Genomic DNA, 42,693 nt, shown 5'->3' with positions numbered 1-42,693 from the left:
GGATGGTTCCCGCCCACGGGCTTCGTGCTACCGGGTTCGTGCTACCGGCTGAGCGCGCGCCGGGCCCTGCGGCGTCCGGCCCGCACGATCCGGCGGAAGGTGGCCAGCGACCCGTTCTTGCCCGGGACCGCCTGCACGGCCGCGCGGGTGCGCTGCCCGGCGACCGCGCCGGCCGCCTGCCCCCGCGCCGCGGCCTGCGCGTCGTGGGCCTCCTCGGCCAGCCGGCGCCGCTCGAAGTCGGCGTCGTAGCAGGCCTGCGCGAGGCTGAGCTCCCGCTCGCGGTAGGGCACGAGGTCGGCGTCGACCTGCTCCCCGGTGAGGCGCTCGTAGATGACCGAGAGGTTGTGCCGGGTCGTGTCGACGAACCGCTGCTGGGTGGCCGCGAGCTCCGCGCGCAGCACCGCGCGCTTCTGGTCGGCCGCGTCGATCCGCGCGAACGCGTCGGTCGCGAAGTCGCTCCGCCACGGGTCGACCAGGAACTCGGGATGGCCGATCTCGTGGGCGAAGTACTTGATCTTGTTGTTGGTGCCCAGCGAGAGCGGGATGTTGTTCAGGCCGAACGGGATCATCTGCGAGTGACCGCGCGCCCCGAGCACCAGCGGCAGGTGCGCGTAGGTGCGGACGCCCTCGAACAGCACGCGGGTGCTCCCGAACAGCCGGTGCCCCACCAGCCCGAGCTCGGCGCCGTACTCCTGGAAGAACTTCATGTCCGTGCGCTTGTGGCCCAGGAACTCGACGGCCCACCCGTCCTCCTGGAGCGCCAGGACGAGGTCGCGCAGCCGCGGGAAGATCGCTTCGGGCTCCAGACCCGAGCTCACGTGCGCCGCCTCGAGGCCCACCTGGATGCCGATCCGCCGCGCGTCCTCGTCAGGAGGCTCGCTCGCGATGCGCGGCAGCAGCACGCGCGCGATCGTCGTCGGGCACGGCTGCAGGGTGAGCTGCGGGGCGTCCTCCGGCGCCTCCAGCCAGTCGCGCATGTCCTCGACGGCGCCGGTCGAGCGCAGGCCGAAGAAGACGCTCTGCGCCATCGTCCGGTTGACGTGCCTGCGGAACACCTCGTTGTACCGCTCCGGGTCGAACGGGGCCGGGTTGCCCGCGCCGAACACGATGATCGGCTTCCTCAGCCGCGCCAGCAGCTCCGTGGTGATGTTCCACTGCCAGCCCGAGGCGGGTGTGGCGTTGGTGCGCCGCGGGAAGATGCCCCCGCCGCCGATGACCACGCCGTCGAAGTGCTCGTTGATGTCGTCCACGAACGCGGTGGTCGCCCGCTCGCGGAACGGGCTGCTGCTCGTGAGCTCGAACTGCTCACCGCCGCCCCAGGAGTTGAAGGTCTGGCGGACGAGCTCGAAGAGGAGCTGGTCGCCGTAGCTGTAGACGGTCTTGAGGTCGAGGTGCAGAAGGCGTAGACGTCGCATGGTCCCCTCACATCGCGCGGCTGCCCCCTTCTGGGGAATATAACCGCGGGCCGCCGGACCTGCGCGGGGACCGCGACGGCGTCACCCGGCGTCGGGCAGGTACGGCGACGTGCCGTCCGCGCCGATCCCCCGGTGCAGGGCCTCGTTCGACGGCGCGAGCGTGGCGAGCAGCCCCGCCCGCCGGTCCGGGGTCAGGAGCCGGGGTGCCGGGTGCGTGAGGTTGGAGAAGTGCGCGTCCAGGAAGCGGCGGAGCTCCTGCGTGTCCTGCTTCTCCAGCAGGCCGTTGCCGAGCAGCGCGATCTGCAGCGCCACGTCCGAGTAGCCCCGGTTGACGCTCGCGGTGTTGAACGAGAACTCCGGCGGCACGCCCGCGCCGGTCGCCGCGAAGAAGTCCCGCACGAAGCCGCGCGACCCCAGGGTCTTGATGGTCTCGAAGTACTTGACCCGCAGGTCCGCGCCGTCGGGCAGCGCCGCGCGCATCCGGTCGACGAGCACGTCCCAGCGCAGGTTCTCGTCGGCGACCGGCTCCATGAACTCCTCGAACGTGAGGGTGGAGCCCATGCGGACGGTCTGCAGGTAGGCGCTCTCCACGAACCGGTCCTGCCGGCGCACGTAGAACAGCACCGTGGTCCGCTCGGGGCGCAGCTCCTCGACGGCGATGCGCAGCACGTCGCCCGCGGCCCGGTAGACCGGCCCAGTGCGGAACGACTGCACCGTCGCGAACAGGTCCTCGTGCGACAGCACGAGGCTCTCGTGGTCGAGCTGGTCGCGCAGCCGCGCGAAGCCGAGGCCGACGTTCTCGATCCCGGCGCCGTTGCGGCGCCACCGCGCGTGCGCCCCGCCGGTGGCGGCCTCGTAGTCGTGCCGGACCAGGACCGCGTAGCCCTGCGCCGCGAGCTTCTCCCGGTTGGCGTTGAGGGCCTTCTGCACGAGCGTGGTGCCCGTCTTGGCGGCGCCCGCGTGGAGCACGAGGTGCTTCATCGCACCGAGAGTACGCGCGGGCCGGCCCGCAGGCGCGGATTTCCGGGCACGACAAAGCGCCGGGGCGGTCGGCGGACCACCCCGGCGCTCCGGCTCACGTCAGGTCAGCCGCCCATGAGGCGCTTGCGCAGCGGGCGCAGCCGCCGGCGCAGGCCGTCCGGCACGAGCTGCTTGCGGGGACCGCCCACGGCCTCGAGGTCCTTGCGGGCCTTGTTCAGCTCGCGCTTGAGCCGGCCGTTGTCCTGCTCCAGCTTGTCGAATCGCATGGACGAGTCGTACGCCCGGGCCGCGGTGCGGCGCTCCTGCGGCGTCAGCGCGCGGAACGACGGCCTGACCGTCTCGCCCGTCAGGCTCTTGTAGATCGACGAGAGGTTGTCCATCGACGTGTCGAAGAAGCCCTGGCGGACGCCCGCCAGCTCCTTGCGCAGCTCCGGCTGGCGCTCGTAGGACTCGTTGATGGTGCGGTACAGGGTGTCCTGGAAGCCGTCCGCGCGCGGGTCGATCGCCCAGTCCGCGTGGCCGATGTCGGTCGCGAAGTAGCGGATCTTGTGGTGCACGTACAGGGACAGCGGGATCGCGCCCATGCCGAACGGCACCATCTGCGCGTGGCCGCGCGTGCCCAGGATCATCGGCAGGCCGGCGAAGTACTCGATGCCCTGGTAGAGCACGTCGCGGTTGCCCCACAGCACGTGCTCGCTGTCCACGATGCCGCGCTCGGTGAGCCGGTCGTGGAAGCCCATGTCGGCGCGGGCGTGCGGCACGCTCTCGACGCGCCAGCCCTCGCCGGAGAGCTTGGCCAGCACGTCCACCTGGTCGGCGTAGATCTTGTCGGCGTCGAACCCGGCGCGCGCCTGGCGCTTGCCCACGATCGACTCGGCCGAGATGCGGCGCTCGTGCGGGATCTCGTCACGGAACAGGTCCGGGTACAGGAACGACGAGAGCGTCGTCGGGCACGGCTGGTACGTGACCCGGTCGCGGTTCGACTCCTTGATGTACGGCTTGATGGTCTCCACCGAGCCGTGGTTGCGCAGACCGAAGAACACCGACTTCTCGAGCGTCAGGTTGACGTGCTCGCGGAACGGGTCCTCGAAGTCCGGCTGGTCGATGAAGCGGTTGTTGCCCACCGCGAAGATGATGAGCGGCTTCTCGATGCGGCGCAGCAGGTCCAGCGAGATGTTCCACTGCCAGCCGGAGCGCTGGTTCGGGTTCGTGTCGCTGAGGAACAGGCCACCACCGCCGACGACGACGGCGTCGACGTTCTCGTTGATGAAGTCGACCAGGCGCGCGGTCACGGGGTCGCGCAGCTGCCGGCTCTGGACGATCTCGAAGGCGTCCCCGCCCGCGAAGCCCTCGAAGAGCTCGCGCACGGTCTCGAACAGCAGGGTGTCCCCGTAGTTGCCGTACGTCTTGATGTCGAAATGGAAAAGTCGAAGTCGCTTCATCGTGTCACGCGCCGGGTCTTGGAATGCACGGGAACCATCCTTGATCAGTGTGGTCAGATCTGCCAAGCCCGCCGCCCCCTGGGCGACGGAACGTCATGTCGCGGTCCGGGTCACTTCCCGCCGCGGAGGTACGGCGACTCGCCCTTGTTCACCGCGAGGTCCGCCGCGGCCTGCGAGATGCCGGGTGTCACCATCTCGTGCAGCGCCTTGTTGGACGGCGCGAGCTCGGTCAGCATCTGCTCGCGCTGCTCCGGCGTCAGGAGCAGCGGCGACGGGTGCGTCACGTTGGAGAAGTTGGCGTCGAGGAACAGGCGGAGCTTACGGCGGTCCTCCGCGTCGAGCTCGCCGTTGCCGACGAGCGCGAGCTTCAGTGCGGCGTCAGAGTACCCGCGGTTGACGGCCTCGGTGTTGAAGGAGAACGTCGGCGTCACGCCCGCACCGGTCTGCTGGTAGAACTCGCGCACGAACGGCCGCGAGTGCAGCTCCTTGATGCCCTCGAAGTAGTTGACCCGCACCTCGGCGTCCGCGGGGACGGCCCCCTTGATCGTCTCGACCAGGGCGTCCCACCGCAGGTTGTCCGCGGTCACGGGCTTCATGAACTCCTCGAACGACTGCGTCGAGCCCACGCGCACGGTCTGCAGGTAGGAGCTCTCGACGAACCGGTCCTGGCGGCGCACGTACAGCAGCACCGTGGTGCGCTCCGGCCGCAGCACCTCCTGGGCGATCCCCAGGACGTCGCCGGCGGGCGCGTACAGCGGGCCGGTCCGGAACGAGTGCACCGAGGCCAGGAGGTCCTCGTGCGAGATGATCAGGCTGTCCTGCGTCGCTGCGTTCCGCACCATCTCGAAGGCCCGGGTCACGTTGCGGAGGCTGCCGCCCTGCCGGCGCCACCGGGAGTGGTGACCCTCGGTGAGGTTCTCGTACTCGTTGCGGATGAGTACGTCGTAGCCACGCGCCGCGAAGGCCTCACGGCTCGCACGGAGGGCCTTCTGCACCAGCGTCGTACCGGTCTTGTGCGCGCCGACGTGCAGGACGAGGTGCTTCACGGGAACCAACCTTTCGGGGCGGATGAACGCCCACGAGGATACAGGCGGTCCCTACCCCCTCCGTGAAGTGCTTCGTGGGAGGCTCACCACCGCACGAACGCCACCCCGCTGACCCGCACCCGGGCGTCGTCGAGCGTGCGCAGCGTCACCCGCCCCGACATCGTCCGCGGGAGGCGGACGGTCAGGACCCGCTGCGCCGCGCTCGGCCGGTCGGTGTCGAGCACGCCCACGCGGGTGGACCCCACGTACACGGCCACCCGTCCGCGCCCGGGCGCCGTCGCGGTCATGACCCGCACCTGGGTCACGCGCTCGACGTCGGACACCACGAGCCGGCTGTCGGCGTGCACGGTGGACCAGGCCCGGTCCCGGAAGTAGGCGTTGTTGCGCACCAGGGCCCAGGTGCCCGTGGTGCGGGTCATCGAGGCGAACGACACGGGGCGGGTGGTCCGCACGAGGTGCGAGATCGGACCGAGCCGGCCGTTGCGGTCGACCGCCCGCACGGCGTACTGCACCGACAGCCCTTCGGCGGCGTACAGGTTGGCCGAGGTGCCCGACACCGTGACGATCCGCCGCCAGTAACGCTCGTTCGGCATGGGCGACCTGTGGCCGGCGTACCGCTCCAGCACCTGGTAGCGCACCGCCCCCGGCTCGGGCGCCCAGTGGAACCGCGTGCGGGCCGGCCACTGGACCGGGTACTGGTTCCCCTTCGCGGCCCGCGCCGTGATCGTGCCGGTCGTGAAGCGCACGGTGCCGTACCGGTCGAGCGCGGCCTTCTTCATCGCGTTCACCGCCCGGCGGATCGCCGGGAGCCGTTCGGCCAGGCGGGTCCCGGGGCACGCGGTGAAGTTCGTGGTGCGGTGGCCGAGGATGCGGGGTACCCGCACCACGTCGCCCGGGTCGCTGCGCGTGCCGGACCCCGAGCTGCCGCCGTTCGGCAGGCCCACGGTCCCGGTCACGGGCATGTGGTAGCGGTACGCCTTCCACGCGAGCACCCGTTCCAGGCTGCGCAGCAGGGACGACGTCGGGGACGCCGAGTCGAAGCTGCCCATCGCGGAGATGCCGATGGTGCCGGTGTTGAAGCCCCCGGCCTGCGCGCCGATCGGGTTGTCCGTCGCCGCCTCCCGGCGCCCCACGAAGACCGTCCCGTACCGGTCGACGAGGAACTGGTAGCCGATGTCCGGCCAGTCGCGGGACTGCGTGTGGTAGGCGTAGATGCCGCGGACGATCGCCGCCGACTGGCTCCGGCTGTAGGAGTTGGTGCCCGCCGTGTGGTGCACGTACATCGCGTCCAGCCGGCCCGACACCTCGGGCCACACCTCGCCCAGCGACTCGTCGGCGCCCCAGGCGCTGCGCGACACCAGCGCCGGCCGGATCTCGTCGCCGGTCGCCGCGTTCGCCGAGCCCGCCGGCTGCGCCGTCGCCCCCGCGTTCGCGTCGGCGGCCGTGGCGCCCGGGTCCACGACGTCGACCCGCAGGCCGGACGGCGTCCGCCCGCTCACCGTCCGCACGCGGGCCTGCACGGCGTCGGCGCCGGCGGAGAGGAACGGCTCGGTCCCGGCCCGGCCGCCGGGGACCCCCGCGCCGTCGGCGCCGACCTCCTCGACGCCGACCGACTGCCAGGCGCCCCAGGCGTCGTCCTCCCGGACGCGCAGGGCGACCTCGGTGACCTCCTCGTCCGTGCCGGCGTCCCAGGTGACGCCGGCGACGAGGAAGTCCAGGGTCTCGGTGCGCGGGCTCAGCGCCGCGAGCCGGCCGGTCGCAGCGGCGGCGCCGGCGTCGGTGTCAGCGTCGGCGTCGGACTGCGTGCCGCCCGCCCCGCCGTCGGCCCTGGCGTCCGCGGGGGCGTCCGCGTGGGCCTCGTCGTGCCCCTGCGCCGCGCGCAGGGCGCTCGGGTCGCGCCGCGCCGCGGGGTCGACGCCGCGCAGGCGGACCTCGTCGAGCTCCGGTGTCACCGCCGAGGCCTCCGGAAGGGGCAGCTCGATCGCCGGCAGCAGCACGCCACCGGCGGAGAGCACGAGTACCAGGGATGTCGTGGTCGTTCTCCGCACGAATGGCGTCATGGCCACGACCGTAGGCACCGTCGGGCGATACCGCACCCATGTCGGCATCAATCACCCGTTTCGGGTGACCCACGGGTGACTCCAGGTGACCCCAGGTGCCGAGCGTCCGGCGGTGATGCACAGTGCAGGCAGGGAGTGATCACCATGAGCACACGAGCCGGCGCCGAACGACCCGTCCCCTCCCCCGCCCCCCGCGGCGGGCGCGAACGCGAGCGGAGGCAGCGTCGCCCGCGCCGCTGGCGTCACCTCCTGCTCCCCCTCGTCCTCGCGGCGGCGTCGCTCGTCGCCGCCCCGGGCACCGCGAGCGCGGCGGTGCCCGACCGGTTCGTCATCGAGGGCTCAGGCTTCGGGCACGGTGTGGGGATGTCGCAGTACGGCGCCTACGAGATGTCCCGGCGCGGGCACTCCGCCGCCGGCATCCTCGCGCACTACTACCAGGGCACGGTGGCCAAGCGGGTCAACACCAAGACCCTGATCGACGTCCAGGTCTACGGGCCCGACCCGTACTCGTACGCGAGCTACGGCGACACGGGCGCGACGAAGGTCACGGTGCGCGGCGGCGGATGGCGGCTGCGCGCGGGCGAACGGACCGTGGCCTTCGGCCCGGCGGGCACGCTGAAGGTGTCGACGTCGAAGGGCGACGTGCTGGTGCGCACCCCGGACGGCAGGCTCCACCGGCACGACGAGCTCACGCTCCAGTGGGCCGGGACGCCGTCCTACCGGCCCGGCGCGAAGCCCGCGACGGCGAGCGTCAAGGGCGCGCACGGCTCCTACCGGTACGGGCGGCTGCTGCTCAGCGCCTCGCAGGGGGTGCCGAACGTCGTCAACCGGCTGCGGCTGAACACCGACTACCTGTACGGCGTGGCCGAGATGCCCTCCTCCTGGGGCTCGGCCGGCGGGCAGCAGGCGCTGCGCGCGCAGGCCGTCGTCGCCCGTTCCTACGCGGTGCTGGAGACGGGGCAGCGCAAGGGGGTCTGCCGCTGCCACGTCGTGGACGACATCCGGGACCAGCAGTTCTCCGGGTGGAAGAAGGCCTCGGGCGAGGGCAGCGGGTACTGGCGCAAGGCCGTCAGCTCCACCGCCCGCACGCTCAGCCGGGCGAGCGTGCTGACCTACGGCGGCCGGCCCGTGGCCGCCCACTACTACTCGTCGAGCGGCGGGAGCAGCCGGTACGGCTGGCGCAGCGCGCGGTCCGAGGACGTGTGGTCGTCGGCAGTGCCCTACGAGCGGTCCGAGACGGACCCGTACTCGAAGGCCGCCCCCGGCAACGGCATGGTGCGCTGGGAGCGGGCGCTCAGCCAGGCCAGGGCGCAGCAGCTCTTCGGCCTGGACCGGGTCCGGTCGATCAAGGTGACGGCCCGGTACTCGAGCGGTCAGGTCAAGCGGCTCGTGGCCACGTCGCCGAGCGGCGCCACGAGGAGCGTCTCGGGCAAGGCCGACCAGATCCGGTCCCGCGTGGGCGCGAAGACCTCGGCGGGCAACGTGCCGTCGTCCTGGTTCACGAGCATCCAGCCGGGCTGAGCCCATCCCTCGGAACGTGTCAGACGCTCAGGTCACCCGGGTGACCTGAGCGTCTGCCACGTACGGCGCGGGTTCAGAGCGGGCGCGCGTCCGACTCCAGCAGCACCGGGATGCCGTCGCGCACGGGGTAGGCCAGCGGCCGCTCGGGATCGGTCGAGTGCAGCTCGGGCTCGCCGCCGGGCCCGACGCCGTCCGTCAGGGTCGCCCCGGTCACGGGGCAGCGCAGGATCTCGCGCACCCACGGCTCCAGCGCCTCGGTCTTGGCAGTGCTCACGGTGTCTCTTCTCCCTCGGCCGGCGCAGCGGCCGGATCACGCACGAGCGACAGGACGTCGTCGCGCACCTTCTCCATGATGTCCTGGTCGGCGGCCTCGACGTTCAGCCGCAGCAGCGGCTCGGTGTTGGACGCGCGCAGGTTGAACCACCACTGCGGGTGCGACTCCCAGTGCGAGACCGTCACCCCGTCCAGGGTGTCCACCACGATCCCCGGGTAGGCCGCCCGGTAGGCGTCCAGCACCCGCTCGGTCGCCGCGGCGGCGTCCGGCACCGTCGAATTGATCTCGCCCGAGCCGACATACGGCTCGAACATCTCGGCCAGCTCCGACATCGTGTGGTCCTGCGTTCCGAGCGCGGCCAGCACGTGCAGCGCGGCCAGCATCCCGGTGTCCGCGAACCAGAAGTCGCGGAAGTAGTAGTGCGCGGAGTGCTCGCCGCCGAACACCGCGCCGTGCTCCGCCATCTGCGCCTTGATGAACGAGTGCCCCACGCGGGTGCGCACCGTCTCCGCGCCCGCCGCGGACAGCAGGTCCGGGACGGCGTGGGACGTGATCAGGTTGTGGATCACCGTCGGCGTGCGGCCGGCGGTCAGCTCCTTGGTCACCTCCGCGAGCCCCACCAGGGCGGTGATGGCGGACGGCGAGACGGCACCGCCCCGCTCGTCCACCACGAAGCAGCGGTCGGCGTCGCCGTCGAACGCGAGCCCCAGGTCCGCCTCGTTCGCCACGACGGCGGCCTGCAGGTCGATCAGGTTGGCCGGCTCCAGCGGGTTGGCCTCGTGGTTGGGGAACGTGCCGTCCAGCTCGAAGAACAGGGGCACGACCTCCAGCGGCAGCCCCGCGAGGCCCGCGGCGTCGCCCAGGACGGCGGGGACCGTCAGGCCGCCCATGCCGTTGCCGGCGTCGACGACGACCTTCAGCGGCCGCACTCCGGACAGGTCCACCAGCTCCCGCAGGAAGGCCGCGTAGTCGGCGAGCACGTCCTGCTCGGTGACCCGGCCGGGCTCGGCGACCGGCTCGGGGAGCCCGCCGTCCAGGTAGCCCTGTGCCAGCTCGCGGACCTGCGCCAGGCCCGTCTCCTGCCCCACCGGGCGCGCCCCCGAGCGGCACAGCTTGATCCCGTTGTAGCGCGCCGGGTTGTGGCTCGCGGTGAACATCGCGCCCGGCACGTCCAGCCGCCCCGACGCGAAGTAGAGCCCGTCGGTGGAGCACAGCCCGATCAGCGTGACGTCCACGCCCTGGTCGGTGACGCCCCGGGCGAACGCGTCCACCAGCTCCGGGCCGGAGTCGCGCATGTCGCGGCCGATCACCATGGCGGGGCGGCCCGCCGCGGCGTCGCCGGCGTCCTCGTCGCCGTCCGCGGCGTCCGCGAGGACGACGACGCGGGCGAACGCGGCCCCCAGGGCCTGCGCCACGTGCGGGGAGAGCTGGTCGGGAACGACACCGCGTACGTCGTACGCCTTGACGAGGGTGCTCAGGTCGATGGCCACGCCGCCAGCCTACGGAACGCGGACGGCCCACCGCGATCAGGGGTGCCCCCGATCTGCGGGTCGGGGTGCCCCGACCGCCTCCTGTCCAGGAACCGGATGTTTCGTACGGTTATCCTTGCGCCGTGCTTGCGATTGCCCAGTTCCACGCCCCGCTCCCGCTGACCAACACGATCCAGCGGTACGACTGGGGGTCCGTCGACGCGATCCCGCACCTGCTCCGCGCGGAACCGGACGGTGAGCCACAGGCGGAGATGTGGCTCGGCGCGCATACCAGCGCGCCGTCGGTCAGCGCGATCACGCGCGACGGCGAGGTGGACCACGTCGCCCTCGACCGCCTGGTCCGCGAGGCGCCCGTGCAGACGCTCGGCCACCGGGTCGCGGAGCAGTTCGGGCCGCGCCTGCCGTATCTGCTCAAGGTGCTGGCCGCCGGCAAGGCGCTGTCGCTCCAGGTGCACCCCTCGCCGCGGCAGGCCCGGGAGGGCTTCGCGCGGGAGAACAAGGCCGGGATGCCGCTGACCTCGCCGAAGCGGTCGTTCAAGGACGACCAGCACAAGCCCGAGATGATCGTCGCGCTCTCGCAGTTCGAGGGGCTGGCGGGCTTCCGCACGCCGCGCACCATCCTCGACGTGCTGGAGGGCCTGGCGGGCGAGATGGTCGCGAGCGTGCGGGCCGCCCTGCTGCACGACCGCAGCCACGACGGCATGCGCGAGGCCTTCAACCACCTGCTCTCCGCGCGCGCCGACGAGGCCTGCGCCGCCGACATCGAGGCGACCCTCGGGTCGGTCCGGGCCCGCCTGGCAGCCGGCTCCCCGTTCGAGCGCGCCGACCGCACCGTGATCGACCTCGCCGAGCAGCACCCCGGCGACCCGGGCGCCATCGCGTCCCTCATGCTCAACCGGTTCTCGCTGGAGCCGGGCGAGGCGGCGTTCACGCCCGCGGGCGTGGTGCACGCCTACCTGTCCGGCGTCGGCATCGAGATCATGGCCAGCTCCGACAACGTGCTCCGCGCGGGCCTGACCACCAAGCTCGTGGACGAGGAGAACCTCGTCGCGTGCACCGTGTTCGCCCCGCAGCAGCCGTCCGCCCCCGAGGTGACGACGGCGGGCAGCCGCGGGCAGGTGCACACCTACCGCGTGCCGGTCACGGAGTTCGCGCTGACCACCGCCGACGTCGACCCGGGCGAGCCCGTGGCGCTGCCCGCGACGGGGCCGCGCATCCTGCTCTGCCTCGACGGCGAGCTGGTGCTCACGGCGGACCGCTCCGAGGAGGGGCCGCAGCGCCTGGCCCAGGGCGAGTCGGTCTTCGTGCCGCACGACGCCGGCAACCTGGAGCTCACGGGCGCGGGCCACGCGGTCTGCGCCTGGGTCCCCTGATCCCTTCCGTGCCAGACGTACAGGTCATCCCGGTGACCTGTACGTCTGATCCGTGACGGAGGGTCAGGCGGAGTTGTCGTCGTCCGCGCGCAGGACGCGGAGGTGGCCGCGGCGCGCGGTCTCCGTCACGGTCGGCGGTTCCGCCGGACGACGACGGCGGCCGGCCTCGCGCACGGCGTCGGCCAGCGCGGACAGGTCGTCGGGGCTCGGCCCCGCGTCCTCGAACTCGGGCATGAGGCGCACCACCTCCCACCCGCGCGGCGCGGTCAGCCGTTCGGCGTGCTCCGCGCACAGGTCGTAGCTGTGGGGCTCGGCCAGGTGCGCCAGCGGACCCAAGACCGCGGTCGAGTCCGCGTACACGTACGTGAGCGTCGCCACGGCCGCATTGGTGCAGGCCGAGCGCGAACACTGTCTCACCGATCTCACGCGCCGAGACTACGCCGCTGACCGGGTAGGACGTGCCGAACACGCCGGGCATTCACGGGCGTAACGGCGGTGATCCGGCACGAATTCGTCCGGCGCCCCGGGCGAGGAGCAGCCCCGCGCCCGCGAACGCCAGGTCGACGAGGGTCAGGACCACCCGGCTGACGAGCACCGCGAGCCCCGCTGCCGGGCCCGGCAGCACCCCGGCGAGCACCGCCGCGAGCACAACCTCGCGCACGCCCGCACCCGCGGGCGCGACCACGAACAGGAACCCGGCGGTCCACGCGAGCGCCCAGCCGCCCGTGGCCAGGGCGAGCGTCCGGGCGGTCGGGGGCAGGCCCAGCCCCAGGCAGAGCACCCAGAGCTGCAGCCCCGCCACCAGCCAGCCCGCCACCGACCACGCGGCGGCGCGGCCCAGGCCGCCCCAGGTCATCGGGTGCTCCAGCGCGCCGCGCCGGGCGACCCGCAGGGCCAGCGCGATCAGCCGGTTCAGCACGGGCGGCGCGAGGACCACCACGACCACCGGCGCCGCCCACACCACCCAGGACCACGCGCCGAGCGCGCCCGCGGACGCGAGCGGCAGCGTCACCGCGCCCACCGCCGCGCCCGAGGCGACCGAGACCGCGACGGTCACCAGCATCGCCGCCGCCGACCGGGCGCGCGGCACGCCGTGCGCCGCCCCGACCTCGGCGGCGGCCACGACGTTCCACACCCCGCCCGGCACGTACTTGCCGAGCTGGCTGGTACCGAACACCGCGACGGCGCCACGCAGCGGCAGCGGCGAGCCCAGGTCGGCCAGGACGGCCCGCCACGCCAGCAGCGTGCACCCCACGTACAGCACGCCGAGGACGACGACGAGCGCCACCTCGCCCGCGGACAGCCCCGCCGCGGCACGCACCAGCGCATCGCGGTGGGCGAGCACGTACCAGAGCGCGAGCGCCAGGGCGACGCCGAGAAAGCCCCACCGCACCCAACGCGACCGGAGCAGCCCGGTCACGACACGTCCCGGCGCCGCAGCTCCGCGACCAGCGGCTCGACGACGACCTGGGGCCGGATCCGGTCGCGGCCCCGCGCGGCCCGCTCCCGCGCGGCCGCCAGCGCCGCCGGGTCGCCCAGCCGGACGAGCCCGGCCGCGAGCGCCGCGGCGTCGGCCGGCGGGACCAGCTCGACGTGCTCCCCGAGGGCGCGGCGCTGCGGCGGGGTGTCCGAGGTGACGACCACGCAGCCGGCCGCGAGGCCCTGGTACACCTTGTTGGGCACCACGCGCAGCCCCTTCGGGGTGTCGCTGAAGATGCCGAGGCAGACGTCGTGCGCGGCGACCAGGGCGGGCAGCTCGCCGGGCTCGACCCAGTCGTGCCAGGCCACGCCCGGGGTGCCCGCGAGGATCTCGCGGGTGCGGGGCAGGTCCTGGCCGGCGCCGACCATCGTGACGCGCAGGGACGCGCCCGCCGCGACGGCGTCGCGCACCGCCTCGGCGAGGACGGGCGCGCCCTGCAGCGGGGTGTACAGCCCGAAGAAGACGCCGGACAGGTGGTGCTCGCCGGACGGGGCGGAGGACTCCCCCGCCGTCCGCCACTCGTCCGGGGCGCCGACCAGCACGACCACGCCCTTGTCCGGGTCGGGGAGCATCCGCCGGTGCTCGTCGGTGTCGGTGACCACGATGTCGGCGCACGCGACGGCCAGCCGGTCGAGCCCGGTCAGCAGCCGGACGCGCAGGCCGGCGGCCCCGCGGTCGGCGGCGGTGTCCCCGGCGAAGACGAGGTGGTCGAGCACCACCGTGGAACGGGGATACAGCAGGCGGGCCAGGAGCACGTCGAAGTGGCCCAGGTACCCCACGAGCACCGCCTCGGGGCGGCCCTCCGCCCGCCGGTGCCGCACGGCGTCGCCCACCAGCGCGGCCCAGCACCGCAGCAGGCGGGCGGCGAGGACGGGCAGCCGCCAGGGCTGCTGGAGCATCCGGACCCGTTCGGCGGTGGACAGGCCGAGAGGCCGGTTCAGCTCGGTGACCTTGATCCCGTGCGCGCGCAGCCCGGCGACCAGGACGGCGGTGCGGGGGTGCCGTGCGGCGTCGTACGTGCCGAAGGTGATCACTGGACGCTCGCGGGGACGTCCGCGAGCCCCGGCGCGGCGGGCCCCGTCGTCGTGCCGTACTGCACCTCCTTGAGGCGCTCCAGCGTCTCCTCGAGCAGCACGCGGTTGGTGCGCTGGAGGTCGGCGAGAACGAGCAGGGCGAAGCTCAGCAGCGCGCCGACCATCGACGTCGCCCCGAGCACGATCGACTGGAGGTGCTGCCCGGCGGTGCCCGTGGCCAGGAGCACGGCGTACCGGCCAAACGGGACCAGCGCGCCGAGCGCGAACAGGAGGCCGAGCGTGACGAACACCGTGTGGGGCTTGAACATCACGTAGGACCGGCTGATGGCCTGGGCCGACTTGGCGATGTGCTGCCACATGCTGGTGAAGAGCCGGGACTCGCGGGTCTTCGGGTTGGTGGTGACCGGCAGGCTCACGATGCGCATCCGCTTGTGCCCGGCCTGGATGATCGTCTCCATGCAGTAGCTGAACTGCGTGACGACGTTGAGCCGGAGCAGCGCGCCGCGCGAGTAGGCGCGGAACCCGCTCGCGGCGTCGGGCAGGTCGGTCCCGGCGGCGAAGTTCACGACGGCGCTGCCCGCCTGCTGCAGCAGCTTCTTGAGCGGGGAGAAGTGCGCGATGGTGGCGGTCTGCCGGTCGGCGATCACGATGTCGGCGTCCCCGAGGACGACGGGCAGCACCAGGTCGCCGATCCGTTCCTGCGGGTACTGGTTGTCGCCGTCGGTGTTCACCACGACGTCCGCGCCGTGCCGCAGCGCGTAGTCCACGCCGTCGCGGAACGACCGGGCCAGGCCCATGTTCCGGGTGTGCCGCACGAAGTGGCGCACACCGAGGCGGCGTGCGACCTCCACGGTGTTGTCCGTGGACCCGTCGTCGACGACCAGGATCTCGATCTCGTCGACCCCCGGGATGCTGCGGGGGATCGTGGCAAGCACGTCAGGAAGGGTCTCTTCCTCGTTCAAGCAGGGAATCTGCACGAACAGCTTCATGGCCTGTGCCTTCGATGAGCAGTGTTCCGAGGTGTGGTTCCGAGAAGTGTTTTCCGAGCAGCAGTGACTCGCGTCACGAGCGTAGGAGCGGCACATGACCAGGGCGTGAACACTGGGTGCCGGGGAATGACTGTTACCCGGCCGTGACCGGGGCGCCCGGCCGGGGCAACCTGCCGTGGCTACCCTGCACGCGTGTCCCGACCCCGCACGGTCCCCGGCGTGGTGTGGCTGATCGTGCTCCTGCACCTGGCCGTCATGCTCGCCCAGACCGCGGTCTTCCCCAACGTCCGCTCGCCCGACGAGCGCCAGCACGTGGACCTCGTGCTCCAGGTGCGGCAGGGCGACGCCTGGCCGTGGCCCGGCCCGGGCACCGCGTTCGTCACGCGGGGCGTGACGGCGGGCGGCTTCATCGGCGCCGACAGCCTGGAGGGGCCCCAGCACCTCGCCGACCGCGACGACGTCCCGCCGCGCGGCGAGCGCCCGTCGTACCGGGCGGCGGGCGGCTCCGCCACCCTGACGGCGCCGGGGCCGGACGGCGCCGAGGCCCCGGTGTTCAACCAGCTCGTGCAGCACCCGCCGCTGTACTACCTGCTCGGCGCGGGCGTCGTGGGCCTGGTGCCCGGATGGCAGGACGCCCCGCTGGACCAGGTCTGGCTGCTCCTGCGCTGGTGGAACGCGCTGCTCGCCCTCCCGCTGCCGCTGCTCCTGTTCGCGACGGCGCGGCGGCTGCGCCTCCCCGGGCCCCTGCCGGTCGCGGCGGCCCTGGGCCCGCTCGCGGTCCCCGAGCTGACGCACCTCGAGTCCGCGGTCAACAACGACAACCTGCTGGTGGTCCTCGGTGCCTGCGCGACGCTCCTGGTGGCCCGGGTCCTCACCGGCGACCTCACCCGCCGCACGGCCCTGCTGCTCGGGCTGGTCTCGTCGCTCGCCCTGCTGACCAAGGGCTTCGCCCTGATGTTCCCCGCGTGGATCCTCCTGGCCTACGTCGTCGCCGCCTGGCGGTTCCGCGGCCGCCCTGGGCAGCTCCGCTCCGCCGCGACGTCGCTGCTGGTGGTCGCCGTCGTCACCGTGCCGGGGATCGCGTGGTGGGTGCGCAACGTGGTGGTGCACGGGATGCTCCAGCCGCACGGCACGCACGCCACCCCGCCCGACCTCACCCCCGTGTACGGCTGGTCCGACGGCGGCCTCACCTGGCTGGGCCGGTTCGCCGAGCGCATGGTCACGCTCTTCTTCGTCCAGGACCACGCCGCCGCCCGCGCGCATGACGCGTCGTGGTGGGCGGCGCGGGTGGCGCTCGTCCTCGTGGTCGCCGGGATCGCCGCCGCCCTGGCGCGCCGGCCGGTCCCCCGCCTCGACGCGCTCGTGCTGCTCTTCCCCGTGCCCGCGCTGGCCGCCATCGTCGCCCGCGGATCCTGGGAGCAGTTCGCCGCGTTCCACGACGTCGGCGCCGCACAGCAGGGCCGCTACCTCTACACCGGCCTGGTCGGGCTGCTGGTCGTCGCGCTCGCCGGCGCCGCCGTGCTGCGGCCCCGGTGGCGGCGGGTGGTGCCCGCGGCGGTGCTGGTGCTCGCCGGGGGCATGCACCTGGCGTACCAGTACGACGTGTGGCGCCTGTACTGGTGGCCCGCGGACGGCGGCCCGGGTGCGCTCGGCCGCGCCCTGGCCGCCGTCGGCCACTGGTACCCCCTCCCCGCCGCGGTGCTCGGCGCGGTGGTGGCCGCCGGGGCCGCGCTCACCGCCGCCGTCGCAGTCTCGGTCGCGCGGACGGCCGTCGTCCCGCCGCCGGACGACGCCGCCCGGAGACCCCGCGCCGACGCCGACCCGGTGCCGGCCGCATGACCCGGCTGCGTGTGCAGCGGGCCGAACGCCTGGCCCTGCTGGTCGCGGTGCTGTCCGGGATGCTCCTGTCCCTCACCGTCGCGCTGGCCGACGCGCCCTACGCGACCGGCGACGAGCCCCCGCACGTCGACTACGCCTACCAGGTGTGGCACGGCGACCTGCCTGTCTTCGAGGACGGCCTCGTGCTGCGGCCCGACGGCGCCTGGCTCGCCCCCGTGCAGTGGACCGCCCAGCACCCGCCGCTGTACTACCTGCTGGTCGCCCCGCTCGTGGGCCCCCTGGCGGACGCCGGCCACCCGGTCGCCGCCGTCTACGCGGCCCGCGGCGTGAACGTGCTGCTCAGCGGCGTGCTCGTGCTCGCGGCGTGGTGGAGCGCGCGCCGGCTGACCCGGCCGGGCAGCCGCCTGCCCCCGCTCGTGGCGTTCCTCGCGGGGGCCATGCCCGCCGCGGCGCACGTCGGCGGCAGCGCGTACAACGACCTGCTGGCCGCCACCGCCGTCACCGCCCTGTTCGGGCTGGCCGCGACGGCGGTCCGGCGCGGGCTCGACGCCCGGCTGATCACGTGGCTGTCCCTGGTCGCGGCGACGTGCGCGCTGACCAGGCTGTCCGCCGCGCTCATCGCCGCCGTGGTCGCGGGCGTCGCCCTGGCCGCCGGAGCGGTGCGAGCCGCGCAGGGCCGGGGCCGGTGGGCGCCCGTCGGCGCGCTGGCGCTGGCCGGCCCCGGCGCCGTGCTGGCCACCAGCGGCTGGTTCTACCTGCGCAACCTGGAGCTGACCGGCACCGTCACCGGTTCGCACTTCGACTGGGCGCTGGCGAACCAGAACCGGACGGAGCGTCCCGTGTGGGCGGTGCTCGCCGACCCGGAGACCTGGACCCGCCTGCCCGACCTGTTCTGGTGGGCCGGTCGCCTGCCCCCGAACACGGCGCTCACGCTCACCACGATGGTGGTCACCGCCGCGCTGCTCGTGTGGACGCCCCTGGTGCTCGCGCTGGTTGCGGTGGTCCGACGGCGGCGGGCGGCCGCCCGGGGCCCGCTCTCCCCCGCGGCGCCGGACGAGCCCGGCGGCGCACCGGTGCACCGCACCGACCGGCTGCTGCTGCGCGCCCTGCCCGTCGTCGCCGTCGCCGTCGCGGTGACCGTGCAGGTCACGTACGCCGCCAGCAGCGGCGGCGTCTACCCGCGCTACCTGCTGGTGGTCTCGCTCCCGCTGTGCCTCGCGATCGCGGCGGGCCTGGCGGTGCGGCCCGGGCGGCTCGTCCCCGCCTGGACCGCCCTGACGATGATCGACCTGGCGGTCTGGCTCACGGTCGAGCTGACCACGCCCGCGCCGCCCGGCTACTACGCCGAGCTGCCGCTGCCGGCCGCCGTCGCGGGCGTGCTCGCGGCCGGCGCGGTCGCCGCCTCTGCGGCGCTCGCGCTGCGGGCGAACCGGGCCGTGGCCACCACCGCGGCGATCCCCGCGGCCACGACCACGAGGCAGAGCGCCACGAGCTGAGCCCCGGTGAGCGGGCTCCACCCGGCCCAGCGGGCCGCGGCGTCGGCCGGGGACTGCCCCGGGCCCTGGTAGAAACCCCAGAACCCGTAGGCGAGGCCGCTCACCGCGGCCAGGCCCGCCGCGGCGACCACCCAAGGCATCGCGCGGCGCAGGCGCGGCCCGAGCAGGGCGAGCAGGCCCAGCGCCACCCCCGCGCTCAGCGCGAGGAGGCCCGCGAAGAGGTAGCGGCCCTGCACCGCGGAGATCCAGCCGTGGGCCGCGTAGTCGGGCCAGGCGTTGACCAGCACGCCGCACCACAGCGCCGCCGGCTGCAGCAGGAGCACCGCGGTGGCGCGCCGCGCGGGACCGCGCAGCACCGCCAGCGCGCACAGCGCGGCGACGACGACGGCCGCCGTCCAGAACACGGCGTCGGGCAGGCGGACCTCCAGCCAGCCGAAGTTGCCGAAGAACGACCTGGTCAGGCTGGTCACGACGGTCCGCAGGAAGTACCAGAGGCCCCGGGACTCCGCCTCGGGGAACCGGTCCGGGATGCCCACGGGCTGCACCGTGCCCAGCACCAGCAGGTTGCGCAGCCACCACCAGCCGCCGACGACGAACGCCGCACCACCCGCCAGCAGCACCCCGGCCGCCCGCCGGCCGCGCGGGCCGGACGCCATGAGGTACGCGGCCACGACCACCGGCAGCGCGAACGCCGCCATCACCTTGGTGAGCAGCCCGAGGCCCACCGCCGCGCCGAGCGCGGCCGCCGTCCGCGTCCGCAGGTCGCCCGTGAGCACGCGGACGCAGAGGTACGCGGTGGCCGCGCCGGTGAGCGTGACGAGGGCGTCGTTGGTGACGCTGCCCAGGATGTGCCCCGCCTGCGGCACGAACAGCGTGAACGACGCCGCCACCAGCGCCGCCGCCCGCGACCGCGACAGCCGGCGCACGGCCGCGGCCGCCAGCAGCGGCAGGGGCGCCAGCAGGACGACGTCGAACAGCCGCAGCGCCAGCAGCTGGAGGTCCCAGCGCGCCTCGGCCAGGCCCGTGGCGCGCAGCACGCCGGCCGCCACCGCGTAGTACAGCGGCGGGTGCTGGGTCATCTGGTCGACGGCTTCGGTGTCGAGGTGCCGCGTATCGGTGCCCGGCGGCAGCGGGTCGGCGAGGGCGTTCCCGCCGGTCACCGTGCCGCGCTCGGCGTCCGGGGTGGGCGGCACGCCGACGAACGCGGGTACGTCGACGCGGTCGAGGTGCCGCCCGGGCACGTCGGTGGCCAGCGCGGACTGGTCCCGCGCCGCGTCGACGGCGGGGCCCACCAGCGCCTCGCCGGCGGGCGGCCAGCCGCCGCCGTACGCGAGGCGGAGCACGCTGTTGACGTGCTGCGGCTCGTCCGGGGCGCGGAACGCCGGGGTCAGCACCGCCCACAGCCCGCCGGTCAGGACGACGAGCGCGGTGACCAGCGCCAGGGCTCTGCGGTACGCCGCCTCGGCGGGATCGTCGCGCACGCCCACAGGATAGGGGTGCGAGGTGAAGCGAGCCGGTCGTCGTGGCGATGACCGATCGCACCCCCGATCCGACGTATCGTCAGTAGGTGCCTCCGTTTTCTCCTCGCGGCCGGAACCGGCGGTCGGGCCGGGGCTCCGGCCCCGCCGGCAGCTCGTCCAGCGGCTCGTCCGGCAACGGCTCCTCCGGTACCGGTTCCACCAGCGGCTCACCCGGCCCCGCCGGGATCTCCAAGGCCTCGCAGGCCGACCTGCTCCGGCTCGCCGCCGCCCGTCCCGGCGCGCCCGGTGAGGCGTCCAGGCAGTCCGGACAGGACGCCGCACCGCGGCGGCGGGACCGGCGCGGGCGCGGGCTGCGCGGCCCGATGTTCCCGCCGGGCACCCCCGCGCACCGCACGCGCGCGCAGCGGTTCGACGAGCTCGTGCTCGACGTCGTCGAGGACCTCGACCGGACCTGGGCCACGCACCTGCGCGGCACCGAGTTCGCCGTGGAGGACGTGCCGCCGTCGGACCCCGCGCCGTGGGAGGACGGCGGCGTGCTGCTCGGGCGGTTCTTCCCCGCCGAGGCCGGCCGCCCCGGCCGCGTGGTGGTCTACCGCCGCCCCGTGGAGGTGCGGGCCGTCGACCTGGACGACCTCGCGGACCTGGTGCGCGACGTCGTCGTCGAGCAGGTGGCGCACCTGCTGGCGCGCACGCCCGAGGAGATCGACCCGAACTTCGGCGAGCGTTCCTAGCCCGGACGTTCCTGGGCCGGACGGCGGGGCGCGGGGTCAGCCCGCGGCGTCGACCCGGCGCACGCGCACGTCGCCGTCCGCCGCGAGCGGGGGCGTCGGGGCCAGCACCGAGAACAGGCTCGCGTCGTCGGCCTGGACCAGCCGCAGCGACCAGACCACCTCGGGCTGGTCGGCGGGCTGCTCCGCGACCACCGCCACGGCCTCGCCGAGCTCCTCCAGCTCGGACCAGCCCACCTCGACGGTCTGCCCGACGGGCACGTCGACCGGGTGCGTCCAGGCCACCTCGCCGTCCGGCCCGACGCCGCGCAGCGTCACCTCGGTGCTGCCCGTCGCGTCCTCGATCTCGTCGGGGCCGCGCTCGTCGGGCACGCCGCTCAGCGTCACGCCGTACACGACGTCCTCCGGGACGGCGACGGCGCCGTCGGCGGTTCCCTGCTCGGTGCCCGCCTTTCCTGCTACCGCCTGCCCGGCCAGCCAGGCCCGGTCGTAGGGGTCGTCGTCGATCACGGCGTCGTCCGCGGCGGTGCCCTTGCGGTCCACGGCCGCGCCGGCGACCACCGGCACGTCGGCGTCGACCACCACCGTGTAGCTCCCGGCGGGCAGCCCGCCCAGCGGCAGGGTCGTGACCTGCCCCGGTTCGAGCGGCAGCTCCTCGCCACCGCGCAGCCGCACCGGGCCGTCAGGCCCGAGCACCGCGAGCCGCGCCGTGCCGGCCCGCGTGCCCGGCGTCAGGACGTCGAGGCGCGGGGCGTGCGGGTCGTCCACCGTCTCGCCCGTGCTGGTCACGCCGGACACCGCCGTCGTGGCCGACGGCGCGGCGCCCGACACGACGAGGTCCGCGCCCGCGGGCACGAGCCCGTCGATCCGGTGGTGCTGCATGTAGGCGCCCACCCGACCACCCTCGGCGGTGACGTGCAGCGCGAGCCGGCCCTGGTCGGGCGCGACGGCCTCCAGCATGGTGACCACCTGCTCGCCCGAGGGCACCACGACGAGCGACTGGCTCCCCAGCACCACCGGGCCGGACGCGCCCCAGGCCTGCAGGGTCACGGTGGCCGCGGTACGGCCCGGGTTCTGCAGCACCAGGCGGCCGCTCGACCCCACCGAGGTGCTGCCACCCACCAGCCAGTGCTCCACGGCCGGCTCCACGCACGGCCCGGCGACCAGGCCGCGCAGGTCCCCCTCGGTGGTCACGGACGCCACGGTCCCGGCGGCGTAGGTCGCGGCGGACGGCGTCAGGCGCAGCACGCGCGCGCCCGGCAGCCTGCCGCCGAGCACCGCCGCGTCGGCGCCCTGCTCCAGCGGCCCCGTGAGCTCCGCCTCCTGCTCGCCGTCGAGCGTCGTGACCGCCGGCTCCTCGCCGGTGGCCCCGTCCAGCACGGCGGCGGTCAGCGACGTGGTCGTCGCGACGGGGGCGGCGCTGAACGCGTCGTCGCCGACGTCGGGCTGCTCGAGCTGCGCCGGCGTGGGGCAGACCAGCCCCGTCTCGGTGGCCGCCACGGGGACGGAACGCGCGTCGTCGACCGCCGGGGCCGCGTCGGAGGCGGCGCCGCCCGGGGCGGCCGTGCCCGTCGTGGCGAGGGCGCCGACCGCCAGCGCACACAGCAGGGCGCCCACCGCGGCCGCCGCGCGTCGGACCGCGGACCCGGCCGTCAGGTTCTTGCGCTTCATCGACCCCTCCTGCGTCCCACCGGCAGTGCCAGCAGGGCGAAGACCACCAGCGTGAACGTCGTCAGCACGAGCCAGGCCGTGCGGTGCGGTGCCTCGTACCGGACCACGAGGTGCCCGGCGTCGGGGCCCAGCGTGAAGGCCTGCAGCCCGGCCGCCTCGTCCGGGGCGACCGGCTCCAGCCGCCGTCCGTCGAGGGACGCCTGCCAGCCCCGGCCCGCGGACTCCGCCAGCACGACGACGCGGTCCGCGCCCCCGGCCTCGACGTCCGTGTGCACGGCCGTGCCGCCCGACGGCAGCACCTGGCGCGTCGCGCCGTCCTCCTCGATCCGGGCCCAGCCGGGCGCCGGCTCCTCCGTGGGCGCCACGCGCCACACCGAGACCGCCTGGCCCTCGGTCACGCGGCTCATGCCCGGCACCATGTCGAGCGTGGCCACGAGGTCGCCGACGGCGGGGGCGTCGGACCGGACCTGCACGGCCCCGATCCCCAGGTCGGCGAGCTGCTGCGGCACCCCCTCGGTCGTCCCGGACGTGAGCGCGGCCACGACCACGTCGAGCGCGGCGGCCGGGTCGGTCGCCGAGTCGGTCGCCGAGTCAGCCGCCTGGTCGCCCGCGGGACGGGCGGCCACCCGCGGCGCCACGGAGGCGTCGGCGAGCTGCGAGCCGTCGGCCCGCAGCAGCGCGTACCGCACCGTGCCGTCGGCCGAGAAGCCGACCTCCAGCACGCGGGCCTGCCGGGGCGGCGCCTGCATCTGCTGCCCGACGGCGGGCACCACCGGGTCGGTCGTCACGTGCAGCATCCCGGACCGGCCGCCGTGCGCGACGCTGCCGGAGCCGGTCAGCCACACCACGGCCTGCGTCGCGGGGAGCAGCACCGCGACCACGGTCAGGCCGACGACGGCGACCTTGCGCGCCGAGCCCAGGAAGCCGGCGAGCGGCGCCCCGTGGCCGGTGAGCACGCCGACGCCCGCGACCGCCGCGGCCCCCAGGCCGAGCAGCAGCAGGGACAGCCCGGGGCCCACCCAGCGGCCGTCGTCCTGCGCGAGCACGGCCGCGGCGAGACCCGTGGCGGCGACCAGCCAGCCGACCAGCACCGTCGCCGCGACGCGACGCGCCGCGTCCGTGCCGCCCCGCCGGCCGATCCCGGCGAGCGCCCCGACCAGCCCGACCACTGCGAGCGCGAGGACCAGTGCGCCGAGCACCCAGGGCGCGGCCGCGACGACGGCGCCGGCCGCGGTGAGCAGGGGTCCGCCGTCGGGCACGTCGAACCAGGAGGCGGGAGCGGCGGGCAGGCCGAGCAGCAGCTCCGGCCCGGAGGCCGTCCCGGGGTCCGGGACGCCCGAGCCCGCGAGGGGCTCGGCGGTCAGGAGGTTCAGGTCGCGGTCGTGCAACGCCGTCCACCACAGCGGGGCGCCGACCACGAGGGCCGGGACGAGCGCGAGCGCCAGGTGCACGCGGCGGCGGGGGGCGACGAGCATCGCCCCGGCCAGCACGAGCACGGCGGCGGGGAGCAGCACGGGCGCGCCCGCGACCACGCAGGCCAGCAGTAGGCCGCCCGCGCCGGCCGCGCCGAGCGAGCCGGTGCCGGTCCGGGCGGAGTACGCCGAGGCGCCGTCCGCGCCGTCGGAGACGCCGTCCGGGGCGCCGTCGGCGTGCGGCACCCGGTCGACGGCCTGGGCACCCACCGCGCGGACGAGCGCCACGGCGGTCCAGGGCAGCAGGGCGTGCACCAGCACGCCGCCGAGCAGGCCGCCGTCCAGGGCGCCGAGGAACGCGGGGGCGACGGTCCACGCGAGTGCGGCGAGGGTGCGCAGCCACACGGAGCGCGTCACCGTGCCCGCGGCGGCCCAGGCGCCGACGGCGGCCAGCGGCAGGGCCAGCAGGAGCAGCGCGTTCACCGCGTGCTGCAGGGTGCCGCCCGCGAGCACCGACAGCCCGGAGAGGACGAGGAGAAGGGGGTCGGCGGGCGCTGCCGTGCCGAGCCCGTCACGCACCCAGCCGGACGTCGCCGCCGACCAGGTGGTCGCCGTCGTGCCACCGGCCGGGAGCAGGGCCCCGCCGACCAGCCGCCCGCCCGAGGCGAGGGCGCCGAGCCCGGGGCCGAACAGCGCGGCCGCGAGGCCCACCGCGCCGACCACGACCACGGCGAGCGCCGACCGGCGCCGCACGGCCAGGACCTGCAGCTCGGCCTGCTCCAGCTCCGACGGCGCGGCGTCGACCCGGTGGGCCTCGCCGCGCGCGAGCCGCTTGTCCCGCCGTTCCGCCGCGACCTCGCGCCAGGTGCCCAGGAGCGGCCGCAGCACGCTGCGGGGCACGGTCGACGTGCGCGCGATCCGACGCCGGGCCCGCAGCAGCGGACCCAGCCGGAACACGGCCCACAGCGGCGCGACCAGCTCGTCGCGTGCCCGGTCGGGGTGCTTCATCGCGAGCCGGTAGCTCGCGGCGAACGGCGCCCACACCACCATGGCGAGCATCGCGAACGGCAGGACCCACGGCGCGACGGACGTGAGGCGCAGGTAGAGCTGGCTGCGGCGGCGCGCGCCGGCCGAGCCGGGCGCGTGCAGGGCGACCTGCGCGTGCCGCACCACGGCGTCAGGCACGACGACGACGCGGTGGCCCGCGAGCCGCACGCGCCGGCAGAAGTCGGTCGAGTCGCCGAACTGGCCGTACGCCGGGTCGGTGCCGCCCACCTCTCGCCACACCGACGCGCGCACCAGCGCCCCGGCGAGCCCCACGGCCAGCACGTCCTCGCGCGAGTCGTGCTGCCCCTGGTCGATCTCGGTGTCGTCGATGCCGGTCATGCGCCGGCCCAGCGGCGACACGGTGTGCCCCACCTCGACCAGCACGCCGCGGTCGGCCGTGTCCGGGTCGAGCGGCAGCCCGTCCGGGCCCGACTCCCAGTGCCGCTGCTTGGCCCCGGCCACCGCCACGGCGTTGGAGTGCTCCACCGCCCGCGTCAGCGCGGCCAGTGCGCCGGGCGCGGGGGCGGAGTCGTCGTGCAGGAACCAGAGCCAGCCGCGCTCCGGGACCCCCGTCGCGGCGAGCATGGCCTGGACCGCCTCGCCGAAGGTGCGGGCGCCCGCACCGGCCACGTACCGGGCGCCGCCGAGCTGCAGGTCCTGGTGGCCCGACGTCGCAGGGGCGGTGTCGACGTCGACCACGACCACGTCGTCCGGAGTGCGCGACTGGGCGCGCAGCGCGGCGAGCGTCGCGGCGAGATAGGGGCTGCTGCCGCGGGTCACCACGACGGCGGTGACCGTGACCGCCACGGGCGGCTGCACGGAGGGCTGGGCCGGGACCTTGGCCCACACCGGACCCGCCGGGGCGGCATGGGAGCCCCGGTCCGGGCTGGGGGCCGACAGGCTGTCGGTACGTGGAGCGCTCATCTCGCTTCACATCATGCGGCGCGTCTGTGCCGACACGCCGCAGACGCGCCGGGGAGCGACGAACGGTGCGCTGGTTGCGTGGGCCCGGTCTCGCGTTCGCGTCACGTGCTCAGACTCTGCTTTTTGCCGTCTGAGCCTGCGGCTTCGCTCCGGGCGAGATGCCTCGTTCCTCGGCCCTCACCCTGCGCTACGCCTCCGGCTCAGACGGCGCGGCGCTTCAGCTTCCGGCGCTCCCGCTCCGAGAGACCGCCCCAGATGCCGAACCGCTCGTCGTTCTCCAGCGCGTAGTCCAGGCACTCCGCCCGCACCTCGCAGCCCGAGCAGACCTTCTTGGCCTCGCGGGTGGAGCCGCCCTTCTCCGGGAAGAATGCCTCCGGGTCGGTCTGTGCGCACAGGGCGCGCTCCTGCCAGCCGAGCAGGGAGTCGTCCGGCTCGTTCAGCACATACAGCTCGCCGAAGAGGGGCAGGACCGGTGCCACCGGTGCGACCTCGCTCTCCGCGTCAGTCGGGAACTCCACGTCCGATTCCAGCATGTTCCACATGACGTGCCCCTCCATGCCGTGTCCGTGCCCCGAGGCCTGGCCGGCAGATCATGTGATCGACCGACCCATCAAGCCTGACTGGCCAGACCTGCAGTTTCAGGCCCCGTTGCGTATTCGCTACGAAAACTGCATACATGGAATTACACGCGTGTCGCCTGGAGTCGTCAAGCGGAAATGTGCTATCGCCCACTGGTTCCACGGGTAATTCACGAGTCCTTCCGCAGGTCGTGGCGCACGTCTCACCCGCCGGTCGCTTTTCCGGCCTGCGAAACCCCCGGCGTGCCGACACGCCGGAGTGTCCTTCCCGGCCCCTGCGGACAATGGCCGGCGAACCCGCCGGGCGACGGCCACGAGAACGATCCGGTCGCGATATGGCGCACGTGTCCGGCATGCCGCCGGGGGTGCGCCACGCACGCAGCACGCGCACACACCCGCCACCCCGTGCACGACGTCGCGCCACGTCCTCCCCCCGGGTTCACACCTAGGCTGGCGGCATGCAGATCGCGCCCCGCACCGGCGGCTCCGTGCCCGACGTCGCCTCGCTCCTGGCCCGCCTCGCCGCCGACGGCGGCCGGCCGCGCCTCACCTGGTACGGCGACGACGGCGAGCGGGTCGAGCTCTCCGGCGCCGTCCTCGCCAACTGGGCCAGCAAGACGGTCAACCTGCTCGTCGAGGAGTTCGACGCCGCGCCAGGCACCACCGTCGTCGTCGACCTGCCCGTGCACTGGCGCACCGCCGTCTGGGCGCTGGCCGCCTGGCGCACGGGTGCGACGGTCGCCCTGCCCGACGCCGGCACGGCCGGGCCGGACGTGGTGGTCACCGACGCGCCGGAGCGTTGGGCGGACGGCGGGGCGGACCTCGTCGTCGTCTCCCTGCCCGCGCTCGCCCGGAAGTACGACGGCGACCTGCCGCCCGGCGCGATCGACGCGGCGTCCGCGGTGATGACCTACGGCGACGCGATCGCCTGGGTGCCCGAGGTGGACCCCGACCAGGACGCGCTGGTGACCGCAGCGGGCGCCGTCGGGCACAAGGAGCTGGTCCCGGAGCCCGGCGCCGGGGCGCGTGTGCTCGTCGACGGGCGCGCGCCCGTCGCCGACGTGCTGCGCGACCTGCTCGGCAGCTGGGCGGGCGGCGGGTCGGTGGTCCTCACGTCGTCCGCCACGGCCGCCGCGCTGGAGGCGGACGCCGACCGGCTCGCGCGCCTGCGCGGCAGCGAGCGCATCGACTGAACCGGGCAAAGCCCGGACCACAGGACTTCCCGGGCCACCACCGGGGACGGACCGGTCGAAAAGGGTCCAGGCCGATCGGGCCAGGGCTTCTCCACGAACCCTCTACGGTCCGCCCCCGGGCGGTGCGCCGCCGTGCAACATGCAGCCTCTAGGATCGGTGGCCGTGACATTTCCCGACTTGAGCGCCTCTGGTGCGACGAACCCCACCCGGGGGCCGTCGCACGCCCGGGCGCTGGGACAGCTGAGCAGCGTCTCCCGCGCGATCGCCATGGTGGTCGTCGCGGTCCTCTCGCTTGCCGTGGCCGGCGGTGCCACCGCGGTGACCCAGCTGACCGGGAACATCGAGACCGCCGACATGGCGGCGCTCGGCACGAACCGGCCCAAGCAGGTGCTCCCGAAGGACCCGAACGCGGGCGTCCCGCTGAACATCGTGGTCATGGGCAGCGACTCGCGCAGCGGGGACAACGACGCGCTGGCGGGCGGCGGAGAGATGGGCGCCCGCTCGGACACGACCATCGTCATGCACATCTCGGGCGACCGGTCGCGAATCGAGATGATCTCCATCCCCCGCGACTCCACGGTGGACGTGCCGAGCTGCACCACGTCCGAGGGCGCGACCACGGCAGAGCTGTACGGCAGGAAGTTCAACGCCGCGTTCTCGCAGGGCGTGCAGGTCGGCGGGACGGTCGCCGACGGCGCCCTGTGCACCGTCAAGACGATCGAAGAGCTCACCGGCGTGTACATGGACGGGTTCATCGTCGCGGACTTCGCCGGCTTCTCCGCGATGGTCGACGCCGTGGGCGGTGTCGAGGTCTGCGTCGAGGAGGAGATCTACTCCGCCGACGCGAACCACCTCTCGCTCTCGCCCGGCACCCACACGCTCCAGGGGCAGAAGGCCCTCGACTACGCCCGGGCGCGCAAGGGTGACGGGCTCGGCGACGGTTCCGACCTCGGCCGCATCGGTCGCCAGCAGGAGGTCATGGCCTCCCTCTCCCGCAAGGTGCTGAGCCAGGACGTGCTGACCAACCCGTCCAAGACGCTCAAGTTCCTCAAGGCGGTCACCGGCTCGCTCACCATGAACGAGGAGCTGGCCAGCATCGACGGACTCGCCGGGTTGGCCTACTCCATGCGGAACGTGCGGCCTGACACGATCACGTTCATGACCGTCCCCAACGAGTACGACCCGAACAACGCGGCTAACGTCGTATGGACGGACGATGCCGTACAGCTGTGGGACAACGTCAAGCACGACCGGCCGATCAACAGCGACCCGGACGCCCCGTCCGCGAGCCCCTCGGGTTCCGCGACGGACGCCGGTACGGCGACGGGCGAGGAGAGCACGGAGACCGACGCGGGCACCGGGACCGGGACCGACGCCGGAACAGAGGCCGGCGACGGCTCCGGGACGGAGCCCACGCCGGAGTCGACCGAGATCAAGCAGGCCGGTGAAGAGGCCTTCACCGGCGCCGACACCACCAAGGTCTGCGGCTGAGCCCATGTCAGATCCCAGAACGTCGAACCGTTCGGCCCCGCAGGCCGACGACGACGTCACGCGTGTCCGGATCCCGCCCAGCTTCACGCCCCAGGGCGCGAGCGGGCGTCCGGGCGCCGACGACGCCATCCCGGTGGGTGACACGGGCGAGCGCCCGCGGGTCGCCCCCGGCGCGGCGTCGAGCAGGCAGCAGCAGGGCGGACCCGCTAATGCGGAGACGCCCGGCGTCGGGGTTCCCGGCGTCGGTGGCGCCCACCGCATCGGACGGCCGGAAGGCTCCGACGAGGCGCGCTACGAACCACGTATCCGTCGACAGTCTTCACGGGAGGTACCGGTGTCCGGCGAGCGCAGGGGGACGAATCCCCCGCCCGTTCCACCACGAAGGTCGGGGCTGCCCGCGCGCAGCGAGTCCGCCGGGCAGGTGCCGAGATCCATCCCGCCGCGGTCGGCCCCGCCGAGCAACGGCGGCCAGCCGCCGCAGGCCATCCCGCCGGGCCGCCCGGTCCGGGCGAGCGCCGGGCCCGTGCGCCCGACGCCGGTGCGCAGCGCGCCCCGTCCCGCCGCCGGCGGCAACGGCCGGGGCGGCGGCTACCCGCAGCAGGGCGCGCTCGCCTCGGGCGGGCGCGGCGGCCGGGGCGGCAGCAACATCCGCATCCGCAAGGGCCGTGTGGCCGGCGTCATCGCGGTGCTCGTGCTCCTCGCGGTCCTCGCGTGGCCGATCGGCCTGCTGATCTGGGCCAACGGCAAGATCCAGCACGTCGAGGCGCTGTCCGGCGCGGACAACACCCCGGGCACCACCTACCTGCTCGCCGGCTCGGACGCCCGCGGCAGCGGCGGCATCGACGACTCCACGAGCGGTGCCCGCACGGACACGATCATGGTGCTGCACAAGCCGCGGTCGGGTCCGGTGGCGCTCATCTCGATCCCCCGCGACACGTTCGCGGAGATGCCCGACGGCTCGGGCAGCAACAAGATCAACGCCGCGTACTCCTACGGCGGCGCGCCGATGCTGGTCCAGGCCGTGGAGCGGCTCAGCGGCCTGACCGTCGACCACTACGTCGAGGTGGGCTTCGGCGGCGTCTCGGGCGTCGTGGACGCCGTGGGCGGCGTGCGGCTGTGCTACCCCGACGACGTGCACGACGTGAAGTCGAAGCTCAAGTGGGAGAAGGGCTGCCACGTCGCGGACGGCAAGACCGCCCTCGCGTTCTCCCGCATGCGCTACTCCGACCCGAAGGGCGACATCGGCCGCGCGGAGCGGCAGCAGCAGGTCATCGCGCAGATCGGCAAGAAGGTCGCCGACCCGGGCGTGCTGCTCAACCCGGCCTCCCAGGTGGGGCTCGCGGACGCCGGCCTGGCGGCCGTGGTGACCGACACCGACACGGGGATCATCGACATCGCGATGCTCGGGCTGGCCTTCCGGTCCGCGAACGGCGACGACGGCGTGACCGGCACCCCGCCGATCGCGACGATCAACTACCGGACGCCGTCGGGCGCCTCGGCGGTGCTGCTGGACGAGAACCAGACCGGCGAGTTCTGGGCCAAGGTCCGCGACGGCGAGTACGCGGCGGGCGAGAAGATCGGCGGCGTGCCGGGCTCCTGACCCGCACCCGCCCCGAACGTGTCAGACGCCCAGGCCCCTCGGGGGACCTGGGCGTCTGACATGTTTCCGGGAGCGAGCCGGATCAGAGCTGGGCGCGCAGCTTCTCGCCCTTGGCGTGCGCCACCTTGCTCAGCTCCTCCTGGAACGCCTCCATGCGCGCGCGCAGCGCCGCGGCCTCGTCGCCTGCGCCGGACGCGAGGATCCGCGCCGCGAGCAGGCCCGCGTTCCGCGCCCCGCCGATCGACACCGTCGCGACCGGCACGCCCGCCGGCATCTGCACGATGGAGAGCAGGGAGTCCATGCCGTCGAGGTACTTCAGCGGCACCGGCACCCCGATCACGGGCAGCGGCGTCACCGACGCCAGCATGCCGGGCAGGTGCGCGGCCCCGCCTGCGCCCGCGATGAGCACGCGCAGCCCGCGGCCGGCGGCCTGCCGCCCGTAGTCGATCATCTCGGTGGGCATGCGGTGCGCGGAGACCACGTCGACCTCGACGGGCACGCCGAACTCGCGCAGCGCCTCGGCCGCCGCCTGCATGACGGGCCAGTCGGAGTCGGACCCCATGACGATGCCGACCTGGGGGTTGGTGCTCATGCGTTCGCCTCTTCCTCGGTGGTCGCGCCGGCAGCAACGGACGCGACGGCGGGCGCGCCGGGCGCGTGCACGACGGCGTCCGGCGTCTCGCCCCGCAGCAGCGCAGCGGCCGCGACGGCCCGGCGGCGCACCTCGTCCAGGTCGTCACCGCTCACGTTCACGTGACCCAGCTTGCGGCCGGGGCGGATGCCCTTGCCGTACAGGTTGACGCGCGCCTCGGGGAACGCGGCGAGCACGTCCGGCAGCGCGTCGGTGAGCTCGTCCAGCGTGGAGCCCAGCACGTTCGCCATGACGGTCCAGGTGGCCGTCGGCTCGGCGGCGCCCAGCGGCAGGTCCAGGACGGCGCGCAGGTGCTGCTCGAACTGGCTGGTCACGGCGCCGTCGATGGTCCAGTGCCCGCTGTTGTGCGGGCGCATCGCGAGCTCGTTGACCAGCACCGTCGGCGTCCCGTCCGGCCCCGGCACCTCGAACAGCTCGACGGCCAGCACGCCGGTCACGTCCAGGCCCTCGGCCACGGTCGCCGCGATCTGGCGGGCCTGCGCGTCGAGGGCGGCGGACAGGCCGGGCGCGGGGGCGATCACCTCGGAGCAGACGCCGTCCCGCTGGATCGACTCCACGACGGGCCAGGGCCGCACCTCGCCGGACGGGCGCCGGGCGACAAGCGCCGCCAGCTCGCGCGTGAACGGCACCTTCTCCTCGACCAGGAGCTGCGGGCCGCCGTCAGCCACGGCCGCGAACCAGTCGGCGACGTCGTCCGGGGAGGTGACCACCCGGACGCCCTTGCCGTCGTACCCGCCGCGGGAGGTCTTGACGACGGCGCTGCCGCCCACCTCGTCGAGGAAGGCCGCCAGGGCGGCCCGCCCCTCCTCGGGGGAGGTCGCGGGCAGCGGCGCCCACCGCGGGCACGGCACGCCGAGCTCGGTCAGGCGCTGCCGCATCACGATCTTGTCCTGCGCCTGCACCAGCGCGTGCGGACCGGGCCGCACGGGCGTCCCGTGCTCGATCAGGTCCGTGAGCAGCGCGTTCGGCACGTGCTCGTGCTCGAACGTCAGCACGGCGGCGGCGCGGTCGCCGTCGGGCGCGATGAGCGAGCGGATCGCGGCCTCGTCGGACGCGACGCCCACCGGTGCGTCGGTGACGACCTGCGCCGCGGACGACGCCGGGTCCTCGACCAGGACGCGCAGCCGGATGCCCAGCTCGCCGGCGGCGGGGGCCATCATGCGGGCGAGCTGCCCGCCGCCGACGACGGCTACGACGGGTGGGCCGGACTGACGGAACTCTGTTGCACTCACGTCGGTGAAGCCTACCGGCGGCCGCGCACCTTCTTCTGCCCGAGGGTGGAGATCTTCGACCCGACCGGCAGCACCTGGTGCGGGTCGAGGGTCTTCGGCACGCCCGAGAGGAACACCGAGAACACCGGCGGGGTGCGCTGCGTGAGCTGCAGGTTGCCGCCGTCGGCCGCGACGAGGTCGCGCGCCAGGGCGAGGCCCAGGCCCGTCCCCGCGCCGGACGTGACGCCGCGCTCGAAGATCTTGCCCTGCATGTCCTCGGGCACGCCGTCGCCCTCGTCCGTGACCTCGACGGCCATGGCGCCGCGCTGCCCCTCGCGGATCCGGAGGGTCGTGGTGCCGTCGCCGTGCTTGAGCGAGTTCTCCAGCAGGGTGGACAGCACCTGGGCGAGCGCACCCGGGGTCGCCAGCACGCGGGCGCCGCCCGAGTCCTCGACGTTCAGGTGCCGGCCGGCCCGCTCGAAGGTCTCGCGCCACTCCTCCTCCTGCTGGAGGAAGACGACGGCGACGTCCACCGACTCGGTGGTGCCGCCCTGCGCGCGCCGGGAGCGGGCGAGCAGGTCGTCGACCACGCCGACCAGGCGTTCCACCTGTTCGAGCGAGATCCGGGCCTCCTCCTGCACCTCGGGCTCGCTGGAGGTGAGCGTGATCTCCTCCAGGCGCATCGTCAGCGCCGTCAGCGGCGTGCGGAGCTGGTGCGACGCGTCCGACGTGAACTGCCGTTCCACCGCGAGCCGCGCCGCGAGCCGGTCCGAGCTGCGGGCCAGCTCGGCCGCCACCAGGTCGATCTCCTCCACCCCGGAGGGGTCCAGCCGTGGACGCACCTGTCCCGCGCCGAGCTGTTCCGCCGACGCCGCGAGGTACACGAAGGGTTGCGCCAGCCGGTTCGCCTGCCACGCCGCCGTGACGGCGCCGGCGGCGAAGGCCCCCACGCTGCCGAACACGACGAGCACCACGACGTTGATCGCCTTGATGTACGCGGGCCAGGCCGAGACCGAGACCAGCACGCCCATGACGGGCTGCTCCTCGGAGATGAGCCCTCGCTCGATCGTCGCGCCGGCGATGGGCTCGCCCGAGGTGAGCTGCTCGCCGTTCGGCTGGTTCACCGTGACGTAGGCGACGATGTCGTTGCCCTGCGGCTGTACCGCCCGGTCCAGGACCGACTGGTCGACGAAACCGGCCTCGGCTGCGGAGCGGTTGCGCTCGTAGGAGTTGACGGAGGAAGCCAGGAGGTCCTGCACCCGGGTCTCGACCCGCTGCTCTTCCTGGCCGTAGATGTAACGGGCACCGAAGATCGCGAGCGGGATGCCCAGGAGCAGGACCGCGACCGCAACCGCGGCGATCGTCGCCTGCAGTACGCGGGCGCGCATCTGGCTAGCTCGCCCCGATCTCGAAACGGAAGCCGAGGCCGCGCACGGTGGAGACGTAGCGCGGGGCGTTCGCGTCGTCACCGAGCTTGCGGCGCAGCCACGAGACGTGCATGTCCAGCGTCTTGGTGGAACCGACCGGGTCGGAGCCCCACACGTCGCGCATCAGCGTGTCCCGGACGACCACGGAGCCGGCGTTCTGCACGAGGACGCGCAGCAGGTCGAACTCCTTGGTGGTCAGGTGCAGCTCGCGGTCGCCCTGGAAGGCGCGGTGCGCGGAGACGTCGACGCGGACGTCCTGCGCATGCAGCTCCTCCTCCTCGCCCGTCTCGCCGTGCGAGCGGCGCAGCAGCGCACGCACGCGGGCGAGCAGCTCGGCCAGGCGGAAGGGCTTGGTGACGTAGTCGTCGGCACCGGCGTCGAGGCCCACGACGAGGTCGACCTCGTCGGCACGGGCGGTCAGCACCAGCACGGGCACGGTGAGGCCGTTGGCCCTGATCTCGCGCGCGACATCGAGCCCGTCCATGTCGGGAAGGCCCAGGTCCAGAACGACGATGTCCGCACCGGTCGAGCTCTCGATCGCACCTTTGCCGGTTCCTTGCACGACGACGTCGTATCCCTCACGGGAGAGCGCTCGTGCCAACGGCTCGGCAATGGCCGGGTCGTCCTCGGCTAGGAGTACGTGAGTCATTTCGCCATCGTAGGGCATAACCGACGCTCTGGCGCTACCCGGTCACGGCTCTTGACAGCCGTCAGACCGAATCCTTTCGGCTGACACCGCGATGACGCAAGTGCTACCACGGTATGACGCGCCGGCGCAACGGTTCCACCTACTCTGACCTGCATGGGTTGGTACGAGCGGTGGCAGGGGTGGACGGAGCGGCACAGGTTCCTCGTGGACCTCACGTGGACCGTCCTGCTCGGGCTCCTCGCGCTCGTCCTGTCGACCGACATGTACTCGTCCGGGCCGACGACACAGGCCATGATCATCTCGGCCTCGGTGCTCGCCCCGATGCCGTGGTGCCGCACCCGTCCGGTGGTCTCCTGCGCCGCGGTCTTCGTCGCCTGCATGGTGCACATGACGTTCCTCGAGGTGCCGGTCGTCCTGCCCGCGGACCTCGTCGTGCTCGTGTCCCTGTACTGCGTCACCGTCTACGGGCCCCGGTGGTCGTACCTGGCGGCCGGCGGGGCCGCGGTCGTCGGGGTTCTGACCCTCGGGATCTCGGGCTGGATCAACTTCGGCAGCAGCCTCGCGCACGGGATCCCCACGATGATCGGCGCCGGCTCCCTGCTGGCCACCGCCTTCGCCCTCGGCCTGGTGCGCAGGTCCCGCCGCCTCATGATGGAGGCGCTGCGCGACCGCGCCGAGCGCCTCGAGATAGAACGCGACCAGCAGGCGCAGATCGCCACCGCCGCCGAGCGGGCCCGCATCGCCCGCGAGATGCACGACATCGTGGCCCACTCCCTGTCCGTGGTCATCGCGCAGGCCGACGGCGGGCGGTACGCCGCGGCCGCCGACCCGGCGGCCGCCCAGCGCTCGCTCGGCACCATCGCCGAGACCGGCCGGGCGGCGCTGGCCGACATGCGCCGGCTGCTCGGCGTGCTCCGCGAGGGCCCGGACGACGGCGGCATCCCGCTGGGCCTGGTGGCGCCGGACGGCGCGCCGTCGGGCCGCCCCCGGCCGCCGTCCGGCGCGGGCGGCCCGGTGACCGGTCCTGGTGCCGACCGGGCCGGCGAGACGGGAGCCGTGGTCCCGGACGCCGCCGCGCCCTTGCGCCCCCAGCCCGACGTCACGGACCTGCGCGACCTCGTCGACCAGGCCCGGGCCGACGGCCTGCGCGTCTCCTGGGCCCGGGTGGGCGTGGAGCGGCGGCTGCCGCCCGGCGTCGGGCTCACGCTGTTCCGGGTGTGCCAGGAGGCGCTCACCAACGTCCGCAAGCACGCCGGCCCCCGGCCCGCCGTCACCCTGCTGCTGCGCTGGGGCGAGGAAGAGGTGGAGCTGCGCGTGGACGACGACGGCCGCGGGCTGGCGGCGGCCGGCACCGCCGACGCGGCCGCACCGCAGCCGGCGGCCGGGTTCGGCCTGCTGGGGATGCGGGAGCGCGCCGAGATGTTCGGCGGGACGCTCACGGCCGGGCCGCGCGGCGGCGGCGGGTTCTCGGTCCGGTTCGTCGTGCCGATCCCGCGGGCCGAGGCCCACGAGCCGGCCGCCTCCGCGGAGCCCGCTGAGCCCGCCGTCGCAGCAGCACCCACCACCGAACCGAGCACCACGCCCAAGGAGAACGATGACTGACGCCCTCGACACGCCCGTACGGGTCGCCCTGGTCGACGACCAGCCGCTGGTCCGCGCCGGGCTGCGGATGGTGATCGACTCCCAGCCCGACCTTCGGGTGGTGGTCGAGGCCGACGACGGCCGCGACGCGCTGCGCCTGCTCGCCGCGACGGCGTCCGACGTGGTGCTGATGGACGTGCGCATGCCGGGCATGGACGGGCTGTCCGCGACGCGTGCGCTGCTGGGCGAGGGCGGTGTCGCGGCGGGCGACCCGCGCGTCGTCGTGCTGACCACATTCGACCTCGACGAGTACGTGCTCGACGCGATCCGGGCGGGGGCCAGCGGGTTCCTGCTCAAGGACGCCCAGCCCGAGGAGCTGCTCACGGCGATCCGCACGGTGCACCAGGGCGACGCGGTGATCGCGCCGTCGTCCACGCGGCGGCTCATGGAACGCCTGGTCACCGCGCTGCCGCCCGAGGAGGCGGCGGGTCCCCAGGAGGCGCTGGCCGGACTCACGGGCCGCGAGCGCGAGGTCCTGGTGCTCATGGCGCGCGGACGGTCCAACACGGAGATCGCGTCGGACCTGTTCGTCGCGGAGGCGACGGTCAAGACGCACGTCGGCCGCATCCTCGCGAAGCTCGACGCGCGGGACCGAGTCCAGGCCGTCGTGACGGCGTACGAGACGGGCCTGGTCCGCCCGGGCGCCTGACCCACCCGTTGAGTGCTGGATATTTGCGCCGCTACGGCCGTTCCGAGCGCAGATACCCAGCACTCAACGGTTGCTAATCGACGGCTACTCGGCGGCGAGTGCCGCGACCGGGTGGGTGCGGACGGCGGCGCGGGCTGGTACCACCGAGGCGAGCAGCCCGGCGACGAGCGCGATGGCGAGGACCACCCCCACCTCGGTCCACGGGACGACGAGCGGCACCTGGCCGAGCACGGACAGCGCGGTCGTGGCGCCCACCCAGCCGTAGACCAGGCCCAGCACGATGCCCAGCACCGCGCCGACGCCGGCGATGACCATTCCTTCGACGGCGAGCGTGGCCCGGAGCTGGCCGCGCGAGAGCCCGATGGCCCGCAGCATCGCGTTCTCGCGCGTGCGCTCGATGACGGAGAGCGACAGCGTGTTGGCCACGCCGACCAGCGCGATGAGCACGGCGACGGTGAGCAGCCCGACCACGATGGAGAGGATCACGTCGACCATCTGCTGGTAGGTGGACCGTTCGACGACGGTCCCGGTGACGCCGACGGTCTCCCCCGTGGTCGAGACCGCCGCCTGCACGGCGGAGACGACGTCGGCGGCGTCGCGGTCGTCGTCGACCTGCGCCCACACCTCGCCGGGGGCCAGGCCCGGCGCGATGGCGGCGAGGTCCTGGGGCGTCAGGTAGGCGCGGTCGGAGCGGGAGCCGCTGTGCACGACGTCGAGGGTGACCCGGCCGCCCGGACCGGTGAGCACGAGCGTGTCGGCACCCGCCAGGTCGTACAGCGTGGCGGCCCGCTGCGGCACGACGATCGTGCCCGGCCGCAACCGGTCGGCGTCGGCGGGGGTGTTCGCGACGGACCGCAGGTCCACCGGGTCGACGGCGGCGACCTGCACGGGCGTGCCGCCGTCGGCCCGGCGGGCCGACGCGTTCGTCACCGGGACCACGGCGCCCAGCCCGTCGACGCCGGCCAGGGCGTCGGTGACGGCGGCGGGCACGGCGGCCGCGGCACCGTCGGCGTCGTGCGCGGTGCTGGTGACGCGCAGGTCGACCGGGAACCGCACGTCGAGCTGGTCGTTCATGGTGAGGCGGGCGCTGGCGGCGCCCGTGGTCATCATGGAGACCAGAGTGACGCCGATGAGCAGGGCGGTGGAGGTCGCCGCCGTCCGCCGGGGGTTGCGCAGCGCGTTGGCGGAGGCCAGGCGGGCCGTCGCGCCCCCGGCGCCGGCCAGGCGCCCGAAGAGGGCGGCGACGCGGGGCAGCCAGAAGACGGATCCCACGATGATGCCGACGAGCGACACGGAGCCGCCCAGGACCGCGGCGAACAGCCCGGTGTCGATGCTGCCGGACCTGCCGAGGGCCACGCCGGCGGCCATCACCGCGAGCCCGCCCAGGGTGGCGAACGCCGCGAACACGGCGCGCGCCCGGCCGGTCCCTGCCGGGTCGAGGCCGGCGGCCGGGCGCAGCGCGGCGAGCGGGGCGACGCGCGACGCCGCCCGCGCCGGCGCGACCGCGGCGGCGAGGGTGACCAGCAGCCCGGCGGCGAGCGGCACGAGGAACGCCGTCGGGGTCAGGGGGATCGTCCGCGGCAGCGCCACCCCGAGGTCGAAGGCCGGCGCGACCAGGAGCCCCGCCTGCACGAACAGCGAGCCGACGACGATGCCCGCCACCGAAGCGACCGTGCCGAGCAGCACCGCCTCGAGCAGGACGCTCCCGTGGATCTGCCCGGTGCCCGCGCCCACGCAGCGCAGCAGCGCGAGGGTGTGCGACCGCTGCGCCACCAGCACCTGGAACGTGTTGGCGATGACCAGGCCCGCGACCACGAGGGACACGGCGGCGAGGGCCAGGACGAACACGAGGTAGACGATGTTCTGGCCGCCGGAGATCCCCGCCACCACGTCCTCGGCGTACTCCTTTGGGGTGGTGACGCCGGTGGCGGACGGGACGGCCGCGGCGAGGGCGCCCCGGACCGCCGCAACGGCGGCCTCGTCGCCGGGCCGGTCGAGGGCGACGACGACGGTCCGCATGCCGGGCGCCGCGCCGGGCGCCTTGTCGGCCGGCTTGCCCGACGTCGCGCCGGACCCGGCGAGCTGCCGCTCCAGCGCCGCCGGGGTGACCACGGCGACGCCGCCGCCCGCGGCGTACGCCGAGACGGGGTCGTCGACCAGGCCCGAGACCGTGAGCGTCTCGACGGCCTCCTGGCCGCCGTAGCACTCGGCGCCGCGCTCGCCGAGGCCGGGCGTGCCCGGGTCGGGCTTCCCGGCGCGCAGGCAGCGCGTCGACGAGACGGTGTCGCCCACGCCGACGCCGAACAGCTCCGCGACGTCCACGGGAAGGGCGATGCGGTCCGGACCGTCCGGCCAGGCGCCGTCGGCCAGCACCAGCGGCGTCAGCCGGGGGTCGGACGGCGCCGCGACGAGCGACTGGCGGACCGTCCGGCCGCCGTGCGCGAGCTCCGCGTACGTGCCGCGGAACCCGTCGGCCGCCGCGACGCCGTCGACGGCGCGCACCGCGTCGACGTCGGCCGGCGTCATCGTGCCCGCCCGGTCGAAGACCACGAGGTCCGCGTCCGCGTACTGCGCGGCCACCTGGTCGTACGTGGTGCGGGTGACGACGGTGCCGGCCTGCAGCGTTGCCGCGACGAACGCGGTGCTGATGAGCACCGCGAGCCCCGCGGCGGCGAGCCGGCCGAGGCTGCGCCGCATCTGCGCCAGCGTGAGGCGGACGGTGGGGCCGACGGTCAGCACGCGCGGCCGGGCCGGTCCGAGGGGAGGTACACGATGGGGGTCCACGGGATCTCTCCTCGGGTCGTCGCGGCTGCTGCGTGCTGACCGTCCTTGCGGGGCGCTACTCCGCGGCGAGCGCCGCCACGGGGTGGGTGCGCACGGCGGCCCGCGCCGGCACGACCGAGGCGACCAGCCCCGCGACCAGGGCGACGCCGAGCACCAGCGCGATGTCGGTCCACGGGACCGCGAGCGGCACGGTGCCCACCGAGGACAGGGCCGAGGCCGCGCCTGCCCAGCCGTACACGAGGCCCAGCACGATCCCGAGCACCGCGCCGACCCCGGCGATCAGCATGCCCTCGACCGCGAGCGTGGCCCGCAGCTGCCCGGTGGAGAGCCCGATCGCGCGGAGCATGGCGTTCTCGCGGGTCCGCTCGACGACGGACAGGGAGAGCGTGTTGGCCACGCCGATGAGCGCGATGATCACGGCCACCGCGAGCAGGCCGACCACGATCCCCAGGACGACGTCGATCACCTCCTGGTAGGCCTCCCGTTCGACGACCGCGCCGGTCACGTCCACGGCCTCGCCGGTCACGGAGACGGCGTCCTGCACGGCGGCGACGGCGTCCGCCGGGTCCTTGCCCTCGGCGACGCTCCCCCAGAGGGTGTTCGCGCTCATGTCCCGGGTGAAGCCGGCCAGGTCGAGCGTGGTCAGGTAGGCGGAGGAGGTACGCAGGTCGGTGCGGACGACGTCCAGGGTCACCTCGCCGGCCGGTCCGGTGAGCGTGAGACTGTCGCGCCCCTCCAGGCCGTAGTCCTCGGCGACCTGGTCGGGCAGGAGCAGTGTGCCGCGCTCCAGCGACGCGACGTCGCCCGGCGTGTTCAGCACCTCTCGCAGCTGCTCGGGTTCTGCCGCGGTGACCGGGAGCACCGTCCCGTCGTCACCGCCCACGTCCGCGGTGGACGTCGTCACCTCGGCCACGGCGCGCAGGTCGTCGACGCCGCGCACGGCCTCGGTCACGGAGCCCGGCAGGACGACGAGGTTCCCCTCGGCGTCGTACGACGTCGAGGAGACCTGGAGGTCCACGGGGTACTGCGCGTCCAGCTCCTCGTCCAGGGCGAGCCGGGCGCTGGCGGCGCCCGTGGTCATCATGGAGACGAGCGTGACCCCGATGAGCAGGGCGGTCGCCGTCGCCGCCGTGCGACGCGGGTTGCGCTGCGTGTTGGCAGCCGCGAGCCGAGCGGCGGGGCCGGCCGAGCCGATCAGGCGGCCGATACCGGCGGCGACCTTGGGCAGCCAGAAGACGGCACCGATCACCACTCCCACCAGCGACACACAGCCACCGGCCACGGCGGCCAGCACGCCGATGTCTGCCTTGTCGGTCATCCCCAGGTAGACCCCGCCGGCCATGACGGTGAGTCCACCGAAGGTGGCGAGGCCGGCCAGGACCGCACGGGCCCGGCCGGCACCGCGCAGCGTCGGCGCATCGGTAGGCCGCAGGGCGGCGAGCGGAGCCACGCGGGAGGCCGCACGGGCCGGGGCGAGCGCGGCAGCGAGCGTCACCAGCACGCCGACGGCGAGCGGGAGGAGCACCACGGGCGCACTCACGGCGATGGCCGCGGGCAGCTGGACCCCGAGGTCGAAGACCGGCGCCAGCAGCAGGCCACCCTGCACGAGCAGGGACCCGAGGAGCACGCCCGCCACCGAGGCGACGAGACCGAGGATGGCTGCCTCGAGCAGGACGCTGCGGTAGACCTGGCCGGTGTCCGCGCCGACGGCGCGGAGCAGGGCGAGGGTCCGCGACCGCTGCGCGACGAGCACCTGGAAGGTGTTGGCGATGACGAGGCCGGCGACGACGAGCGCCACGGCGGCGAAACCCAGGACGAACACCAGGAAGATGATGTTCTGGCCGCCCGTGAGGCCTGCTACGACCTCCTCGGCGTACTCCTGCGTTGTCACGACGCCGGTGGCCGCCGGGACCGCGGCGGTGAGCGCGTCCCGGACCGCCTCGGTCGCGGCCGGGTCACCCGGCTGGTCGAGGGCCACGACGATCTCCTGGAGCGTCTCCGGCTGACCGGGCTCCCGGTCGCCGGCGAGCCACCGGCTCATGGCCTCCGGGCTGACGACAGCCATGCCGCCGGCGAGCGCGTAAGCCTGGTTCGGGTCGTCCACCAGCCCCGAGACCGTCAGCTTCTCGTTGACGTCGTGGCCGTCGTAGTAGCTGCTGCCGTCGTCCGCGACGGTGGGCTCGTCGTCCAGCACCCAGCGGTTGGAGGAGACGGTGTCCCCCACGCCGAGGTCGAACCGCTCCGCGACGTCCGCCGGGAGGGCGATGCCGTCGGATCCTTCCGGCCACGCCCCGTCCGTCAGGACCAGCGGGGAGAGCCGGGGGTCGGAGGCCTGCGGGACGATCGACTGGTAGATCGTCTTTCCGCCGTGGTTGAGCGCCACATAGGTGCTCAGGGAACCGTCGGCCGCCGCGACACCGTCGGTGGCTCGTACGGCCTCGACGTCGTCCGGCGTCAGGGCCGCGGCGTCGTCGGACACCACGAGGTCGGCGTCGGCGTACTGGGCCGCGACCTGGTCGTACGTCGTGCTCGTGATGACGTTGCCCACCAGGAGCGTGGCCGCGACGAACGCGGTGCCGATGGCGATCGCGACACCCGCGGCGGTGAGCCGGCCGATGCTGCGGCGCATCTGCCCCAGGGTCAGGCGCGCTGTGGGGAAGGAGTTCGACATCACGCACCCGTCCCGGACACGGCGCCCGTGGCCCCGGTGGTGACGGCGGGCTCGAGCGTGCGCAGGGCGTCCAGCCCGGCCATCGCGGACTCCGGGGTGGGGTCGGAGATGTCGCCGGCGATACGGCCGTCGGCGATCAGCACGACCCGGTCCGCATACGCGGCCGCGGATGGGTCGTGGGTGACCATGATGATCGTGCGGCCCAGCTCGCGCACGGAACGGCGCAGGAACGACAGGACCTCCGCGCCGGAGCGGGAGTCGAGGTTGCCGGTGGGCTCGTCGGCGAACACGACGTCGGGCTGCGCGATCAGCGCACGCGCGATCGCGACCCGCTGCTGCTGCCCGCCGGACAGCTCGCCGGGGCGGTGGGTCAGGCGCCCGGTCAGGCCCAGGGTCTCCACCAGCGTGTTCAGCCACGCCCGGTCCAGGGTCGCGCCGGCCAG

The 42,693-nt window shown here is 74.5% G+C and carries 31 protein-coding genes; 9 read left to right on the top strand and 22 right to left on the bottom strand.

What is annotated here, in order from left to right:
* Positions 1 to 41: 41 nt before the first annotated feature.
* From ACFWEJ_RS03810 to ACFWEJ_RS03790, 5 genes are all read right to left on the bottom strand, one after another.
* Entirely contained in the window at positions 42 to 1,415 is a 1,374-nt protein-coding gene (locus ACFWEJ_RS03810) for a polysaccharide pyruvyl transferase family protein (protein ID WP_377227875.1), read from the bottom strand.
* A gap of 81 nt (positions 1,416 to 1,496) precedes the next feature.
* Positions 1,497 to 2,396 carry a hypothetical protein gene (locus tag ACFWEJ_RS03805; protein ID WP_377227874.1) on the bottom strand — a complete coding sequence of 300 codons (900 nt, stop codon included), beginning with the start codon at positions 2,394 to 2,396 and terminating at the stop codon, positions 1,497 to 1,499.
* 104 nt (positions 2,397 to 2,500) lie between these two features.
* Complete coding sequence (locus ACFWEJ_RS03800) at positions 2,501 to 3,838, bottom strand: polysaccharide pyruvyl transferase family protein (protein ID WP_377227873.1); 1,338 nt, start codon at positions 3,836 to 3,838, stop codon at positions 2,501 to 2,503.
* Between the two features lie 110 nt (positions 3,839 to 3,948).
* The gene (locus tag ACFWEJ_RS03795) at positions 3,949 to 4,884 is read right to left on the bottom strand and encodes a hypothetical protein (RefSeq protein ID WP_377227872.1); all 936 of its coding nucleotides are present in this window, start codon (positions 4,882 to 4,884) and stop codon (positions 3,949 to 3,951) included.
* Between the two features lie 83 nt (positions 4,885 to 4,967).
* Positions 4,968 to 6,944: an N-acetylmuramoyl-L-alanine amidase gene (locus ACFWEJ_RS03790; protein WP_377227871.1), complete on the bottom strand. Its 1,977-nt coding sequence runs from the start codon at positions 6,942 to 6,944 to the stop codon at positions 4,968 to 4,970.
* Between the two features lie 144 nt (positions 6,945 to 7,088).
* Here ACFWEJ_RS03790 and ACFWEJ_RS03785 point away from each other — a divergent pair, with 144 nt between their 5' ends.
* Positions 7,089 to 8,465, top strand: a complete 1,377-nt coding sequence (locus ACFWEJ_RS03785) for a SpoIID/LytB domain-containing protein (RefSeq protein WP_377227870.1) — start codon at positions 7,089 to 7,091, stop codon at positions 8,463 to 8,465.
* A gap of 73 nt (positions 8,466 to 8,538) precedes the next feature.
* Here the strand turns inward: ACFWEJ_RS03785 and ACFWEJ_RS03780 are convergent, their stop codons facing one another.
* Both ACFWEJ_RS03780 and ACFWEJ_RS03775 read right to left on the bottom strand, forming a co-directional pair.
* Positions 8,539 to 8,739, bottom strand: coding sequence for a Trm112 family protein (locus tag ACFWEJ_RS03780; RefSeq protein ID WP_377227869.1), 201 nt, complete (start codon positions 8,737 to 8,739; stop codon positions 8,539 to 8,541).
* The gene (locus ACFWEJ_RS03775; RefSeq protein ID WP_377227868.1) at positions 8,736 to 10,229 is read right to left on the bottom strand and encodes a phosphomannomutase/phosphoglucomutase; all 1,494 of its coding nucleotides are present in this window, start codon (positions 10,227 to 10,229) and stop codon (positions 8,736 to 8,738) included. The genes ACFWEJ_RS03780 and ACFWEJ_RS03775 overlap by 4 nt, the downstream gene beginning before the upstream one ends.
* A gap of 122 nt (positions 10,230 to 10,351) precedes the next feature.
* Between ACFWEJ_RS03775 and manA the strand changes: the two genes are divergently transcribed.
* Positions 10,352 to 11,602 carry a mannose-6-phosphate isomerase, class I gene (manA, locus tag ACFWEJ_RS03770; protein ID WP_377227867.1) on the top strand — a complete coding sequence of 417 codons (1,251 nt, stop codon included), beginning with the start codon at positions 10,352 to 10,354 and terminating at the stop codon, positions 11,600 to 11,602.
* Between the two features lie 63 nt (positions 11,603 to 11,665).
* Here manA and ACFWEJ_RS03765 read toward each other — a convergent pair whose 3' ends face one another.
* The 4 genes from ACFWEJ_RS03765 to ACFWEJ_RS03750 are packed head-to-tail and all read right to left on the bottom strand — an operon-like array spanning position 11,666 to position 15,078.
* Positions 11,666 to 12,028 carry a DUF3499 domain-containing protein gene (locus ACFWEJ_RS03765; RefSeq protein WP_026366101.1) on the bottom strand — a complete coding sequence of 121 codons (363 nt, stop codon included), beginning with the start codon at positions 12,026 to 12,028 and terminating at the stop codon, positions 11,666 to 11,668.
* A 52-nt stretch (positions 12,029 to 12,080) separates the two neighbouring features.
* Positions 12,081 to 13,022: a lysylphosphatidylglycerol synthase domain-containing protein gene (locus ACFWEJ_RS03760; RefSeq protein ID WP_377227866.1), complete on the bottom strand. Its 942-nt coding sequence runs from the start codon at positions 13,020 to 13,022 to the stop codon at positions 12,081 to 12,083.
* Positions 13,019 to 14,116 carry a glycosyltransferase gene (locus tag ACFWEJ_RS03755; RefSeq protein ID WP_377227865.1) on the bottom strand — a complete coding sequence of 366 codons (1,098 nt, stop codon included), beginning with the start codon at positions 14,114 to 14,116 and terminating at the stop codon, positions 13,019 to 13,021. Before ACFWEJ_RS03755 ends, ACFWEJ_RS03760 begins: the two co-directional genes overlap by 4 nt.
* A complete protein-coding gene (locus ACFWEJ_RS03750) occupies positions 14,113 to 15,078 on the bottom strand; it encodes a glycosyltransferase family 2 protein (protein WP_377227864.1) in 966 nt (321 codons plus the stop codon). The genes ACFWEJ_RS03755 and ACFWEJ_RS03750 overlap by 4 nt, the downstream gene beginning before the upstream one ends.
* A gap of 219 nt (positions 15,079 to 15,297) precedes the next feature.
* Here ACFWEJ_RS03750 and ACFWEJ_RS03745 point away from each other — a divergent pair, with 219 nt between their 5' ends.
* Positions 15,298 to 16,944 (top strand): phospholipid carrier-dependent glycosyltransferase, encoded by a 1,647-nt coding sequence (locus ACFWEJ_RS03745; RefSeq protein WP_377227863.1) that lies wholly within the window; start codon positions 15,298 to 15,300, stop codon positions 16,942 to 16,944.
* A gap of 1,339 nt (positions 16,945 to 18,283) precedes the next feature.
* Here the strand turns inward: ACFWEJ_RS03745 and ACFWEJ_RS03740 are convergent.
* On the bottom strand, positions 18,284 to 19,921 hold the full coding sequence (locus tag ACFWEJ_RS03740; protein ID WP_377227862.1) for a DUF2142 domain-containing protein: 1,638 nt from the start codon (positions 19,919 to 19,921) through the stop codon (positions 18,284 to 18,286).
* 86 nt (positions 19,922 to 20,007) lie between these two features.
* Here ACFWEJ_RS03740 and ACFWEJ_RS03735 point away from each other — a divergent pair, with 86 nt between their 5' ends.
* Entirely contained in the window at positions 20,008 to 20,652 is a 645-nt protein-coding gene (locus ACFWEJ_RS03735) for a metallopeptidase family protein (protein ID WP_377227861.1), read from the top strand.
* A gap of 36 nt (positions 20,653 to 20,688) precedes the next feature.
* On the opposite strand, the gene ACFWEJ_RS03730 is transcribed toward ACFWEJ_RS03735, so the two are convergent.
* The 3 genes from ACFWEJ_RS03730 to ACFWEJ_RS03720 form a co-directional block, all read right to left on the bottom strand.
* A complete protein-coding gene (locus tag ACFWEJ_RS03730) occupies positions 20,689 to 22,320 on the bottom strand; it encodes a DUF5719 family protein (RefSeq protein WP_377227860.1) in 1,632 nt (543 codons plus the stop codon).
* Complete coding sequence (locus ACFWEJ_RS03725; protein WP_377227859.1) at positions 22,317 to 25,703, bottom strand: glycosyltransferase family 2 protein; 3,387 nt, start codon at positions 25,701 to 25,703, stop codon at positions 22,317 to 22,319. The genes ACFWEJ_RS03730 and ACFWEJ_RS03725 overlap by 4 nt, the downstream gene beginning before the upstream one ends.
* 200 nt (positions 25,704 to 25,903) lie before the next feature.
* Positions 25,904 to 26,245, bottom strand: coding sequence for a WhiB family transcriptional regulator (locus ACFWEJ_RS03720; protein WP_036960858.1), 342 nt, complete (start codon positions 26,243 to 26,245; stop codon positions 25,904 to 25,906).
* 494 nt (positions 26,246 to 26,739) lie between these two features.
* Here ACFWEJ_RS03720 and ACFWEJ_RS03715 point away from each other — a divergent pair, with 494 nt between their 5' ends.
* The 3 genes from ACFWEJ_RS03715 (at position 26,740) to ACFWEJ_RS03705 (ending at position 30,566) form a co-directional block, all read left to right on the top strand.
* Positions 26,740 to 27,474 carry a TIGR03089 family protein gene (locus ACFWEJ_RS03715; protein WP_377227858.1) on the top strand — a complete coding sequence of 245 codons (735 nt, stop codon included), beginning with the start codon at positions 26,740 to 26,742 and terminating at the stop codon, positions 27,472 to 27,474.
* 163 nt (positions 27,475 to 27,637) lie between these two features.
* Positions 27,638 to 28,966, top strand: a complete 1,329-nt coding sequence (locus ACFWEJ_RS03710; protein ID WP_377227857.1) for an LCP family protein — start codon at positions 27,638 to 27,640, stop codon at positions 28,964 to 28,966.
* Positions 28,967 to 29,387: 421 nt separating this feature from the next.
* Positions 29,388 to 30,566, top strand: coding sequence for an LCP family protein (locus ACFWEJ_RS03705; RefSeq protein WP_377227856.1), 1,179 nt, complete (start codon positions 29,388 to 29,390; stop codon positions 30,564 to 30,566).
* Between the two features lie 82 nt (positions 30,567 to 30,648).
* On the opposite strand, the gene purE is transcribed toward ACFWEJ_RS03705, so the two are convergent.
* From purE to ACFWEJ_RS03685, 4 genes are all read right to left on the bottom strand, one after another.
* Entirely contained in the window at positions 30,649 to 31,158 is a 510-nt protein-coding gene (purE, locus tag ACFWEJ_RS03700; protein WP_377227855.1) for a 5-(carboxyamino)imidazole ribonucleotide mutase, read from the bottom strand.
* Positions 31,155 to 32,378: a 5-(carboxyamino)imidazole ribonucleotide synthase gene (locus tag ACFWEJ_RS03695; protein ID WP_377227876.1), complete on the bottom strand. Its 1,224-nt coding sequence runs from the start codon at positions 32,376 to 32,378 to the stop codon at positions 31,155 to 31,157. Before ACFWEJ_RS03695 ends, purE begins: the two co-directional genes overlap by 4 nt.
* Before the next feature lie 83 nt (positions 32,379 to 32,461).
* Positions 32,462 to 33,817 (bottom strand): sensor histidine kinase, encoded by a 1,356-nt coding sequence (locus ACFWEJ_RS03690; protein ID WP_377227854.1) that lies wholly within the window; start codon positions 33,815 to 33,817, stop codon positions 32,462 to 32,464.
* A 4-nt stretch (positions 33,818 to 33,821) separates the two neighbouring features.
* Positions 33,822 to 34,505: a response regulator transcription factor gene (locus ACFWEJ_RS03685; protein WP_026366105.1), complete on the bottom strand. Its 684-nt coding sequence runs from the start codon at positions 34,503 to 34,505 to the stop codon at positions 33,822 to 33,824.
* A 153-nt stretch (positions 34,506 to 34,658) separates the two neighbouring features.
* Here ACFWEJ_RS03685 and ACFWEJ_RS03680 point away from each other — a divergent pair, with 153 nt between their 5' ends.
* Entirely contained in the window at positions 34,659 to 36,107 is a 1,449-nt protein-coding gene (locus ACFWEJ_RS03680) for a sensor histidine kinase (protein WP_377227853.1), read from the top strand.
* On the top strand, positions 36,100 to 36,795 hold the full coding sequence (locus ACFWEJ_RS03675) for a response regulator (protein ID WP_377227852.1): 696 nt from the start codon (positions 36,100 to 36,102) through the stop codon (positions 36,793 to 36,795). The genes ACFWEJ_RS03680 and ACFWEJ_RS03675 overlap by 8 nt, the downstream gene beginning before the upstream one ends.
* An 84-nt stretch (positions 36,796 to 36,879) precedes the next feature.
* On the opposite strand, the gene ACFWEJ_RS03670 is transcribed toward ACFWEJ_RS03675, so the two are convergent.
* From ACFWEJ_RS03670 to ACFWEJ_RS03660, 3 genes are all read right to left on the bottom strand, one after another.
* A complete protein-coding gene (locus ACFWEJ_RS03670) occupies positions 36,880 to 39,579 on the bottom strand; it encodes an FtsX-like permease family protein (RefSeq protein ID WP_377227851.1) in 2,700 nt (899 codons plus the stop codon).
* A 55-nt stretch (positions 39,580 to 39,634) separates the two neighbouring features.
* Positions 39,635 to 42,208, bottom strand: a complete 2,574-nt coding sequence (locus tag ACFWEJ_RS03665) for an ABC transporter permease (RefSeq protein ID WP_377227850.1) — start codon at positions 42,206 to 42,208, stop codon at positions 39,635 to 39,637.
* A 41-nt stretch (positions 42,209 to 42,249) separates the two neighbouring features.
* On the bottom strand, positions 42,250 to 42,693 hold a 444-nt coding region (locus ACFWEJ_RS03660), incomplete at its 5' end, for an ABC transporter ATP-binding protein (RefSeq protein WP_377227849.1).

It is taken from the genome of Promicromonospora sp. NPDC060204, from assembly GCF_042728455.1.
Lineage (GTDB): Bacteria > Actinomycetota > Actinomycetes > Actinomycetales > Cellulomonadaceae > Promicromonospora.
Note: the sequence above shows the minus strand (reverse complement) of the source record. Positions and strands in the feature narration are given on the sequence as shown.

Excerpts from the sequence above, each read along its gene's own strand:
- ACFWEJ_RS03800 (WP_377227873.1), bottom strand. The coding sequence starts at position 3,838 with ATGAAGCGACTTCGACTTTTCCATTTCGACATCAAGACGTACGGCAAC.
- ACFWEJ_RS03725 (WP_377227859.1), bottom strand. The coding sequence starts at position 25,703 with ATGAGCGCTCCACGTACCGACAGCCTGTCGGCCCCCAGCCCGGACCGG.
- ACFWEJ_RS03675 (WP_377227852.1), top strand. The coding sequence starts at position 36,100 with ATGACTGACGCCCTCGACACGCCCGTACGGGTCGCCCTGGTCGACGAC.
- purE (WP_377227855.1), bottom strand. The coding sequence starts at position 31,158 with ATGAGCACCAACCCCCAGGTCGGCATCGTCATGGGGTCCGACTCCGAC.
- ACFWEJ_RS03790 (WP_377227871.1), bottom strand. The coding sequence starts at position 6,944 with ATGACGCCATTCGTGCGGAGAACGACCACGACATCCCTGGTACTCGTG.
- ACFWEJ_RS03785 (WP_377227870.1), top strand. The coding sequence starts at position 7,089 with ATGAGCACACGAGCCGGCGCCGAACGACCCGTCCCCTCCCCCGCCCCC.
- ACFWEJ_RS03665 (WP_377227850.1), bottom strand. The coding sequence starts at position 42,208 with ATGCGCCGCAGCATCGGCCGGCTCACCGCCGCGGGTGTCGCGATCGCC.
- ACFWEJ_RS03695 (WP_377227876.1), bottom strand. The coding sequence starts at position 32,378 with ATGATGGCCCCCGCCGCCGGCGAGCTGGGCATCCGGCTGCGCGTCCTG.
- ACFWEJ_RS03810 (WP_377227875.1), bottom strand. The coding sequence starts at position 1,415 with ATGCGACGTCTACGCCTTCTGCACCTCGACCTCAAGACCGTCTACAGC.
- ACFWEJ_RS03685 (WP_026366105.1), bottom strand. The coding sequence starts at position 34,505 with ATGACTCACGTACTCCTAGCCGAGGACGACCCGGCCATTGCCGAGCCG.
- ACFWEJ_RS03680 (WP_377227853.1), top strand. The coding sequence starts at position 34,659 with ATGGGTTGGTACGAGCGGTGGCAGGGGTGGACGGAGCGGCACAGGTTC.
- ACFWEJ_RS03730 (WP_377227860.1), bottom strand. The coding sequence starts at position 22,320 with ATGAAGCGCAAGAACCTGACGGCCGGGTCCGCGGTCCGACGCGCGGCG.
- ACFWEJ_RS03715 (WP_377227858.1), top strand. The coding sequence starts at position 26,740 with ATGCAGATCGCGCCCCGCACCGGCGGCTCCGTGCCCGACGTCGCCTCG.
- ACFWEJ_RS03690 (WP_377227854.1), bottom strand. The coding sequence starts at position 33,817 with ATGCGCGCCCGCGTACTGCAGGCGACGATCGCCGCGGTTGCGGTCGCG.
- ACFWEJ_RS03720 (WP_036960858.1), bottom strand. The coding sequence starts at position 26,245 with ATGTGGAACATGCTGGAATCGGACGTGGAGTTCCCGACTGACGCGGAG.
- ACFWEJ_RS03805 (WP_377227874.1), bottom strand. The coding sequence starts at position 2,396 with ATGAAGCACCTCGTGCTCCACGCGGGCGCCGCCAAGACGGGCACCACG.